Origin of the sequence: Streptomyces sp. P9-2 (genome assembly GCF_051903975.1) — a bacterium.
Lineage (GTDB): Bacteria > Actinomycetota > Actinomycetes > Streptomycetales > Streptomycetaceae > Streptomyces > Streptomyces cellulosae.
The window spans coordinates 2,602,009-2,659,679 of the sequence record NZ_CP192633.1 but is presented as its reverse complement, the minus strand read 5'-3'; the positions used below and the strand labels follow the sequence as shown (position 1 = coordinate 2,659,679).

General features: G+C 73.7%; 43 protein-coding genes and 2 pseudogenes (2 of these 45 only partly in view). 31 read left to right on the top strand and 14 right to left on the bottom strand.

Features of this window, described 5'->3' with window-relative positions; genetic code table 11:
* Positions 1–900 carry the 3' portion of an amino acid permease gene (locus ACQY0Z_RS12325; protein ID WP_189905442.1) on the top strand. 480 nt of this gene lie to the left of the window's left edge, so 900 of the gene's 1,380 nt are visible here — the last part of the coding sequence; its start codon lies off the left edge, out of view; the stop codon is at positions 898–900.
* A gap of 234 nt (positions 901–1,134) precedes the next feature.
* The gene (locus ACQY0Z_RS12320) at positions 1,135–1,377 is read left to right on the top strand and encodes a hypothetical protein (protein ID WP_037779491.1); all 243 of its coding nucleotides are present in this window, start codon (positions 1,135–1,137) and stop codon (positions 1,375–1,377) included.
* 6 nt (positions 1,378–1,383) lie between these two features.
* Here the strand turns inward: ACQY0Z_RS12320 and ACQY0Z_RS12315 are convergent, their stop codons facing one another.
* Positions 1,384–2,031 (bottom strand): mycothiol-dependent nitroreductase Rv2466c family protein, encoded by a 648-nt coding sequence (locus ACQY0Z_RS12315; protein ID WP_347226274.1) that lies wholly within the window; start codon positions 2,029–2,031, stop codon positions 1,384–1,386.
* Positions 2,032–2,167: 136 nt separating this feature from the next.
* On the opposite strand from ACQY0Z_RS12315, the gene pepN (ACQY0Z_RS12310) reads away from it, so the two are divergent.
* Both pepN (ACQY0Z_RS12310) and ACQY0Z_RS12305 read left to right on the top strand, forming a co-directional pair.
* On the top strand, positions 2,168–4,744 hold the full coding sequence (gene pepN / locus ACQY0Z_RS12310) for an aminopeptidase N (protein ID WP_439812257.1): 2,577 nt from the start codon (positions 2,168–2,170) through the stop codon (positions 4,742–4,744).
* A gap of 245 nt (positions 4,745–4,989) precedes the next feature.
* Positions 4,990–6,042, top strand: a complete 1,053-nt coding sequence (locus tag ACQY0Z_RS12305) for a hypothetical protein (RefSeq protein ID WP_189905456.1) — start codon at positions 4,990–4,992, stop codon at positions 6,040–6,042.
* Between the two features lie 85 nt (positions 6,043–6,127).
* Here ACQY0Z_RS12305 and ACQY0Z_RS12300 read toward each other — a convergent pair whose 3' ends face one another.
* On the bottom strand, positions 6,128–7,285 hold the full coding sequence (locus ACQY0Z_RS12300; protein WP_439812256.1) for a serine hydrolase domain-containing protein: 1,158 nt from the start codon (positions 7,283–7,285) through the stop codon (positions 6,128–6,130).
* A gap of 122 nt (positions 7,286–7,407) precedes the next feature.
* Positions 7,408–7,866 carry an NUDIX hydrolase gene (locus ACQY0Z_RS12295; protein ID WP_347226271.1) on the bottom strand — a complete coding sequence of 153 codons (459 nt, stop codon included), beginning with the start codon at positions 7,864–7,866 and terminating at the stop codon, positions 7,408–7,410.
* A 294-nt stretch (positions 7,867–8,160) separates the two neighbouring features.
* Between ACQY0Z_RS12295 and ACQY0Z_RS12290 the strand changes: the two genes are divergently transcribed.
* Positions 8,161–11,478 (top strand): S8 family serine peptidase, encoded by a 3,318-nt coding sequence (locus ACQY0Z_RS12290; RefSeq protein ID WP_439812255.1) that lies wholly within the window; start codon positions 8,161–8,163, stop codon positions 11,476–11,478.
* A gap of 75 nt (positions 11,479–11,553) precedes the next feature.
* Here ACQY0Z_RS12290 and ACQY0Z_RS12285 read toward each other — a convergent pair whose 3' ends face one another.
* Positions 11,554–12,357 (bottom strand): hypothetical protein, encoded by an 804-nt coding sequence (locus ACQY0Z_RS12285; RefSeq protein ID WP_266473256.1) that lies wholly within the window; start codon positions 12,355–12,357, stop codon positions 11,554–11,556.
* 1 nt (position 12,358) lies between these two features.
* A complete protein-coding gene (locus ACQY0Z_RS12280) occupies positions 12,359–12,892 on the bottom strand; it encodes an RNA polymerase sigma factor (RefSeq protein WP_189905466.1) in 534 nt (177 codons plus the stop codon).
* Positions 12,893–13,224: 332 nt separating this feature from the next.
* On the opposite strand from ACQY0Z_RS12280, the gene ACQY0Z_RS12275 reads away from it, so the two are divergent.
* The gene (locus tag ACQY0Z_RS12275; protein ID WP_439812254.1) at positions 13,225–14,241 is read left to right on the top strand and encodes an aspartate-semialdehyde dehydrogenase; all 1,017 of its coding nucleotides are present in this window, start codon (positions 13,225–13,227) and stop codon (positions 14,239–14,241) included.
* A gap of 82 nt (positions 14,242–14,323) precedes the next feature.
* Here ACQY0Z_RS12275 and ACQY0Z_RS12270 read toward each other — a convergent pair whose 3' ends face one another.
* A complete protein-coding gene (locus ACQY0Z_RS12270; protein WP_439812253.1) occupies positions 14,324–14,806 on the bottom strand; it encodes a DUF1203 domain-containing protein in 483 nt (160 codons plus the stop codon).
* Between the two features lie 172 nt (positions 14,807–14,978).
* Between ACQY0Z_RS12270 and pepN (ACQY0Z_RS12265) the strand changes: the two genes are divergently transcribed.
* Positions 14,979–17,558 (top strand): aminopeptidase N, encoded by a 2,580-nt coding sequence (gene pepN / locus ACQY0Z_RS12265; protein ID WP_254585526.1) that lies wholly within the window; start codon positions 14,979–14,981, stop codon positions 17,556–17,558.
* A 51-nt stretch (positions 17,559–17,609) separates the two neighbouring features.
* On the opposite strand, the gene ACQY0Z_RS12260 is transcribed toward pepN (ACQY0Z_RS12265), so the two are convergent.
* Positions 17,610–18,599 (bottom strand): EamA family transporter, encoded by a 990-nt coding sequence (locus tag ACQY0Z_RS12260; protein ID WP_347226266.1) that lies wholly within the window; start codon positions 18,597–18,599, stop codon positions 17,610–17,612.
* Between the two features lie 104 nt (positions 18,600–18,703).
* Between ACQY0Z_RS12260 and ACQY0Z_RS12255 the strand changes: the two genes are divergently transcribed.
* Positions 18,704–19,216: a MarR family winged helix-turn-helix transcriptional regulator gene (locus ACQY0Z_RS12255; RefSeq protein ID WP_439812252.1), complete on the top strand. Its 513-nt coding sequence runs from the start codon at positions 18,704–18,706 to the stop codon at positions 19,214–19,216.
* 89 nt (positions 19,217–19,305) lie between these two features.
* Here ACQY0Z_RS12255 and ACQY0Z_RS12250 read toward each other — a convergent pair whose 3' ends face one another.
* The 3 genes from ACQY0Z_RS12250 to ACQY0Z_RS12240 form a co-directional block, all read right to left on the bottom strand.
* On the bottom strand, positions 19,306–19,581 hold the full coding sequence (locus ACQY0Z_RS12250) for a hypothetical protein (protein ID WP_019527624.1): 276 nt from the start codon (positions 19,579–19,581) through the stop codon (positions 19,306–19,308).
* A gap of 171 nt (positions 19,582–19,752) precedes the next feature.
* Complete coding sequence (gene malQ / locus ACQY0Z_RS12245) at positions 19,753–21,864, bottom strand: 4-alpha-glucanotransferase (protein ID WP_439812251.1); 2,112 nt, start codon at positions 21,862–21,864, stop codon at positions 19,753–19,755.
* Between the two features lies 1 nt (position 21,865).
* On the bottom strand, positions 21,866–22,162 hold the full coding sequence (locus tag ACQY0Z_RS12240; protein WP_189905491.1) for a hypothetical protein: 297 nt from the start codon (positions 22,160–22,162) through the stop codon (positions 21,866–21,868).
* 267 nt (positions 22,163–22,429) lie between these two features.
* On the opposite strand from ACQY0Z_RS12240, the gene ACQY0Z_RS12235 reads away from it, so the two are divergent.
* Positions 22,430–25,309 carry a beta-N-acetylglucosaminidase domain-containing protein gene (locus ACQY0Z_RS12235; protein ID WP_439812250.1) on the top strand — a complete coding sequence of 960 codons (2,880 nt, stop codon included), beginning with the start codon at positions 22,430–22,432 and terminating at the stop codon, positions 25,307–25,309.
* A gap of 582 nt (positions 25,310–25,891) precedes the next feature.
* Here the strand turns inward: ACQY0Z_RS12235 and ACQY0Z_RS12230 are convergent.
* Positions 25,892–26,428 (bottom strand): HNH endonuclease, encoded by a 537-nt coding sequence (locus ACQY0Z_RS12230; protein ID WP_006133642.1) that lies wholly within the window; start codon positions 26,426–26,428, stop codon positions 25,892–25,894.
* A gap of 314 nt (positions 26,429–26,742) precedes the next feature.
* On the opposite strand from ACQY0Z_RS12230, the gene ACQY0Z_RS12225 reads away from it, so the two are divergent.
* The 17 genes and pseudogenes from ACQY0Z_RS12225 (at position 26,743) to ACQY0Z_RS12145 (ending at position 51,345) form a co-directional block, all read left to right on the top strand.
* Entirely contained in the window at positions 26,743–27,828 is a 1,086-nt protein-coding gene (locus ACQY0Z_RS12225; protein ID WP_254585522.1) for a mechanosensitive ion channel family protein, read from the top strand.
* 220 nt (positions 27,829–28,048) lie between these two features.
* Positions 28,049–29,263 (top strand): ROK family transcriptional regulator, encoded by a 1,215-nt coding sequence (locus ACQY0Z_RS12220; RefSeq protein WP_189905497.1) that lies wholly within the window; start codon positions 28,049–28,051, stop codon positions 29,261–29,263.
* Between the two features lie 76 nt (positions 29,264–29,339).
* Positions 29,340–29,597, top strand: a pseudogene (locus tag ACQY0Z_RS12215) (ABC transporter substrate-binding protein); the annotation flags it as partial.
* Positions 29,598–29,616: 19 nt separating this feature from the next.
* Positions 29,617–29,778 (top strand): annotated as a pseudogene (locus ACQY0Z_RS12210) (carbohydrate ABC transporter permease); the annotation flags it as partial.
* A complete protein-coding gene (locus ACQY0Z_RS12205) occupies positions 29,775–31,031 on the top strand; it encodes a 6-phospho-beta-glucosidase (protein WP_254585548.1) in 1,257 nt (418 codons plus the stop codon). The pseudogene ACQY0Z_RS12210 and the gene ACQY0Z_RS12205, both read left to right, overlap by 4 nt.
* Entirely contained in the window at positions 31,022–31,990 is a 969-nt protein-coding gene (locus ACQY0Z_RS12200; RefSeq protein WP_439812249.1) for an N-acetylglucosamine kinase, read from the top strand. Before ACQY0Z_RS12205 ends, ACQY0Z_RS12200 begins: the two co-directional genes overlap by 10 nt.
* Positions 31,991–32,393: 403 nt before the next feature.
* Positions 32,394–33,842: a hypothetical protein gene (locus ACQY0Z_RS12195; RefSeq protein WP_347226262.1), complete on the top strand. Its 1,449-nt coding sequence runs from the start codon at positions 32,394–32,396 to the stop codon at positions 33,840–33,842.
* A gap of 47 nt (positions 33,843–33,889) precedes the next feature.
* Positions 33,890–34,951, top strand: coding sequence for a glutamate ABC transporter substrate-binding protein (locus tag ACQY0Z_RS12190; RefSeq protein ID WP_439812248.1), 1,062 nt, complete (start codon positions 33,890–33,892; stop codon positions 34,949–34,951).
* Between the two features lie 71 nt (positions 34,952–35,022).
* Positions 35,023–36,369, top strand: coding sequence for a hypothetical protein (locus tag ACQY0Z_RS12185; RefSeq protein ID WP_189905504.1), 1,347 nt, complete (start codon positions 35,023–35,025; stop codon positions 36,367–36,369).
* Positions 36,366–39,002, top strand: coding sequence for a tetratricopeptide repeat protein (locus ACQY0Z_RS12180; protein ID WP_439812247.1), 2,637 nt, complete (start codon positions 36,366–36,368; stop codon positions 39,000–39,002). Before ACQY0Z_RS12185 ends, ACQY0Z_RS12180 begins: the two co-directional genes overlap by 4 nt.
* Positions 39,003–39,200: 198 nt before the next feature.
* Entirely contained in the window at positions 39,201–40,733 is a 1,533-nt protein-coding gene (locus ACQY0Z_RS12175) for a PP2C family protein-serine/threonine phosphatase (protein WP_439813358.1), read from the top strand.
* A gap of 180 nt (positions 40,734–40,913) precedes the next feature.
* Entirely contained in the window at positions 40,914–42,260 is a 1,347-nt protein-coding gene (locus ACQY0Z_RS12170) for a vWA domain-containing protein (protein WP_189898131.1), read from the top strand.
* 83 nt (positions 42,261–42,343) lie between these two features.
* Positions 42,344–43,627, top strand: coding sequence for an FHA domain-containing protein (locus tag ACQY0Z_RS12165; RefSeq protein WP_439812246.1), 1,284 nt, complete (start codon positions 42,344–42,346; stop codon positions 43,625–43,627).
* A gap of 109 nt (positions 43,628–43,736) precedes the next feature.
* Positions 43,737–44,150 (top strand): globin, encoded by a 414-nt coding sequence (locus ACQY0Z_RS12160; protein WP_019527608.1) that lies wholly within the window; start codon positions 43,737–43,739, stop codon positions 44,148–44,150.
* A gap of 191 nt (positions 44,151–44,341) precedes the next feature.
* The gene (locus ACQY0Z_RS12155) at positions 44,342–47,572 is read left to right on the top strand and encodes an FtsX-like permease family protein (protein ID WP_439812245.1); all 3,231 of its coding nucleotides are present in this window, start codon (positions 44,342–44,344) and stop codon (positions 47,570–47,572) included.
* A 1-nt stretch (position 47,573) separates the two neighbouring features.
* Positions 47,574–50,327, top strand: coding sequence for an ABC transporter permease (locus tag ACQY0Z_RS12150; protein WP_439812244.1), 2,754 nt, complete (start codon positions 47,574–47,576; stop codon positions 50,325–50,327).
* 40 nt (positions 50,328–50,367) lie between these two features.
* Positions 50,368–51,345 (top strand): ABC transporter ATP-binding protein, encoded by a 978-nt coding sequence (locus ACQY0Z_RS12145; protein WP_189898123.1) that lies wholly within the window; start codon positions 50,368–50,370, stop codon positions 51,343–51,345.
* Positions 51,346–51,448: 103 nt separating this feature from the next.
* On the opposite strand, the gene ACQY0Z_RS12140 is transcribed toward ACQY0Z_RS12145, so the two are convergent.
* The 3 genes from ACQY0Z_RS12140 to ettA are packed head-to-tail and all read right to left on the bottom strand — an operon-like array spanning position 51,449 to position 54,196.
* Entirely contained in the window at positions 51,449–52,114 is a 666-nt protein-coding gene (locus ACQY0Z_RS12140; RefSeq protein WP_347226742.1) for a hypothetical protein, read from the bottom strand.
* Positions 52,111–52,527, bottom strand: a complete 417-nt coding sequence (locus tag ACQY0Z_RS12135) for an acyl-CoA thioesterase (RefSeq protein ID WP_019527603.1) — start codon at positions 52,525–52,527, stop codon at positions 52,111–52,113. Before ACQY0Z_RS12135 ends, ACQY0Z_RS12140 begins: the two co-directional genes overlap by 4 nt.
* 4 nt (positions 52,528–52,531) lie before the next feature.
* Positions 52,532–54,196, bottom strand: coding sequence for an energy-dependent translational throttle protein EttA (gene ettA, locus ACQY0Z_RS12130; protein ID WP_189898120.1), 1,665 nt, complete (start codon positions 54,194–54,196; stop codon positions 52,532–52,534).
* Positions 54,197–54,382: 186 nt separating this feature from the next.
* Between ettA and ACQY0Z_RS12125 the strand changes: the two genes are divergently transcribed.
* The 5 genes from ACQY0Z_RS12125 to ACQY0Z_RS12105 all read left to right on the top strand — a co-directional run.
* Positions 54,383–55,276: an aminoglycoside phosphotransferase family protein gene (locus ACQY0Z_RS12125; protein WP_439812243.1), complete on the top strand. Its 894-nt coding sequence runs from the start codon at positions 54,383–54,385 to the stop codon at positions 55,274–55,276.
* A gap of 128 nt (positions 55,277–55,404) precedes the next feature.
* Positions 55,405–56,475, top strand: a complete 1,071-nt coding sequence (locus ACQY0Z_RS12120; protein ID WP_381730694.1) for a cation diffusion facilitator family transporter — start codon at positions 55,405–55,407, stop codon at positions 56,473–56,475.
* A 36-nt stretch (positions 56,476–56,511) separates the two neighbouring features.
* Positions 56,512–56,958, top strand: a complete 447-nt coding sequence (locus ACQY0Z_RS12115) for a hypothetical protein (protein WP_439812242.1) — start codon at positions 56,512–56,514, stop codon at positions 56,956–56,958.
* Between the two features lie 80 nt (positions 56,959–57,038).
* Positions 57,039–57,431, top strand: a complete 393-nt coding sequence (locus ACQY0Z_RS12110; RefSeq protein ID WP_439812241.1) for a VOC family protein — start codon at positions 57,039–57,041, stop codon at positions 57,429–57,431.
* A gap of 15 nt (positions 57,432–57,446) precedes the next feature.
* Positions 57,447–57,671, top strand: partial view of an HAD domain-containing protein gene (locus ACQY0Z_RS12105; protein WP_439812240.1) — the 5' portion only. The gene runs 276 nt beyond the window's last position; the window shows 225 of its 501 coding nt (coding positions 1–225); its start codon is at positions 57,447–57,449; its stop codon lies off the right edge, out of view.

The window sequence follows — 57,671 nt, the reverse complement described above, 5'->3', positions numbered from 1 at the left end:
TGGTTCGCCGCGCTGAAGGTCGGCGCGATCACCCTGTTCCTGGTGCTGGGCGTGCTGGCGCTGGCCGGTGTGCTGCCGGGCACCGACTCGCCGGGCGGCTCCAACCTCACCGAGCTGCTGCCCAACGGCGGCGAGGGGCTGGTCATCGGCCTGCTCGCGTCCGTCTTCGCCTACGGCGGCCTGGAGACGGTGACCATCGCGGCCGCCGAGTCGCAGGACCCGGTGCGCGGCGTGGCGCGCGCGGTGCGCACCGCGATGTGGCGCATCGCCGTCTTCTACGTCGGCTCGATGGCGGTCATCGTCGCCCTCGTCCCCTGGGACGACCCGCGGGTGGTGGAGGACGGCCCCTACGTCGCCGCCCTCGACCGGCTCGGCATCCCCGGCGCCGGGCAGCTGATGAACGTGGTCGTGCTGGTGGCGCTGCTGTCCGCGATGAACGCCAACATCTACGGCGCCTCCCGCATCGGCTACTCGCTGGTGGAGCGCGGCCAGGGTCCGAAGTGGCTGGGCCGGGTGTCGGGCGGGGTGCCGCGCGTGGCCGTGCTGGCGTCCTCGGTCTTCGGCTTCCTGTGCGTGCTGCTGAGCTACTGGCGTCCGGACGACGTGTTCGCCTGGCTGCTGAACATGATCGGCGCGGTGATCCTGGTCGTCTGGATCTTCATCGCCGTCTCCCAGCTGCGGCTGCGGCGCCGCCTGGAGCGTGAGACGCCGGAGCGGCTGGCCGTACGGATGTGGGCGTTCCCGTGGCTGACCTGGGTGGCCCTGGCCGGCATGGCGACGGTCTTCGTCCTCATGGCCCGCGAGCCGGACACACGGGTGCAGCTGTACTCCACCGGCGCGATGACGCTGGCGCTGGCCGCGGTCGGCTACGCCTGGCAGCGCGCCCGCGCCCGCCGCTGAGCCATACCGTTGCCGACGGCCCCCGCGAGGACACGCGGGGGCCGTCGTGCGTGCACGGGGCTCACCGGACAGCCCTTTCTGTTGCTAGCGTGTTGTTGCAAGTCACTTGCAACAAGAGTCCGGCCCGGGATCGTCTTCTCACCGTTCACCCGGCAGGCGGAAACAGAGAAGCCCCCGCGAGGCTCAGGCTCGCGGGGGCTTCCGGTATGCGGCATTCCGGGTCATCGTTGCGCGATGGCGACACAGCGGACGATGAACGACTACTGCTGGACCTGCGGCAGCGACCAGCAGCACCGCCAGCTGACCAGGAAGGAGGAGGACTGGCTCAAGAAGCGGCTCGGCCGCAACGGGGTCGGCGAGTTCTGGCTCTGCGTGAACGTCCTGGACCCCGACACCGGGAAGCAGTGCCGCAACCTGCGCACGGGATTCAACAAGAAGCCGTTCGCCGAGCCGATCAAGGCTCCCGTGCTGGACTGACCTCCGTCACAGATTGCTGAAGTCCGGCCCCTTCGTGCGGGTGCGCTTGATCTCGTAGAAGCCGGGGACCGAGGCGACCGCGAGGGTGCCGTCCCAGAGGCGGACGGCCTCCTCGCCCTGGGGGGCGGGAGTGACGACCGGGCCGAAGAAGGCGATCTCCTCGCCGTCGGGACCGGGGACCGCGATCACCGGGGTGCCGACCTCCTGGCCGACCTTGTCGATGCCTTCCTTGTGGGAGGCGCGCAGCTGCGGCTCGTACGGGGTGGAGTCCCAGTGCTCCATGAGGGAGTCGGGCAGGCCGACGTCCTTCAGCGCCGCCGCGACCGTCTCCTTGCCCGGGCCCTCGCCCATGTTGTGGATGCGGGTGCCGAGCGCGGTGTAGAGGTCGCCGAGCACCTGCGGCCCGTGCTCCTCCTGCGCGGCGATGACCACGCGGACCGGGCCCCATGCCTTCACCTCGAGCATCTCGCGGTACTCGGCGGGCAGCTCGTCCAGCTTGTCCTCGTTGAGGACGGCGAGGCTCATCAGGTGCCAGCGCACGTCCAGGTCCCGCTGTTTCTGCACCTCCAGCACCCACCGGGAGGTCATCCAGGCCCAGGGGCACAGCGGGTCGAACCAGAAGTCGACGGGCGTGGCGGGAGACTTGTCCGACATGTCGCTCCTCGTGAAGGCAGTGTTCCACCGGGGCAACGCCGTGGCTCGCCCCGGCCATTCCCGGCTGACCCGCGTCAGGGGCGCATGGCAGGATCGGTGCTGTCCATCCCTGTCGACGACGCTGAGGAGTCCGCCCGTGCCCGGTGAGAACCTGACCCGTGACGAGGCCCGGGAGCGGGCAGCGCTGCTGTCCGTCGACGGGTACGAGGTGTCCCTGGACCTGCGGTCCGCGGTGGGCGGGCACGAGGGCGAAGGACCGCGCACCTTCCGGTCGGTCACCACCGTGCGGTTCCGCTGCGCCGAGCCGGGCGCGAGCAGCTTCGCCGACCTGATCGCGCCGGGCGTGACGGCGGTGTCCCTGAACGGCCGGGACCTCGACCCGGGCCAGGTCTTCGACGGCAGCCGCATTCTCCTGGATGACCTGGCCGCCGAAAACGAGCTCGTGGTGGACGCGCAGTGCGCCTACTCCCGCACCGGCGAGGGCATGCACCGCTTCGTCGACCCCGAGGACGGCGAGGTGTACCTGTACACCCAGTACGAGCCGGCCGACGCCCGACGGGTCTTCGCCAACTTCGAGCAGCCCGACCTCAAGGCCCCGTACCGCTTCGAGGTGCGGGCGCCCGAGGGGTGGACCGTGTGGAGCAACGGCGCGGGCGAACTGGCCGACGGTGTCTGGCGGTTCGCGGAGACCAAGCCGATCTCGACGTACATCACGTGCGTGGTCGCGGGCCCGTACCACTACGTGACCGACCGCTACGAGCGCGTCCTCGACGACGGCACCCGGCTGGAGATCCCGCTGGGCGCGATGTGCCGCAAGGGCCTCGCCCCGCACTTCGACGCCGACGACGTCTTCCTCGTCACCAAGCAGGGCCTGGACTTCTTCCACGACCACTTCGACTACCCGTACCCGTTCGGGAAGTACGACCAGGCGTTCGTGCCGGAGTACAACCTGGGTGCGATGGAGAACCCGGGGATGGTGACCTTCCGCGAGGAGTTCATCTTCCGCGGCAAGGTGACGCGGGCCTCCTACGAGGGCCGGGCCAACGTGATCCTGCACGAGATGGCCCACATGTGGTTCGGCGACCTGGTCACCATGGAGTGGTGGGACGACCTGTGGCTGAAGGAGTCCTTCGCCGACTTCATGGGCGCGTTCTCCCTGGTCGGCGCGACCCGCTTCACCGACGGCTGGATCACCTTCGCCAACCGCCGCAAGGCGTGGGCGTACCGCGCGGACCAGCTGCCCTCCACGCACCCGATCACCGCCGACATCCGCGACCTCCAGGACGCCAAGCTCAACTTCGACGGCATCACCTACGCCAAGGGCGCCTCCGTGCTCAAGCAGCTGGTGGCGTACGTCGGGCAGGACGCGTTCCTGGAGGGCGCCCGCCGCTACTTCAAGCGGCACGCCTACGGCAACACGCGCCTCGGCGACCTGCTGTCCGTGCTGGAGGAGACCAGCGGGCGGGACATGGCGACCTGGTCCCGGGCCTGGCTGGAGACGGCCGGGGTCAACTCCCTCACCCCGCAGGTGCTGCTGCGCGCTGACGGCACCGTGGACGAGCTGGCCGTGCTGCAGGAGGCCGCCGAGTCCCACCCCGAACTGCGCCCGCACCGCGTCGCGGTGGGCCTGTACCGGCGCACCGGCGAGGGCACGCTCGAGCGGTACGCGCGGGCCGAGACGGACGTCGAGGGGCCGCGCACGGTCGTGTCGGAGCTGGCGGGCGCGGACGCGCCGGAGCTGGTGCTGGTCAACGACGACGACCTGACGTACTGCAAGACGCGTTTCGACGACACCTCGCTGGCCACGCTCCGGGAGGCCCTCGGCGACCTCACCGACCCGCTGGCCCGCGCGCTGTGCTGGTCCGCCCTGTGGAACATGACGCGCGACGCGCTGCTGCCGGCCCGGGACTTCATCGCCCTGGTGCTGCGGTTCGCGGGCCGGGAGACCGACATCGGCGTGCTGCAGATGCTGCACGCCTGGGCGGAGTCGGCGGCCGTGCACTACACCGCGCCCGAGCGGCGCGAGGAGGCCGGGCGGCGGCTCGCCGAGGGCGCGGCGGAGCAGCTGCGGGCGGCCGGCGAGGGCAGCGAGCAGCAGCTGGCGTGGGCGCGGTTCTTCGCCCGCGTGGCGTGCACCGACGCCGACTTCGAGCTGCTGGGCTCGCTGCTGGACGGCACGGTGACCCTGCCGGGTCTGGAGGTGGACCAGGAGCTGCGCTGGGCGTTCCTGGAGCCGCTGGCCGCGCACGGTCTGGCCGACGAGAAGCGGCTGGACGAGGAGCTGGCGCGGGACGACACCGCGTCCGGCCGCCGTCACCACGTCCGCTGTCTGGCGGCCCGCCCGTCGGAGGCGGTCAAGGCGCAGTGCTGGGCGCAGGTCGTGGAGTCGGACGCGCTGTCCAACGCGCTGGTGGAGGCGACGATCGCGGGCTTCGTCCAGCCGTCCCAGCGGGAGTTGCTCGCGCCGTACGCGCGGAAGTACTTCTCGGTGATCGAGCGGGTGTGGACGGAGCGGTCGATCCAGATCGGGATGGACGTGGTGCGGGGGTTGTTCCCGTCCTACGAGGACTCCCGGGCGACCCTGGACGCGACGGACGCGTGGCTCGCCTCCCACGAGGACGCGGCGCCTGCGTTGCGGCGCCTCGTCCTCGAGGCGCGCGACGACCTGGCCCGTGCCCTGCGGGGCCAGGAGTGTGACGCCGCAGCGGGCTGACCTCCCGTCCCGGGGCTCCGCCCCGGACGCCGCTTCGAACGCCGGAGGGGCTGACAGGTCGGCCCCTCCGCGCGACCACCGTTACCGAACGCGGGCATTCGCCCCCGTAACCCCGCCCCCTCACCCGAACGGACCAGCGGCTTTCGGCATCCGAACACGTGTCCTTTAGTGCGGGCTTGTCCGGGTTCGTCGACGGACCTGTAACAGGGGTTCGGAGGGCGGCCGGAGACGGGAAATTGCGGGTCATGAACCAGAACACCCACCTCTCCCCGCGCCCCCTGCACCACCTCGCCAACGGCACCGGACGCCGTGTGCTGACCCACACGCAACTGCGGGCGCACGGCGTCTCCGCCGCGGAGGCCGGGGAGCAGTGCCGTCCCGGCGGGCCCTGGCAGCAGCTGCTGCCCGGTGTCGTCCTGCTGCACCCGGGACCGCCGACCAGCGAGGAGCGGCTGCACGCGGTGCTGCTGTACGCGGCCCGCGAGCGGACCGTGAGCGTGCCGGTGCAGCCGGGCCGGGACGAGCCGCCCGCCTCCCCCTACGGCGAGGCGATGATCACCGGTCTTGCCGCGCTGACCCTGCACGGCTTCACGTCGGCTCCCCCGCTGCCGAACCAGGAGACGTTCGACGTGCTGGTGCCGCGGCTGCGCCGGCTGCGGTCGACGGGCTGCGCCCGGATCGTGCGGGCGGCCGCGCTGCCGGTCCCGGAGCAGGTGACGGGCCTGCCGGTGGCCCCGGTCCCGCGTGCGCTGGCGGACGCGGTGGCGGGTCTGAAGGACGCGGTCGTGGTGCGCCGGCTGCTGACGGAGGCGGTGCGCGGCGGCCACTGCGAACCGGCGGCCGTCGTACGGGAGCTGACGGCGGCGAAGCTGCTGAACCGTCCGCACGTGGTGGACGCGGTGGACTCGCTGCTGGCCGAGGGGCGGGCGCTCGCGGAGTCGCGGCTGTACCGGATGGTCCGGGAGTACGACCTGCCGGACCCCTGCTGGAACGTGGACCTGCGCCTGCCCGGCGGCCCGCACCTGGGCGGCCTGGACGCGTACTGGCCGGACCAGGCGGTGGCCGTGGAGCTGGACACCCGCGCGCCCCGGCCGGGCAGGCGTCCCGAGGACGACGCCGAGTGGGAGGAGCACGCCCGCAAGCGCGAGCACCTGGAGCGTCTCGGCATCACGGTCGTGCACATCACCCCGCGCAAGCTGCGGGACGCGGCCGAGCAGCAGGCGGCGGTGGTCCGCACGGCCCTGATGGCCTCGGCCGACCGCGACCCGGCCGCGTACGTCGTCGTACTGCCCCGCTAGTGCGAGCCCCGCTGGTGCGGCGGCACGGCGCGCGGGAGAGAGGTGAGGCGGACCGCCGGGACGTGCCCGGCGGTCCGCCCTCGTGTCAGTCGCCGCAGTACTCCGCCTCGATCACCGCCCCGGGGTTTCCGGTCCAGTCGCCGTTGAAGTTGAACGCCAAGGAGTGACGCCCGTCGCGGGTGGTGACGGCGTCGGAGATGGAGCCGTGGATGCCGCCGCCGTGGCCCCAGACGGTCACCCCGCAGCTCAGCTCGGTGCTCATCAGGCCCAGCCCGTAGCCGTTCCTGTCGTCCACGGCCACCGTGTCGGTCATCGTGTCCAGCTGCTTCTTCGGCAGCAGCCGTCCGGTGAGCAGGGCGCGGTAGAAGCGGTTCAGATCCTTGGAGTCCGAGATCATCTCGCCCGCCGAGGAGGCCATGGACGGGTTGAGCCGGGTGACGTCGTGGACGGGGCCGCTGCCGTCCTCGGTGAGCTTGCCGTAGGCGCGGCTGCCGGGTGCGGGCACGCCGGTGCGGTTCCCGGGGACCGAGGTGCCGTTCAGATGCAGCGGCTTGATGACGCGCCGGCGGATCTCCTCGCCGTAGGTACGGCCGGTGGCCTTCTCGATGACCATGCCGGCCAGCACGTAGTTGGTGTTGGAGTAGTTCCACCCGGCGCCGGGTGCGAAGTCCGGCTTGTGGGACATCGCGACGCGCACCAGTTCCTCGGGGTCGAGAGTGTCGTAACGGTGCTCGAAGAAACCGTCCTTGAGGAAGTACGTGCGGCCGAAGTCCTCGTCTGCCGTGTAGTTGAAGATGCCGCTGGTGTGGTTGAGCAGCTGCCGCAGGGTGATCCGGGTGCCGTCGTGGCCGTTGCCCGTGACCAGGCCGGGCAGCCAGGAGTCCACGGTGTCGTCGAGCGACAGCCTGCCCTCGGCCTCCATCTGGAGCAGCACCGTCGCCACGAAGGTCTTGGTGATGCTGCCGACCCGGTAGCGGTCCCGCGGGGAGCGCGGACGCTCCGTGCGCAGGTTGCCCACCCCGGCGGTGGTCGTCCACACGCCGCGCCGGTCCTCCGCCCGCAGCGTCACGCCCGGCACCCCGCCCTCGACCGCGGCCTTCACGGCCCGGACGGTGGCCTTGTGGCCGTCGTTGTCTCCCGTGCGGCCGCCGCCGGGTCCCGCCGCGACCGCGGGGGCCGCCAGGGCCGCCGAAAGGGCCACCGCCACCGCTGCCACCGCCGTCGTCCGCATCCGCTCACGCATGCTCGTGCCTCCCCTGTCCGTCGTGCGTGGTCGCGGGGAGGGACCGCGGTCGAGGGCGGAGGGGTTGCCACGGCTCGTGACGGTTGACCGGGATTCGGCCGTTCTGCGCGGGCGGGCGGACGTCATTCCCGGTCGGCCTCCAGGCGTCCCCCCGCGGGCCGTTCGCGCCACAGGCGCAGTGCGGTGTCGATCAGGCCGACGCGGGGCAGGGCGGGGACGGCGTCGAGGGGCTGCCAGGCGGCGAGTTCGGTGGAGCCGTTCACCTCGTCGCGCAGCTCCCCGCCGGCGATCCGGGCCTCGTAGAGCAGCCGCAGGCCCTGGTGGTCGACCCGGCGGCGGAAGCGGCGGGGCAGGGTGCGGCGGCTGGAGTCGATCCCGAGGAAGCCGGTGACCTCGACGAGGTAGCCGGTCTCCTCCTCCAGTTCGCGCCGCACGGTGCCGTAGGGGTCCTCGCCGTGTTCCATGCCGCCGCCCGGCAGCACCCACTCGGGGTTTCCGTCGTCGTCCCGTGCCCGGGCGAGCAGGAGCTGTCCGTCGCGCACCACCACGGCGTAGGCCGCCACCCTCAACGTCCGTCGCATCGCGGGACGGTAACCCGGAACGCCGGAAATGCGCAGGGGGTGTTCGGGCGGGTCCGCACTGTGGACACCCACCCTGCATGACCATGACGGACTTGCCCGCTTCAGGCGTGATCTCCCCATACGGGCACCGGGGGTTTTCCCCACACCTCGACCGGCCTTCCGGCCAACCCTCGCCAAACATCCACGCTTTACGCGAAGCTCATCGATCGTCCGGTAGTGCATTTCCGGACCCCCGCGACCAGGACCGATCACCCCTGGCCGCTCCCGATCGTTCGCTCCTTGCAAGGGATGCCGATGACCAACTCCCCGCAGCGCGCCCCCATATCGGGCACCAGACGCGCGGCCCGCATAGCCGTCGCCGCCGGTCTCGTCGCCGCGCTCTCCGCGGCCGGGCCGGTCCCGATGGCGCTCGCCGCCGACAACCCGGCGGCCGCCCCGGCCGACGCGGACGTCAAGTCCGCCCACGACAAGCTCGGCTCGCACGACGCGGAACTGCTCGCCGAGGCCAAGGCCGAAGGCGCCAAGAACGTCACGATGATGATCGCGACGGCCCCCGGGAAGACCGACCAGGTCACCGAGGAGATCGAGTCCGTCAAGGGCGCCTCGGTCGGCCGCTCGGACGACAAGCTCGGCTACGTCCGCGCCACCGTCCCCACCGGCAAGGCGGACGCGGCCATCGCCGCCGCCACCAAGCTCGCCTCCGTGCACGGCGTCGACCTGCGCGAGGAGATCCTGCTCGACGACCCGACCCCGGCCGCCGACACCACGAAGGCCGCCAAGGGCAAGGGCACGAGCGCCAAGACCTATCCCGCGCCCGGCAAGAAGACGCCCGCCGAGAACCCGTACAACCCGTCCTTCGAGACGGGCGCCGTGGAGTTCGTGAAGAAAAACCCCAAGGCGGACGGCCGCGGCGTCACCATCGGCATCCTCGACTCCGGCGTCGACCTCAGCCACCCCGCGCTGCAGAGGACGACCACCGGCGAGCGCAAGATCGTCGACTGGGTCACGGCGACCGACCCGATCGTGGACGGCGACCAGACCTGGCGCCCCATGGTCAACGCGGTCTCCGGCCCGACCTTCACCTACGGCGGCGCCACCTGGAAGGCCCCCGAGGGCTCCTACCAGGTCAGCCTCTTCCGTGAGTCGTACACCACGGGCGGCGACGCGGCCGGCGACGCCAACCGCGACGGCGACACCACCGACGTCTGGGGCGTGCTCTACGACTCCGCCGCCGGCACGGTCCGCGTCGACCTGAACAACAACCAGGACTTCTCGGACGACACCCCGATGAAGCCCTACAAGGACGGCTTCCAGATCGGGTGGTTCGGCACCGACGACCCGAAGACCGACGTCGCCGAGCGCCAGCCGTTCGTCGTGGAGATCCGCAAGGACGTCCCGATGGACCCGTACGGCGGCGACTGGATCGGCAAGAAGGCCGACTTCGTCAACATCGGCGTCATCGAGTCCGAGCACGGCACGCACGTCGCCGGCATCACCGCCGCCAACGGCCTGTTCGGCGGGCAGATGGACGGCGCCGCGCCCGGCGCCAAGCTGGTCTCCTCCCGCGCCTGCACCTGGTCCGGCGGCTGCACCAGCGTCGCCCTGACCGAGGGCATGATCGACCTCGTCACCAAGCGCGGCGTCGACATCGTCAACATGTCGATCGGCGGTCTGCCGGCGCTGAACGACGGCAACAACGCCCGCGCCGAGCTCTACAACCGGCTGATCGACACCTACGGCGTCCAGCTGGTGATCTCCGCGGGCAACTCCGGCCCCGGCGCCAACACCATCGGCGACCCCGCCCTGGCGGACAAGGTCATCTCGGTCGGCGCGTCCATCTCCAAGGAGACCTGGGCCGCCAACTACGGCTCCGAGGTGAAGACCTCGTACGCGATGATGCCGTTCTCCTCGCGCGGCCCGCGTGAGGACGGCGGTTTCACGCCGACCCTGGTCGCCCCGGGCGCCGCCGTCAACACCATCCAGACCTGGCTGCCGGGCGCCCCGGTCGCCGAGGCGGGCTACTCCCTGCCGGCCGGCTACGGCATGCTGCAGGGCACGTCGATGGCGTCCCCGCAGGCCGCAGGCGCCTCCGCGCTGCTGCTGTCCGCCGCGAAGCAGAAGCGCGTCGAGCTCGCCCCGGCGACGCTGCGCACCGCCCTCACCTCGACCGCCAAGCACATCAAGGGCGTGCAGGCCTACGAGGAGGGCGCGGGCCTGATCGACGTCGTGGACGCCTGGGCGGCGATCCGCGACGGCGCCACCGCGCACGAGTACACGGTGAAGGCGCCGGTCGACACCGCGATCGACCAGTTCCTGAAGACCCCCGGCTACGGCACGGGTCTGTACGACCGTGAGGGCGGCCTGAAGGCCGGCCAGAAGAAGACGTACGACATCACCGTCACCCGTACGTCCGGCCCGGACCGCGCCGTCCGCCACGAGCTGGACCTGGCGAACAACGCGGACGGCACCTTCCGCATCGTCGGCGACGACGACGTCTCGCTGCCGCTGAACAAGCCGGTGACCGTCAAGGTCCAGGCGCGGCCCGGCTCGGCCGGCGTCAAGAGCGCGATCCTCGAGGTCGACGACCCGCGCACCGAGGGCGTGGACCGGCAGATCCTCACCACCGTGGTGGTCTCCACCCCGCTGACGTACACCCACTCGGTGAAGGGCACCGCCCAGCGCAACGACACCACCTCCTACTTCGTCACCGTGCCCGAGGGCGCGAAGACGCTGGAGGTCGCGATGAGCGGGCTGAAGACGGGGAGCCAGACCCGGTTCATCTCCATCCATCCGTACGGTGTGCCGGCCGACCCGACGTCGACCGTCAACTGCTACCCGAACTACAGCAACCCGGCGAACACCTGCCGCCCCGACGTGCGGTCGTACGCGGCCCCGCAGCCGGGCGTCTGGGAGATCGAGGTCGAGTCGCGCCGCACCTCGCCGCTGCTCGACAACCCGTACAAGCTGGACGTCGCCGTGCTCGGCGCGGCCTTCGGCCCGGAGACCGTCACGGTGCCCGAGGCGAAGGTCGGCACCCCGGCCGCTGTCGCATGGACGGTGACCAACGAGGCCGCCGCGATCGACGGCAAGCTGGTCGGCGGTCCGCTCGGCTCCTCGAAGACGGCCCGCCCGTCCATCGCCACGGGTGACGTCCACACCACCACCGTCGAGGTGCCCGAGGGCGCCGCGTCCCTTGACGTGGCGATCGGCAACGTCTCCGACACCGCCGCCGACCTGGACCTGGCCGTGTACGACGCGTCCGGCGCGCGGGTCGCCCAGTCCGCGGACGGCGACTCGGAGGAGTCCGTGTCCATCGCCTCCCCGAAGGCCGGCACGTACACCATCGAGGTGGACGGCTACTCGGTCCCGGCCGGCACCACGGAGTACGACTACCTGGACGTGTTCTTCTCCGCCACGCTCGGCACCGTCACCGTCGACGAGTCCGCGCCGGTGAAGCTGGGCACGGGCGCCAAGGCCGCCGTCTCCGGCACCGTCACCGTCGCCGCCGCGGCTCCCGAGGGACGCGCCTTCTTCGGCCGTGTGCAGCTGGTGAACGCGCGCGGCACGGTCGCGGGCATCGGCAACGTGGCGATCGAGAAGGTCGTCCCGTAGCCGACGGTTCACGCAGGGCAGAAGAGGGGCGGGCGTCCGTACGGGCGCCCGCCCCTCGCCGTGCCTGGACCGGTGCTATTCGCAGGTCATGCCCCGCGACTCCGCCACGGCGACGGTGAGCCCGGCCCTCTGGTGGGCGACCGGCTCCGCACCGGCCACCACGGTGTCCGGGTACGGGCCCTCGTCGGTCATGCCGACCAGCACGGGGTCGCCCGGCCGCAGCGGGGAGTCCCCGGCGTCCCGGAGGAACGTCACCGGGCCGCCGCCCTTGAAGTACCGGGTCGGCCGCACCGTGACCCGGTACGTGCCGTCGGTCTCCGGCACCACCTGCACCGCCGTCACCACCCCCTCGGCGACCAGACGCGCGCACGCCAGGTAGCCGGGGCTGCCGAAGGCGTGGGCGCCCGCGTCCTCCTTGGCGCCCGGGGCCTCCTTGGCGTCCGAGGCGACGCCCCGGTCCGCCGAGCCGGCCGTCATGCCGTTCTGTGACACGAGCCAGCTCAGACCGAGGACGAGGGACGCGGCGGCAGCGGCGGCGAGCCCGCCGAACGCCAGCCTCAGCGGCCGGTACCGGGGCCGTCGCCGGAGCGGCGTGGCGGGCGCGGTCCGTGCGGGGCGCGGCCCGGCCGCCCCGGTGTCCTCGGCCGGCCGCTCCCCGGCCGGAGCGGCCTCTTCTCGCCCCGCCAGGGTGTCCCCGATCAGCGTCAGCTGCTCCTGGAGCAGCGCGAGGTCGGCGAGCGCGGCGTCCCGCGCCGCGAGGAACCCGGCGTCCTCCCCCTCGGGCGGCGCCTCGTCGAACAGGGCCGCGGCGAGCGCGTCGTGCCCGTGGCCCTCATGCCTGGTGTCCTTCCGGAACGGGTCCTTGTCGTGGGCGGTCACGTCACACCACCTCGTCCTCGTGCAGGCGGGCGCGCAGGGCCCGTACCGCCGTGTGCAGCCTGCTCTTGACCGTGCCCTCCGGGACGCCGAGCTGCTCGGCTATGGAGCGCACCGGCAGGTCGGCGTAGAAGCGCAGCACGACGACCTGGCGCTGCGCGTCGGGCAGCGCGTCCAGGCCGCGCGCGACGGCCAGCGACAGCACGCTGTTCTCCTCGCCGGACGGCGCCTGAGACGGCCGCAGCGCGGCCAGCCGCTCCCCCAGCCGTTCCTGCCGCCGTTTGGCCCGGTGCCAGTCCATGGCGAGGTTGGAGGCCACGACCGCCGCCCACGCCGAGACGTCCCGGGGCGCCTCCCGCCCGCTCGCGGCGCGTTCCAGCAGCCGCAGACGGACCTGCTGCACCCCGTCCGGCAGGTCCGCCTGCGGCACTCCCCCGAGTGCGAGCACCGCCCGCACCCGGCGCTCCTGCGCCGCGTCCAGCGGGTCGTCGTCGGCGACGTACGGCCCGCGGCCGCGCCGGGTTCTTCCGCGCAGCACCGCTCACCCCCCTCACGCTGTTTCCTCTACGACGCGACGGGCGCCCGGAACGTTCGGACGGATCCGCGGGGCCCGCTGCGGCGTACGTCACACCTTCGTGTGGACGGGGTGGGCCTGGGCAGGGGTCCTTGCGGCCGAGGGCCCCCGCGCAGGGAATTTCTGCAGCTCAGGGGGGTTGACGCCGAAGGTCCGCAACCGGCGCCCGGCTCCGGTTCGTCCCACTGTGCGGGCAGACGGGCAAAGAATTGGACAGCCGGGGCGTGGTCGGCCGCATGATGGAAGCGCCCCGTCCAGGCACATCAGGTACGCGAGAGACGCAGTAGGGAGTCGCCGTGAGGGTCGGAATCGTCGGAGCCACCGGTCAGGTGGGCACGGTCATGCGCAGGATCCTCACGGAGCGAAACTTCCCGGTCACGGAGCTGCGCCTGTTCGCCTCGGCCCGCAGCGCGGGCACGGAGCTGGACGGCGTGACGGTCGAGGACGCCTCCACCGCCGACTACAGCGGCCTGGACATCGTGCTGTTCTCCGCGGGCGGCGCGACCTCCAAGGCGCTGGCCGAGAAGGTCGCCTCGCAGGGCGCCGTGGTGATCGACAACTCGTCCGCCTGGCGCAAGGACCCCGAGGTCCCCCTCGTCGTCTCCGAGGTCAACCCGCACGCGATCGCGAACCGCCCCAAGGGCATCATCGCCAACCCGAACTGCACGACCATGGCCGCGATGCCGGTGCTGCGTCCGCTGCACGCCGAGGCGGGCCTGGAGGCGCTGGTCGTCGCCACGTACCAGGCGGTGTCCGGTTCCGGTCTCGCGGGCGTGGCGGAGCTGCACGGCCAGACGCAGAAGGTCGTCGACGAGGCCGACAAGCTGACGCACGACGGCGCGGCGGTCGACTTCCCCGAGCCCGGCGTCTACAAGCGCCCCATCGCCTTCAACGTGCTGCCCTTCGCGGGCAACCTCGTCGACGACGGTCTGAACGAGACCGACGAGGAGCAGAAGCTGCGCAACGAGTCGCGCAAGATCCTGGACATCCCGGAGCTGAAGGTCTCGGGCACCTGTGTGCGTGTCCCGGTCTTCTCCGGCCACTCCCTGCAGATCAACGCCCGGTTCGCCCGCCCGATCAGCCCGGAGCGCGCGACCGAGCTGCTGGCCGAGGCGCCCGGCGTGGTCCTCACGGACATCCCGACGCCGCTGCAGGCCGCCGGCCAGGACCCGTCGTACGTCGGCCGCGTCCGGCGCGACGAGACGGTGGAGAACGGCCTGGCGCTGTTCGTCTCCAACGACAACCTCCGCAAGGGCGCGGCCCTGAACGCGGTGCAGATCGCGGAGCTGGTGGCGCGGGAACTGAGCGCCTGACCGCACACCGGTACGGAGGAGAGGCGGACGTCCCCGAGGGGGCGCCCGCCTCTTCCCGTTCCGCCGCGTGGGCGGCGGGCGGTCAGCCCCGCCGGACCTCGTAGAGGAAGCAGCCGTACTCCACGGCCCGTACGTGCAGCAGCGCCACGGCCGGGTCGGCGAACGCCTCGCGCAGGGCGGGCGCGAAGTCCTCCGGCGACTCGACCAGCCGTCCGCCGAGGATGCGCCCGTCGGCCGAGTAGCGGCGCAGGACGCGGTGCGCCGAGGTGAAGGGCAGCCCGTCGCCCTCCGGACCCGCGCACTCCTCCGCGTGGACGAAGACGGGGCCCTGTTCGTCGTACGCGCCGGGGTCGACGCCCGTCTCGGCCGCCCAGCGGCGCAGGGGCGCGTAGCTCACGAGGGCGATCCGCTCCCCCGGGCGGCTGCGGCGCAGACAGCAGCGGAGCGGGGCGCCGCCCTCGTCGTCGGTGACGGGGACGGCCGGACGTCCGGCGTCGTCACGGGCGAGCAGCTCCTTCACGACCTGCGGCGGAACGGCCCGTACCAGCGATGTGTGGGTGCTCATGCCCCCACCTTCGCCCGCCCCTCTCCTCGCCCGCTGGCGGCAATCGGACGTCGAGCCCGACGCGTCCCCCTTTCGACACAGGGGTATCCCCATGCCTGCGGTCTCGTCATCGCGTGATGCCGACCGCGCGTGGAAGGATGGCGCAACCCACACATATCGAGGAGATGACCGCGTGCCTGGCACAAACCTGACTCGCGAAGAGGCGCAGCAGCGGGCGAAGCTGCTGACCGTTGACTCGTACGAGATCGAACTGGATCTCTCCGGCGCGCAGGAGGGGGGCACCTACCGCTCCGTGACCACGGTGCGCTTCGACGTCGCCGAGGACGGCGCGGAGTCCTTCATCGACCTGGTGGCCCCGACCGTCCACGAGGTCACCCTGAACGGTGACGCGCTGGACCCCGCCGAGGTCTTCGCGGACTCGCGCATCGCCCTGCCCGGCCTGCTGAAGGGCCGCAACGTGCTGCGGGTGAGCGCCGACTGCGCGTACACCAACACGGGTGAGGGCCTGCACCGCTTCGTCGACCCGGTGGACGACCAGGCGTACCTGTACACGCAGTTCGAGGTGCCGGACGCCCGCCGGGTGTTCGCGAGCTTCGAGCAGCCGGACCTCAAGGCGACGTTCCAGTTCACGGTGAAGGCGCCGGAGGGCTGGACGGTCATCTCCAACTCCCCCACGCCGGAGCCGAAGGACAACGTGTGGGAGTTCGCGCCCACCCCGCGCCTGTCGACGTACGTCACGGCGCTGATCGCCGGCCCGTACCACTCGGTGCACAGCGTGTACGAGAAAAACGGCCGCTCGGTGCCGCTCGGCATCTACTGCCGGCCGTCGCTCGCCGAGTACCTCGACGCGGACGCCATCTTCGACGTGACCCGGCAGGGCTTCGACTGGTTCCAGGAGAAGTTCGACTACGCCTACCCGTTCGAGAAGTACGACCAGCTGTTCGTGCCCGAGTTCAACGCGGGCGCGATGGAGAACGCGGGCGCGGTCACCATCCGCGACCAGTACGTGTTCCGTTCGAAGGTGACGGACGCGGCGTACGAGGTGCGCGCGGCCACGATCCTGCACGAGCTGGCGCACATGTGGTTCGGCGACCTGGTCACCATGGAGTGGTGGAACGACCTGTGGCTGAACGAGTCGTTCGCCACCTTCGCGGAGGCCGCCTGCCAGGCCGACGCGCCGGGCTCCAAGTGGCCGCACTCGTGGACGACGTTCGCGAACCAGATGAAGACCTGGGCCTACCGCCAGGACCAGCTGCCGTCCACGCACCCGATCATGGCGGACATCCGCGACCTGGACGACGTGCTCGTCAACTTCGACGGCATCACGTACGCCAAGGGCGCCTCCGTGCTGAAGCAGCTCGTCGCCTACGTGGGTGAGGACGAGTTCTTCCGGGGCGTGCAGGCGTACTTCAAGCGCCACGCGTACGGCAACACGCGCCTGTCCGACCTGCTGGGCGCCCTGGAGGAGACCTCCGGGCGTGATCTCAAGACCTGGTCGAAGAAGTGGCTGGAGACGGCCGGCATCAACGTCCTGCGTCCCGAGATCGAGACGGACGACGCCGGCGTCATCACGTCCTTCGCCGTCCGCCAGGAGGCCCCGGCGCTCCCGGCCGGCGCGAAGGGCGAGCCGACGCTGCGCCCGCACCGCATCGCGATCGGCCTGTACGACCTGGACGAGGCGACCGGCAAGCTGGTCCGCGGCGACAGGGTGGAGCTGGACGTCGACGGCGAGCTGACCGCCGTGCCACAGCTCGTGGGCAAGCGCCGCCCGGCGGTGATCCTGCTCAACGACGACGACCTGTCGTATGCCAAGGTCCGCCTGGACGAGCAGTCCCTCGCCGTCGTCACCGAGCACCTGGGCGACTTCGAGTCGTCGCTGCCGCGCGCGCTGTGCTGGGCGTCCGCCTGGGACATGACCCGCGACGGGGAACTGCCCGCCCGCGACTACCTGTCGCTGGTGCTGTCGGGCATCGGCAAGGAGTCCGACATCGGTGTCGTGCAGTCGCTGCACCGGCAGGTGAAGCTGGCCCTCGACCTGTACGCCGACCCGGCCGCCCGCGAGGCGCTGCTGGCCCGCTGGACCGACGCCACGCTGGCGCACCTGCGGTCGGCCGAGCCGGGCAGCGACCACCAGCTGGCGTGGGCGCGCGCGTTCGCGGCGACGGCCCGCACCCCGGAGCAGCTGGACCTGCTGGAGGCGCTGCTGGCCGGCACGCAGACCGTGGAGGGCCTGGCCGTCGACACCGAGCTGCGCTGGACGTTCGTGCAGCGGCTGGCGGCGGTGGGCCGGTTCGACGAGGCGGAGATCGCCGCCGAGTACGAGCGGGACAAGACGGCGGCGGGCGAACGCCACGCGGCCACCGCGCGGGCGGCCCGCCCGACGGAGGAGGCCAAGGCGGAGGCGTGGGCCTCCGTCGTCGAGTCCGACAAGCTGCCGAACGCGGTCCAGGAGGCCGTCATCGCCGGCTTCGTCCAGACCGACCAGCGGGAGCTGCTGGCGCCGTACACGGACAAGTACTTCGAGGCGCTGGCGGACGTCTGGGCGTCCCGCTCGCACGAGATGGCCCAGCAGATCGCGGTCGGCCTCTACCCGGGCATCCAGGTCTCCCGCGAGACCCTCGACAAGACGGACGCCTGGCTGTCCTCGGCCGAGCCCAACGCGGCCCTGCGCCGCCTGGTCACGGAATCCCGCGCGGGCGTGGAACGCGCACTGCGCGCGCAGGCGGCGGACGCGGCGGCGACGTCGGCGTAACACGCGGTTGTGAGGGGCGCCCGGTTTCGGCCGGGCGCCCCTCCTCTCATGTCACGTCCGGCCGGACGGGGACTCGCGCTGGTGCGGGCCTGTGCCGACGTCTGGGGCCGGCAGCCGCTGACCCGGGACGGTGACCGGGGCAAGGTCGTCTGGTGGGAGCTGGGGGCGGACCGGCCGGGCTGACGGTGTCTTCAGCTGGCCCGCCACCGTCGCGCCGAAGGCCAGGGCCATCCCCGCCAGTTGCAGCGCCGTCAGGCTTTCGTCCAGGAGCGCCCAGCCCAGTACCGCCGCGGTCAGCGGGGACAGCGGGCCGAGGAGTGTGGCCTGGGTCGCGGTGAGGCGGCCGATGCCGCGGAACCACAGGACGTACGCGAGCGCCGTGTTGACCAGGGCCAGGTACGCGTAGCCGCCGGCCGCGCCGGCGTCCAGGGCGGGCGGGGCGCCCTCGATCAGGAAGGCGAGCGGGGCGATCAGCAGACCCCCCGCCGTCAGTTGCCACCCCGTGAGCGCGAGCGGGCCGACCCCCTCGGGCCGGCCCCACTTCTGCGTCAGCACCGTGCCAGCGGCCATCGACGCCGTGGACGCGAACGCCGCCGCGACGCCCAGCGCGTCCAGCGCCCCCGCCGCCCTCAGCACCACCATGCTCACGCCGAGCGCGGCGACGGTCCCGGCCAGGACGTCCCGGAGCGCGGGCCGCCGCCCCAGCAGCAGCGCCGACAGACCCAGCACCAGCAGCGGGCCCACGGAGCCGACGACCGCCGCCAGCCCGCCCGGCAACCGGTACGCGGCGAGGAACAGGAGGGGGAAGAAGGCGCCGATGTTCAGCGCGCCCAGCACCCCCGCCTTCCACCACCAGGCGCCGCGCGGCAGCACCCGGGCGGCCGCGAGGAGCAGCAGCCCGGCGGGCAGGGCGCGGACCAGGGCCGTGAACAGGGGGCGTTCCGGCGGCAGAAGCTCGGTGGTGACGACGTACGTGGTGCCCCAGGAGACGGGGGCGAGGGCGGTGAGCGCGACGACGGCGGCGCGACGGTGCGCGGACATGAGCACCCCTTCCAGTGAGCGAGCAGCAACTAGCTTAGCTCTAAGCTAGTTATGCGCAAGCTACTTTCTTGCGGGCAACCCCTTCCGCGCGGATACTCCCCGCTATGAGTGCACGCCCCGAGCCGCGCCGCGCGGACCCCGTCGACGCAATCCTTGAGCAGTGGGCCCGGGTGCGGCCCGACCTGGACACCGCCGGGATGGAGGTCTTCGGGCGCATCTACCGGCTGGCGCGCGCCATGGGCGACCGGCACGAGCAGGTGTACGCGCCGTTCGGGATCTCCCGGGGCGAGTTCGACGTCCTCGCCACCCTGCGCCGCGCCGGGGAGCCGTACACCCTCTCCCCCCGGCAGCTCTCGGCCACCCTGATGCTCACCACCGGCGGGATGACGGGCCGGCTCGACAAGCTGGAGCGCGCGGGACTGCTGCGCCGCTCCCCCGACCCGCACGACCGGCGCGGGCTCCAGGTCACGCTGACCGAGAAGGGGCTGCGGCTGATCGACGAGGCGGTGGTCGCGGGCGCCGCCGAGCAGTCGCGGGCGCTGGCCGCCCTGGGCCCCGAGCGGTCGGCACAGCTCGCGGACCTGCTGCGGGACCTGCTGCTCGCCACCGAGCGATAGACGTCCACACACGCCGAAAGGCGCCGGCGTGGTGCCGGCGCCCTTCGGAAAAGCGCGTGTGCGGACCGCTCGGGCGAGCGGGCCGGGTGTCAGGCCTTGGCGTCCGCCTTGGTCCGGACGTTGGAGCTCGTCGGGTCCTTCTTCTGGTGGGACTTGTCGGCCACCATCACCAGACCGGCGATGACCACGAAGAGCCCGATCGGGAGCAGGACGTAGAGGCCCAGCGTCTCGATGACGCTCAGGCCCGTGCCGGGGTCGTCGCCGTCGTCGCGGTTGAGCGCGAGCGCGGGGGACGACATGAGCAGCATCATCAGCGTCGTACCGGCTGCCAGGGCGCCGGCGCGCAGGGCGTTCTTCTTGTCCACGGTCCCCAAAGTATCGAACGCGGTCGGGGGCCGCGCGCCCGGGGTGTCCAACGGGCGCGCGGGCCGGTCAGGAACCGGGCGGGGCGGGCCGACCGGAACGCGCCGGGGTGTCGGCGCGCAGCACGTCGGTCAGCCTCCGCAGCCGGGGGGACGCGGCCAGGTCCTCCAGGGTCACGGGGCGGGCCGACCGGAACCCGGCGGGGTGTCGGCGCGCAGCACGTCGGTCAGCCTCCGCAGCCGGGGGGACGCGGCCAGGTCCTCCAGGGTCACGGGGTGCCCCTCGGCGTCCGCGACGGGCAGCCGCCAGTTCGGGTACTCGTCCCAGGTGCCGGGCAGGTTCTGCGGGCGCCGGTCCCCGACCCCGTCGGGCAGCCACACGCCGACCATGCGGGCGGGGGTGCGCAGCAGATAGCGGTACACCGCCTGGATCCCGGCCTCCTCACGGGAGGCGCTGGAGCCACCCTCCTCCGTCGCCGGCAGCAGCCCCAGCCCTTCCAGCCGCTCCAGCCACTCCCCCACGTCCGCCGCGGCCTCCGCCCGCTCCTCGGCGAGCGGGCGGGTGAGCAGGCCCAGCCGGTCGCGCAGCTCCACGTGCTCGCCGGTGAGGCGGGCCGCGGTGGACGGCAGGTCGTGGGTGGTGGCCGTGGCCAGGCAGTCGGCGCGCCAGCGCTCCGGCGGCAGCGGGCGGCGGTCGCCCTCCCAGTCCCGCTCGAACCACAGCACCGACGTCCCGTACACCCCCCGTTCGCGCAGCGCCTCGCGCACCCCGGGCTCGACCGTGCCGAGGTCCTCGCCGATCACCAGGGACCCGGCGCGCGACGCCTCCAGGACGAGCACCGCGAGCATGGCCTCGGCGTCGTAGCGGACGTACGTGCCCTCCGTCGGCGGGAGGCCCTCGGGCACCCACCAGAGGCGGAACAGGCCCATCACATGGTCGATGCGCAGGGCGCCCGCGTACCGGAAGAGGCCCCGCAGCAGGTCGCGGAAGGGCGCGTACCCGCTTTCGGCGAGACGGTCGGGGCGCCAGGGCGGCAGCCCCCAGTCCTGGCCGCGCGCGTTGAAGGCGTCCGGGGGCGCGCCGACGGACATGCCCGGCGCGAAGTGGTCCTGCTGCGCCCAGGCGTCCGCGCCGGTGGGATGCACGCCGACGGCCAGGTCGTGCACGATCCCCACGCCCATCCCGGCCTCCCGCGCGGCCCGCTGGGCGGCGGTGAGCTGGGCGTCGGTGAGCCAGACGAGCCAGGAGTGGAAGTCGACGCGGTCCCGCAGCTCCTCGCGGGCGCGGGCGGTCTCCGCCGAGCGCGGGTCGCGCAGCGGGGCGGGCCAGCGGCGCCAGTCGGGGCCGTGCGCCTCGGCGAGCGCGTACCAGGTGGCGTGGTCCTCCAGGGCCTGCCCCTGCCCGGCGCGGAAGGCGTCCAGGGCGGCGGCGCGGCCGGGGCCGAGCGGGACCGTCCGCACCAGTTCGAGGGCCTCGCGCTTGGCCTCCCACACGGCGTCCCGGTCGATCAGCTCGCCCTTGCCGAGCACCGCCTCGCGCAGCCGCGCCGCCCGCTCTAGGAGGGCGTGCAGCCGCTCGCGGTCCTCGACGTACGCGAACTCGGGCACGGCCTCGACCCGCAGGTGCACGGGGTCGGGGAAGCGACGCGAGGAGGGGCGGTACGGGGACGGGTCCGTCGGGGGCCCGGGGACGGCCGCGTGCAGCGGGTTCACCTGCACGAACCCGGCGCCCAGCGCGTGGCCGGCCCATGCGGCCAGCTCGCCGAGGTCGGCGAGGTCGCCCATGCCCCAGGAGCGGCGGGAGAGCAGGGAGTACAGCTGCACCAGCAGCCCGTACGAGCGGCCCTCGACCGCGGGCAGCCGGGGCGGCGAGACGATCAGACGGGCGCGGGCGGTGCGCCCGTCGGGGGCGGTGGCGGTGAGCAGGTGCACGCCGGGCGGGAGGTCCTCCGCGGAGGCGCGCGTGCCGCCGTCCTCGGTGCGGATCTCCAGCCGGGCGTCCTCGGGCAGCGCGGTGAGCGCCTCGGGCGGGCGGGCGCCCCATGCGACGACGGTGGGCGGCAGCAGCCGCTCGGCGATCTCCTGTTCGCGCACGGCCAGGGCGGCGCGGACGGCCTCGTCGGTGGTCGCGTCGACGCCCAGGGCGGCCAGGGCGCGCGTGACGGCGGCGGCCGAGGCCGGGACCGTCGTGTCCGGGGAGGGGCGGTAGGAGGTGGCGACACCGTGCAGGGCGGCGAGCCGGGACAGCGCCTCGGAGGGGGTCCCGTCCGGCCGTGGCGCGGTCACGCTAGGGCTCCGGGGAGTACTGGGCCGGGAAGGAGTCGAGGCCCGCGGAGCCCGAGGGGTCGGAGAAGGCGTCGGACTCGCTGGTCAGCGGGGTGGCGTCGGCGAGCGGCGGTTCGCTGGTGAGGGGTTCGGCGTCGGGCAGCGGGGGTTCACTGGTCAGGGGCGCCTCGGCGCCGGTGCCCTCGGCGCTGAGGAAGCAGTCGTGCGGGTCGCAGGCGGAGTGCTCCACCTCGGGCGCGGAGTGCTCCGCCACGGGTTTGGACAGGACCGGGGGAAAGACGTATGCCGCTGCGGTCACCAAGGGCCTCCTCGTCGTGCCGGGCGTGCGGGTCATCTCGCAGCCCTACCCAGTGGACGCGAGCGCAGACGCACAAAGTCGTCCAACGTGAACCTGGTCACATTCTCTTCCTTCACTCTCACCCCCCAGGGGGACAAATGCGCCACAACACCCCCTCTGATTGACACGTTCACTCCAGGAGTGGTGGGCTCGGGGGCGTCTCGGTAACGGAATGGACACGGCCGCCGGTCGTAGGCCGGCCGGTCCCGGGGGATCAGGAGGGGCCTCGTGCAGCTGTGGCGTGGCAGAACGGCGTCCGCGCGGGGGACCGCACTCGCACTCGCCGTGCTCGCCGGATCCCTGGGCCTCGCCCCCGCCGCGACGGCCGCGCCCGCGCCCGATCCGGCCCGGTCGCCCGGCGCCGACCCGGCCGGGAAGGCCACCGCGGACGTCCCCAGCATCTGGCCGCGCCCGCACTCCCTGCGCGCGAACGGCGCCCCGGTCCGGGTGACCGAGGAGGTCGCCCTGGTCGCGGAGCGGGGTGCGGACCCGTACGCCGTGGAGGCGCTGAAGGACGTCCTGCGGGAGGCCGGCGCGCTCCGGTTCACCGACCCCGGCGCACCGGTGCCCGAGGGGGCGCTCGTGGTGCGCGCGGGCAGCGAACGCGCCCCCGCCGACCCCCGTCACGCCCTCCCGGCGGGCGGCTACGCCCTCACCTCCGGCGACGGCTCGGTGACCCTGACCGGCGCGGACGGCGAGGGCCTCTTCCACGCCGTGCAGACCCTGCGCCGCCTGGTCCGCGCGGACGGCACGATCGCCGCCGCCGTCGTACGGGACTGGCCCGCCACCGCCGTACGCGGCATCACCGAGGGCTTCTACGGCACCCCCTGGACGCACCGGCAGCGGCTCGGCCAGCTCGACTTCATGGGCCGCGCCAAGCTGAACCGCTACCTCTACGCGCCCGGCGACGACCTGTACCGGCAGGCCCGCTGGCGCGAGCCCTACCCGGCCGAGCTGCGCGCGGAGTTCCGCGAGCTGGCCGAGCGGGCCGCACGCAACCACGTCACCCTCGGCTGGGCCGTCGCGCCCGGCCAGGCGATGTGCCTCTCCTCCGACGACGACCTGCGGGCGCTGACCCGCAAGCTGGACGCGATGTGGGCGCTGGGCTTCCGCGCCTTCCAGGTGCAGTTCCAGGACGTCAGCTACAGCGAGTGGCACTGCGGGGCGGATGCCGAGCGGTTCGGCTCCGGCCCTGAGGCGGCCGCCCGCGCCCAGGCCCGCGTGGCCAACGCGGTCGCCCGGCATCTGAGGCAGCGGCACGCGGGCGCCCCGGCGCTGTCCCTGATGCCCACCGAGTACTACGAGGACGGCTCGACCGCGTACCGGCGGGCGCTCGCGCGGGAGCTGGACGACGGCGTCGAGGTGGCGTGGACCGGCGTCGGCGTGGTGCCCCGCACCATCACGGGCCGTCAGCTGGCGGAGGCGCGCGAGGTGTTCGCCCACCCGCTGGTGACGATGGACAACTACCCGGTCAACGACTACGCGCCCGGGCGGCTGTTCCTCGGCCCCTACCAGGGCCGGGAGCCCGCCGTGGCCGCCGGTTCCGCCGCGCTGCTCGCCAACGCGATGGAACAGCCCGAGGCGTCCCGCATCCCCCTCTTCACGGCCGCCGACTTCGCCTGGAACCCGCGCGAGTACCGCCCCCAGGAGTCCTGGCGGGCCGCGATCGCCGACCTGGCCGACGGTGACAGGCGGCGCGAGAAGGCGCTGACCGCACTCGCCCGCAACACCGCCTCCTCGGTGCTCGGTGGCACGGACGCGGCCTATCTGCGGCCGCTGATCGAGGAGTTCTGGCGCACCCGGCCCGGCGCGCGCGGCGAGGGCGACTCGGCGGCGGCCGGGAGGCTGCGCGCCGCCTTCACCGACCTGCGCGAGCTGCCCGGCCGGCTGTCCGGCACCTCCCTCTCCGACGAGGTCACCCCCTGGACCGGGCACCTCGCCCGCTACGGCGAGGCGGGCACGGCGGCGCTGGACATGCTGCGCGCCCAGCAGACCGGGGACGCGGGGGACGCCTGGGCCGCCCACCGTCGGCTGGAGGCGCTGCGCACGGAGCTGACGTCGGCGGGGGTGACGGTCGCCGAGGGCGTGCTCGACCCGTTCCTGAACCGGGCACGCACGGCGTACGAGAGCTGGGCGGGCATCGCGCAGGCCCCCGACGGGAGCGAGGGCGGCTCGCTGCGGCTGGAGCGGGCCCGGGTGCTGGACACCGTGACGGTGCTGACCGAGCCGGGCACCACGGGGTCCGTGGAGGTGCGGACGGAGACCGGGGCGTGGCGGAGGATCGGTGCGCTGGACGCGGCGGGCGCCACCGAACTGCGCGCCGGCGAGCGGCCGGTGGACGCGGTCCGGGTCGTGGACGCGGACCCGGGGGCGGTGCGGCACGTGGTGCCGTGGTTCGCCGATGTGCCGGACGCCGTGGTGGAGCTGCCCGGCGACCGCGCCGCCGCCGACATCGGCCGCACCCGCACGGTGACGGTCACCCTGGGCTCGGCCCGCCCCGAGGACGTACGGGACCGGCTGACCGTGGACGCGCCGGAGGGCGTCGAGGTGCGGGTGCCGAAGGAGCCGCTGTCCGTGCCGCGCGGGACGCCGGTGCGGGTGCCGGTCGAGGTGACCGTGAGGCCGGGCACGCCGACCCGCTCCTACGACGTCCGCCTCGGCTTCGGCGGCGCGGCCCGCACGCTGACCGTGGACGCGGTGCCGCCCGTCGCCGGCACCGACGTGGCCCGTACCGGCCGCGCGGAGTCCTCGGCGGACGAGACGCCCGACTTCCCGGCGTCGGCGGCCAACGACGGGGACGCGCAGACGCGTTGGTCGTCGCCGGCCGAGGACGACGCGTGGTGGCAGGTGGAGCTGGACCGCCCGGTACGGCTGGGCAAGGTCGACCTGCACTGGCAGGACGCGCACGCCTCGGCGTACCGCGTGGAGGTCTCCGAGGACGGCCGCGCCTGGCGCACGGCTGCGGAGGTCCGTGACAGCCGCGGCGGCCACGAGACGGTCCGCATGGACGAGCCGGACGTCCGCCACATCCGCGTCCAGGGCGAACAGCGGGCCACGCGGTACGGGTACTCGCTGTGGTCGGTGGAGGCGTACGCGGTCGCGGACTGAGCGCGCGGGAGCCGGGGCACGTGCGCCCCGGCTCGTTTCTCCCCCGGCCTGCCTGGCCGGGCAGCGGCGGCCGGCCTGCTCGCCGCGCTGGTGGTGGCCCGGATGGACGGGCACACCTCGGCGTGGACCTGGGCGGGGGTCGCGGCCGTCACGCTGGGGATGCCCGTGCCGGGCGCGCCGGCCGCCGTGCTCGTCCTGCGCCGGGTGGAGGCCTCACCGCTCGGCACGGTCCGCCGGGTGCGGGCGGGCACGCGGCCGAAGGTGATGGCGTTCGGGCTGGTCGCGCTGTTCCTGGTCGTGCTGTTCCTGGTCGTGCTGTTCCTGGTCGTGCTGTTCCTGTCGTACGTGAGCCTGGACTCGGGGCGCGGCGGCTTCTCCACGGCGCCCGCGCTGATCGTGTGGGCCCTCGCCCTGACCGGGGCGGGTGCCGTGTGGCTGGTGGGCGCGGCGGCCCGGCTGACCGGCCGGCTGCTGGCCGCCCGCACGGGGAGCCCGGCGCGACCGGCTGCCCGCGCCGCCGCCGGCCGACCGCCGGGCGGGGATCCGGCGCCCCGGCGTGACCCCCTACCGCCTGGCCTCCCCTCAGGCCGAGATCCCGTCGATCCGCGCCAGCGCGTCGTCCGCCCCGTACGGCTGGAGGTACGGCAGCCAGCGCGGATCGCGGTGGCCCGTGCCGATGATGCGCCAGGCCAGGCCCGTCGGCGGGGCGGGCTTGTGGCGCAGGCGCCAGCCCAGTTCGAAGAGGTGACGGTCGGCCTTCACGTGGTTGCAGCGGCGGCAGGACGCCACCACGTTGTCCCAGACGTGCTTGCCCCCGCGGCTGCGCGGGATGACATGGTCGACGCTGGTGGCGACGCCACCGCAGTACATGCACCGGCCCCCGTCACGGGCGAACAGCGCCCTGCGGGTGAGTGGCACGGGCCCCCGGTAGGGAACCCGCACGAAACGCTTGAGCCGGACCACGCTGGGTGCGGGGACGGTGACGGTCGCGCTGTGCAGATAGGCGCCGGTCTCCTCGAGGCAGACTGCCTTGTTCTCGAGGACGAGCACGAGCGCGCGGCGGAGCGGTACGACGCCGAGGGGCTCGTACGACGCGTTGAGGACCAGGACATGCGGCACGGACGGCCTCCTTGTACGCCGGCGGCGCGTGGCTCGCGCCGGGACGATCCGTAGTCAGTTTCCCCTCATGCCTGGTGAACGCGCCACCATGTCCCGGTAACGGGCTGGGAGTGTTTTCGACCACACCCCGATACATCCCCAGGAACATGGCCTGTTCAAGCGCAGGTGAGCGCGGTCTCTTCTTCACACGCCCCGCCCATCCCCCCACAATGCCCCGTTAGTGTGGTGGTTCCGTCCCCACCGGTGACCTGTTCGTGATCCCGCCGGTCTTGACGCCCGCACCGGGGACGGTCGTGCACCTGGAGGTACCCGCCGTGTCCTTGTCCGCCGCCCTGTCGGCCGCCGACCCCTCACCCACCCCCGCGGAGTCGGGGACCCCACGGGTCCCCTCGCTCCAGGACGCCCAGGAGAGCGCCACGAGCGCCGCCGGCTGGGTCGAGGAGAACTGGTCGACGTGGCTCGCCATCGGGCTGCGGGTGCTGCTCATCCTGGTGATCGCCGCGGTGCTGCGCGTGCTCGTGCGACGGGCCATCACCAAGCTGGTCGACCGCATGTCCCGCACCGGCCAGGCCCTGGAGGGCGGCGGTCTCGGCGGCCTGCTGGTCAACGCCGAGCGGCGCCGGCAGCGGTCCATGGCGATCGGCTCGGTGCTGCGCTCGGTCGCGTCGTTCCTGATCATGGGCACGGCCGCGCTGATGGTGCTGGGCACCTTCCAGATCAACCTCGCGCCGCTGCTGGCGTCGGCCGGTGTGGCCGGTGTGGCGATCGGTTTCGGTGCCCGCAACCTGGTCACGGACTTCCTCTCCGGCGTCTTCATGATCCTGGAGGACCAGTACGGCGTCGGCGACACCGTCGACGCGGGCGTGGCCACCGGTGAGGTGATCGAGGTCGGCCTGCGGGTGACGAAGCTGCGCGGCGCCGACGGCGAGATCTGGTACGTCCGCAACGGCGAGGTCAAGCGCATAGGGAACCTCTCGCAGGGCTGGGCGACCGCCAACGTGGACGTCACGGTCCGCGCCGACGAGGACCTGGACCGGGTCAAGGCCGTGCTCAGCGAGGTGGCCGAGCGGACCAGCAAGGAGGAGCCCTGGAACGAGCTCCTGTGGAGCCCGGTCGAGGTGCTCGGCCTGGACTCGGTGCTGCTGGACTCGATGGTGGTCCGGGTCTCCGCGAAGACGATGCCCGGCAAGTCGCTCACCGTGGAGCGGGAGCTGCGCTGGCGCATCAAGCGCGCCTTCGACGCGAACGGCATCCGCATCGTCGGCGGCGCCACGGCCACGGAGGACGCCCCGGCCGCGGATCCGACAGCCGGTGTGGCCGCGCCGTCCGCGTACGCCAGCTCGGTGTCCCCGCAGTCGATGGCCGCGTCCCCGCTGCCGGGCCCGAGCACCACGAAGTAGCCGCAGGGACCGCCGAGGGGCGGCGCCCGGGACCTCCCGGACGCCGCCCCTTCCGCATGCCCGAGGGCACCCCTTGACGCCCCCTCCGCACCGGGCCTACCTTCCTCCCATCCGACAGGAAACTTTCCTAATAGTTTCCTCAGGGGACCGCCCCGGGATGGACGTCCCCCGCGGCCCGCTGAGAAGCTGTGCAGTCGACGAAGGGCAGGTGGCGCACCCCATGGCAGGAACAGCCGGAACGCCGGGCACCCCGCGCGTCCTGCGTGCCATGAACGACCGCGCCGCCCTGGACCTCCTGCTGGAGCACGGCCCGCTGTCCCGCACCCGGATAGGCAAGCTCACCGGCCTGTCCAAGCCGACCGCGTCCCAGCTCCTGGCCCGCCTGGAGGCGGCCGGACTGGTCCTCGCCACCGGCACCACCGAGGGCCGCCCGGGCCCGGGCGCCCAGCTCTACGCCGTGAACCCGGCCGCCGCGTACGCCGCAGCACTGGACGTGAACCCGTACCGGATCCGCGCGGCCGTCGCCGATGTCACCGGCCGCACCGTCGGCCACCACGAACTGCCCACCCCCGGCCGCCGCCCCGCCGTGCCGGTCGTCCAGCAGGTCACCGAGGCCCTGGACGGCGCGGTGAAGGCGGCGGGCCTGACCCGCGCGGACATCCACCGCACGGTGATCGGCACCCCCGGCGCGTTCGACCCGAACACCGGCCGCCTGCGCTACGCCTCCCACCTGCCCGGCTGGCACTCCCCCACGCTGCTGGACGAGCTGGCGGCGGCCCTGCCGATGCCGTGCGAGTACGAGAACGACGTCAACCTGGTCGCCCTCGCCGAACAGCGGCTGGGCGCGGCCCGCGACCACGGCGACTTCGTGCTGCTGTGGAATCAGGAGGGCCTGGGCGCGGCCCTGGTCCTGGGCGGCCGGCTGCACCGCGGCTTCACCGGCGGCGCCGGCGAGGTCGGCTTCCTGCCCGTGCCGGGCACCCCGCTGGTCCGCCAGGTCACCAAGGCCAACAGCGGCGGCTTCCAGGAGCTGGCCGGCGCCCAGGCGATACCCCGCCTCGCCCGCGAGCTGGGCGTCGAGGACATTCCCGAAGGCCCGTACGCCGAGGTCGCGGCGGCACTACTGGAACGCTCCGCGGCCCGCCCGGCCGAGGAGCCGCACCGCACGCTCCTGCACACCTACGCCACCCGTCTGGCGACCGGCCTGGCCTCCCTGGTCTCCGTCCTCGACCCCGCGCTCGTCGTGCTGAGCGGCACCGCCCTCACCGCGGGGGGCGAGCCACTGCGCGACCTGGTCCGGTCCGAGCTGGCGGAACTGGCCGCCTCCCGCCCGCGCCTCGTCCTCGCGGGCGTCCGTGAACACCCCGTGCTGCGCGGCGCACTGGAGAGCGCGCTCGCGACGACCCGCGACGCGGTCTTCGACACCTCGCGCTGACCCCGGCTTCCCCACCCGACCACACCACCCCGGCCCTCCAGGGAGCTTCGCTGTGCCCGGAATATCCAGAAAAGCGATGTTCGCTCTGGTCACCGCCGCCTCGCCGCCCTGCTCACCACCGCCGCACCGGCCAGTCCGGTTCCGGCGCGACCGACGCCCCGGACGCGGGGACGACCCTCACCTTCCGGCACGGCTGGAGCGCGCCCTCCGAGGTGAAGGCGGTCCAGCAGTGATCGACCGCTTCGAGAAGGCGCACCCCGACATCGAGGTGAAGGCCGTCGGCAACATCACCGACGACAAGCTCAACCAGGCGCTGCGCGCGGGCGGTTCGAACCGTGCCGAACCACCACGGTTACGGCCCGGAGTCCTTCAAGAGCGTCCACCACACCGACTGGAACCTCACCATGGCCGCGACCGTTCTGGTCATGGCCCCCGTCATCCTCGTGTTCTTCTTCGCCCAGAAGGCGTTCGTCGAGGGCGTCACCCTCACCGGAGTCAAGGGACAACGCGCATGAAACTCACCGTGGTCGGCGGAGGCTCGACCTACACCCCCGAACTCATCGACGGCTTCGCACGGCTGAGGGACGTCCTCCCCATCACGGAGCTGGTCCTCACCGACCCGGCCACCGACCGCCTGGACCTGATCGGCCCCCTCTCCCGCCGCATCTTCGCCCGCTTGGGCCACCCGGGCCGCATCACCACGACCACCGACCTGGACGCGGCGGTCGAGGGCGCGGACGCGGTCCTCCTCCAACTCCGCGTGGGCGGCCAGGCGGCGCGCCTCCAGGACGAGACGTGGCCCCTGGAATGCGGCTGCGTGGGCCAGGAAACCACCGGCGCGGGCGGCCTGGCCAAGGCGCTGCGCACGGTCCCGGTCGTCCTGGACATCGCCGACCGGGTCCGCCGTACCAACCCGGACGCGTGGATCATCGACTTCACCAACCCGGTGGGCATCGTGACCCGCGCCCTGCTCAAGGAGGGCCACAAGGCCCTGGGCCTGTGCAACGTGGCGATCGGCCTCCAACGCAAGTTCGCGGCGCTCCTGAACGTGGACCCCGCCGAGGTCCACCTGGACCACGTAGGCCTCAACCACCTCACGTGGGAGACGGCGGTCCACGTGAACAACGAGAACGTCCTGCCCCGCCTCCTGTCGGACCACGGCGAGAAGATCGCCGCGGACCTCCGCCTCCCCCTCCCCGTCCTCACCACGCTGGGTGTGATCCCCTCCTACTACCTCCGCTACTTCTACGCGCACGACGAAGTAGTGCGGGAGATGCGCACCAAGCCCTCCCGGGCAGCCGAAGTGGCCCGCATGGAGAAGGAACTCCTCACCCTCTACGCGGACCCGACCCTCGACGAGAAGCCGGCGCTCCTCGCCGAGCGGGGCGGCGCGTACTACTCGGAAGCGGCCGTGGACCTGGCAGCGGCCCTCCTCCGCAACGCGGGCTCGCAGCACCAGGTGGTCAACACCCTCAACAACGGCACGCTTCCCTTCCTCCCGGACGACGCGGTGATCGAAGTCCCCGCCGCGGTCACCGCCAAGGGCGCGACCCCCCTGCCCGTGAACGACCTCGATCCGCTCCTCACGGGCCTGATGGCGAACGTGACGGCGTACGAGGACCTGGCCCTGGAAGCAGCCCTGCACGGCGGCCGGGACCGGGTCTTCCGCGCCCTGCTGGCCCACCCGCTGATCGGCCAGTACGCGTACGCGGACCGCCTGACCGACGACCTGATCGCGCACAACCGGGAGCACCTCACATGGGCCTGACCGCAGCCGTCCTCGCCGTCGACGCGGGCAACAGCAAGACGGACGTGGCGGTGATCTCCCCGGACGGCAGGGTGCTGTCGACGGCCGGAGGAGGAGGCTTCCGCCCGCCCGCGGACGGCATGGACAAGGCAATGGCAGCCCTGGCCGGCCCCGTCACCGAGGCCCTGCGCACAGCAGGCGCCCCGAAGGTCACCCACGTCTCGGCCTGCCTGGCGAACGCGGACCTCCCGGTCGAGGAGGAGGAACTCACGGAGGCCATCGCGTCCCGCGCCTGGTCGGAGTCCGTGACGGTCCGCAACGACACGTTCGCCATCCTCCGCGCGGGCGTCTCGGAACCCCGCGGGGTGGCGGTCGTCTGCGGCGCGGGCATCAACTGTGTGGGCATGCGCCCCGACGGCCGTACCGCACGCTTCCCGGCCCTGGGCCGCTTCTCGGGCGACTGGGGCGGCGGCTGGGCCCTGGCCGAGGAGGCCCTGTACCACGCGGCCCGCGCGGCGGACGGCCGAGGCGAGCCGACCGCCCTGGCCACCACCCTCCCCGCCCACTACGGCGTCCCCGACATGCCCGCCCTGATCGAGGCCCTGCACCTCAACCGCATCCCGCACCGCCGCCGCCACGAGGCGACACCGGTCCTCTTCGCCACCGCATCGCAGGGCGACCCCACGGCCCGCAGCGTCATCGACCACCAGGCCGCCGAGATAGCCACGATGGCCACGGTCGCCCTCACCCGCCTGGACCTCCTCACCGAAGAGACCCCGGTCCTCCTGGGAGGGAGCGTCCTGGCAGCGAACCACCCCCTCCTCACGGAAGGCATCCGCACCCGCCTCTCCGCCGCAGCCCCCAAGGCCGTACCGCACGTGGTGACGGCGCGCCCGGTCCTGGGGGCGGCCCTCCTCGGCCTGGACGACGTAGAAGCCCCACCGGAGGCACACGACCGCCTGCGCGCGCACTTCACGTAACGGGGATGCCGCGTACGGCGGGAAGGGGACGGGGTGGGGGTGGGGGGTGCCCGCCCGCAGCGGCTGGCGCGTCCGCGCCCCGCACTGCCCGATCAGCACCATCGCGCCAGACCGAGGACGGGCACCCCCACCGCGGCCCCGACCCCCACCCCACCGTGGGCGCTACAGCAACCCCCACCGGACAGAACGATGCGCCGCAGGCATGCGACCCCAGCCCCCACGCACGGGCACAACGTCCCGGAACCGAACGGATTTCCCGGGCGTGTTCCTGGGCAGGGTGGGGTGCGGCGGCCGGAACTTCCGGCCATCACCCTGCAATGGGATCAAGATCGTGCCAAGGCCGGTGCGGATGTCGCGCCCGACGGCGATACTTGCCGCGGAGGATGACCACGGGGGAGGTCAGATGACACACACACCGAACACGGGCGCACCACCGACGCTGCCCGCGATCCCACCCCAGCAGCCGTCCCCCACGGCCCTCGGCAGCACCACCCCCGCACCGGCCTCACCCCCCGCGCCCCCCGCACCCCCCATCCCCCGCCGTACAGCCTTCGCCGAGGGCGTCGACCAACTCCGCCACGCCGCCACCACGGAACCAGGCCGCCTCCGGATCATCGGCGCGGTCCTGGCCGCACTCGTCGTCGCCTTCGGCGCGGTCACGGCCTGGCAGATGACCGACCGAGCGGCAGCAGCAGACGCGGTCCTCACGAGCAGCCAGCCCCTCACCTCGGACGCCGCCGACATCTACCGCTCCCTCGCGGACGCGAACACCGCCGCGAGCAGCGGCTTCCTGGCAGGCGGCCAGGAGTCGGCGGCCACCCGGGACCGCTACGAGCGCGACATCGCGACGGCCGCGGCCAAACTGGTGAACGCGGCTGCGAACGCAGCGCCCGACTCCCCCTCCACAGAGACGATCACCGAGCTCAACCGCCTCCTCCCCGAGTACAAGGGCCTGGTCGAGCGCGCCCGCACGTACAACCGCCAGGGCTACCCCGTAGGCGGCGCCTACCTGCGTTACGCCAACGAGAAGATGCAGCAGGAGATGCTGCCGGCCGCCCAGGACCTGTACACCAAGGAGAACGAACGCCTCCGCGCGGACTACGCGGACGCGACCCCGTACCCCTGGATCGCGATCGCCCTGGGCCTGGCCACCCTCGCGGCCCTGGCCTGGATGCAGCGCCGCACGTACCTCCGCACGAACCGCGTCCTGAACCACGGCCTGGTGACGGCGACAACAGCCACCACCATCGTGCTCCTCTGGCTGACGGCCGGCCACACCCTGGCCCGCAGCCACCTCGACGACTCCTACGACCACGGCGTCCGGTCCCTCGCCGTCCTCCACGACGCCCGCATCGCCTCCCTCAAGGCCCGAGGCAACGAGAACCTCACCTTGGTCGCCCGCGGCGCGGAAACGGTCAAGGCCGGCGACAAGACCCTCGACGCCTACGACCACGATTTCACCCGTGACATCGACACCCTCGCCAAGGGCCTGGCCCACGCCCAGCGCCTCGCGGACGACGACACCGGCGAGAAGCCGGTCACCGCGGCCGTGGGCAACATGACGGAGTGGAAGAAGCGTCACGCGGCCGCCCGCGAGCAGGACGAGAACGGCAACTACCAGCAGGCACTGGACATGGTGATCGGCGCGAAGGGCGCGACGGGCGAGTGCTTCGACGCGGTCGACAAGAACCTGGCGACGGCGCTGAAGCACGAGGAGGCGGAGTTCGCGACGGCGGCAGGCGACGGCCGGGACGCGCTGACGGGCCTGCCGACGGGCGCGGCGGTCCTCGCCGTGCTGGGCGCGACGGGCGCGGTGCTGGGCATCGGCCGCAGGCTCTCGGAGTACCGATGAATCCCCGTAGCCGACGAGGGACGACGAAGCCGAAGGGGGCGATCACGTTGCACGCACGACACCTGCGGGCCCGCCTGAAGGGCTGGGGCGGGGTGGGCGCGATGGCGGCGGCCTGCGCCCTCGCCATCGTGTTCGCCCTCGCCGTGACCTGCACGGGCTCGGTCGCGTCACAGGCGGCCGACCCCCACCGCGCGGGCGACCGCACGACCCAGGCCCACACGGCGGACGCCCCCCGCGCGGCGGACGACTGCGAGGCCCCCGAGAAGCAGACCCTGTCCCCGTCCCGCGCCGACGGCCCGACGATCACGGCGATCAAGAACCGCCCGGGCGAGAAGCGCAAGCTGATCGTCGGCGTGGACCAGAACAGCTACCGCTGGGGCTACCGCGACCCGAACAGCGGCGAGAGCGGCCGCCTGGAGGGCTTCGACATCGACCTGGTGCACCGCATCGCGGAGGACATCCTCGGCGACCCGGACGCGGTCCAGTTCAAGGCGATCCCGACGGACCAGCGCATCCCGGCGATCCAGGACGGCCGCGTGGACCTCGTGGTCCGCACGATGACGATCAACTGCTCACGCCTCAAGGACGTGGCGTTCTCCGCGCCGTACTTCAAGACGGGCCAGCAGGTGCTGGCGCCGAAGTCCAGCCCCATCACCGGCTACGACGAGACGCTCGCCAACCGCAAGGTCTGCACGGCGAAGGGCTCGACGGCGTACGCGAAGCTGGAGGAGGACCGCGGGAGCGGCGACCTGCCGGCGTCGACGGACATCTCCACGACCGTGCCGAACCAGCTCGACTGCCTGGTGCGGCTCCAGCTCGGCGAGGTGGACGCGGTCGTCAACGACGGCGCCCTCGCGGCGAGTCAGGCCGCGCAGGATCCGACGGTGGAGCTCAAGGGTGAGGCGTTCACGACCGAGTACTACGGCGTGGCGATGAAGAAGGACGCGGACGACCTGGTGCGCCGGGTCAACCAGATCCTGGTGGACTTCCGGCAGGACACCGCGACCGGCTGGCAGGCGTCGTACACGAAGTGGCTGTCCGCCACGATGGACGACGACCCGTCGGCTTCGAGGCCCCCGGCCGCCCCGGAGTATCTGCGCCGCAGCTGACCGCGTTCTGTGTCACCCACAACCGCACCGCACCGCACCAAACCGAATTCCCCCGCAGCGAGAGGTGATCGATGGCCGACACGGATCCCGCCGGGCCGGTGATGGACCGGGACGAGGTGGACCGTGCGCTGGCGCGGCTCGGCCAGGAGCACGAGGCGATCGAGACCTCGCTCCTCGCCCTGCAGGACCACGCGGGCCGACGACTGCTGGAGGGCGCCCGGCTGACGGGCGTCACCGCCGAGCGGTGGACGTCCACGGAGGCGGCGATCACGCTGCTGTGGACGTACTTCGACGCGTACACGGACGTGCTGCGCAAGGCGCGGGAGATCCGCGCCAGGCGCCGTTGGTCCAGCCGCGAGGACCTGGTGGAGCTGACGGAGTTGCTGCGCGGCGAGCCGGTGACGGTCGCCGGGAGCGCCGCGGCCACCGCCAACGTGCCGGCACCGCACGGCGGTCGGGCCGGCCCTGGCGTCCTCAGCGAGCGCTACTCGCTCTCCACGCTCGTCGACCGCATGAACGAGCTGTACGCGACCTCGCTGGACATGGTGGTCGCCGCGGACGCCGTCTGGTCCGCCCTCCCCGCCCGGATCGACCTACTGTCCGCCGAGCTCCAGCGCACGAGCAGACTGGCGCACTCCGTCGGCGTGCGCCCCGGCGAGCACCCGGCCGGCGACGACCTGGAACGGATCACCCGCACGCTCAAGAAGCTGCGTGAACAGGTGGTGTCCGATCCCCTCGCGTTCTGGAACCCGGCGGAGGGCAGCTCGGCGCCCGGCGGCGGTAAACCCGACACGACCGTCTACGACCGTGAGGCCCGCGCCCTGGAGGACGTCCGCCGCGAGATCGACGCGGTACTGACGGTCCGCCAGGACGCCGAGAAGCGCATCGTCCGCCTCCGTGACGTCCTCTCCCGCGCCGATCGCACCCTCGCGGAGGCGCGCACGGCGCGCGGCGAGGTGCTGGCGAAGATCGCGGCGACGGAGGTGCCGGTGGTCAGCGGCCCGCCGACGGCGCTCCAGGAGCAGCTGTCCACGGCGGCGGAGTACCGGCGCCACGCGCAGTGGCACCGGCTGTCCCCGCTCCTTGAATCGCTGGAGCAGAAGGCGGAGGACGAACTGCTGCGCGCCCGTGAGTCGTTGACCGCCGTCACCGCGCCGCTCGCGGTGCGCGCGGAACTGCGCGGGCGGCTGGACGCGTACAAGGCGAAGGTGTCCCGGCACGGTCTGGCCGAGGACCCGCTGCTGGTGGAGCGGTACGAGAAGGCGCGCCGCATGCTGTGGAGCGCGCCGTGCGACCTGCGCGCGGCGGAGCAGGCCGTGCTGCGCTACCAGCAGGCGGTGGCGGAGCTGCTGGGCGCGGCGCCCGGCGTACCGGGGCAGGGGGCAGGACCGGACGAGCGGAGGGGGCCGGGCACATGAGCGAACAGGGAACACAGGGACCGCCCGCGGCACCCTCGACCCCGGCGGCCCCCGCGGCACCCGCGCAGGAGCGGTCCGCCTGCCAGCGCCCCGGCTGCGAGGGCACGTACGACGACGTCGGCGGGGGCGAGCTGTACTGCGACACGTGCGGCATGGCGCCCGTGGTGTCGCCGACGGGCCTGGTGGCGTCACCCCCGACGGGCATCACGGCGGGCGGCCACGACTCGCACGGGGCGCGCTCGGGAGGCGGAGGCGCGGGCAGCGGGGGCGGAGCGGGCAGCGGGGGCGCGGGCAGCGACCGGAGCGGCCGCAGCGGTCGTAGCTCCCGCAGCTCCCGCACGTCCTCCCAGTCGTCGAAGTCGCGCCGCTCCGTCTCCGGACGGCTCTCCCGCTCGCTGTCCGGCCGGACGTCGGCGGGCCGTTCGGTGTCGGTGCGCAGCTCCGGTTCGGGTGCGGGAAGTTCGGGGCGGGGCCGGCTGGGTGCGGGGCTGGTGCAGGTGCCGCCGATCCCGCGGCCCGATCCGCGGCGGATGGTGCTGGACGACCCGGAGGTGCCGGAACGCAAGCGGTTCTGCTCGCGGTCGGACTGCGGGGCGCCGGTGGGCCGGGCCCGCCACGCCCGGCCGGGCCGCACGGAGGGCTTCTGCACCAAGTGCGGCCACCCGTACTCGTTCGTGCCGAAACTGGGCCCCGGTGACGTGGTGCACGGCCAGTACGAGGTGGTCGGCTGTCTGGCGCACGGCGGGCTCGGCTGGATCTACCTGGCCGTGGACCGGGCGGTGGCCGACCGCTGGGTGGTGCTGAAGGGCCTGCTCGACACGGGCGACCAGGACGCGATGGCGGCGGCGATCTCCGAGCGGCGGTTCCTCGCGGAGATCGAGCACGCCAACATCGTGCGGATCTACAACTTCGTCGAGCACCTCGACCAGCGCACCGGCTCCCTCGACGGCTACATCGTCATGGAGTACGTGGGCGGCAAGTCGCTGAAGGAGATCGCCAACGCCCGCCGCACCCCGGAGGGCCGGCGTGACCCGCTGCCGATGGAGCAGGCGTGCGCGTACGGCATCGAGGCGCTGGAGGCGCTCGGGCATCTGCACAGCCGCAACCTGCTGTACTGCGACTTCAAGGTCGACAACGCGATCCAGACCGAGGACCAGCTGAAGCTGATCGACATGGGCGCGGTGCGGCGGATGGACGACGAGGAGTCGGCCATCTACGGCACGGTCGGCTACCAGGCGCCGGAGGTCGCCGAGGCCGGCCCGTCCGTCGCCTCCGACCTGTACACGGTCGCCCGCACCCTCGCGGTCCTCACCTTCGACTTCCAGGGGTACACCAACGTCTACGCGGACTCCCTGCCGGACCCCGACACCATCGAGGTGTTCCGGCAGTACGAGTCCTTCTACCGGCTGCTCGTCCGGGCCACCGACCCGGACCCGGCGCGGCGGTTCGCCTCCGCGCAGGAGATGGCGGAGCAGCTCACGGGCGTGCTGCGGGAGGTCGTCTCGCTCCAGTCGGGGCAGGCGCGTCCGGCGCTGTCGACGCTGTTCGGTCCGGAACTGCGGGTGACGGACGCGGAGTTGTTCCCGGCGCTGGACGGGGACGTGTCCCGGCTGGGCGCCCGGCGCACCCGGACCCGCAAGGGCGCGCCGGCCGTCCCGGCGCCCGCGCTGCCTCCGTCCCCCGCGTCCCTGGTGCGGCCCGTGGACTGCCCCGCGGCCGCTCTCGCGCTGCCCGTGCCGCACGTCCAGCCCACCGATCCCAACGCCGGTTTCCTCGCCGGTCTGCTGGCGTCCGCGCCCGGCGAGCTGATCCACGCGCTGGCCGCCGCGCCCGACCCGTCGACCGAGACGCGGCTGCGCGCGGTGCGGGCCCGGCTGGAGACGGGCGAGTGGGCGACCGCGCTGGAGGCGCTGGCCGCGCTGGAGGCCGAGGACGCGGACGACTGGCGGGTGGTCTGGTACCGGGGCGTGGCCGCGCTCGTCACCGGCGACCACGAGGGCGCGGCGCTCGCCTTCGACGCGATCTACGACGCCTTCCCGGGCGAGATCGCGCCGAAGCTGGCGCTGGGGCTGTGCGCGGAGGTGCTGGGGCAGCTGGACAACGCGGCCGAGTACTACCGCCTGGTGTGGTCCACCGACCCGAGCTACGTCAGCGCCGCGTTCGGGCTGGCCCGGGTGCAGCTGGCGGCCGGCGACCGGCACGGCGCCGTGCGGACGCTGGAGTCGGTGCCGGAGTCCTCCATCCACTACACCGCCGCCCGGGTGGCGGCGGTCCGGGCGCGGCTGCGGGGGCGCACGGCGATCGCGGCGGACGCGCCGTTCCTGGACGACCTGACCGCCGCCGCGGGACAGGTCGAGGCCCTGGAGTCGTACGGTCTGGATCCGGCGCGCCGCGAGCTGTTGGCGGCGGAGGTCCTCGGTTGCGGACTGGACTGGGTACTCTCCGGGGGCCAGGGTTCCGCTCCTCCCGCCGCCGGGGGGCGGACGCTGCTCGGCAGCGGCCTGGACGAGCGTGGGCTGCGCTTCGGCCTGGAGCGCTCGTACCGCACGCTGGCCCGGCTGGCGCGCGGCGGCAAGGAGAGGATCGACCTGGTGGAACGTGCCAATCGTTACCGCCCCCGGACGTGGGTGTAGTTGATGTCGCAGATGCCCCAGCAGGCCGCGCTGTCGAAATGCCCGAGCTGCGAGGAACCCCTCGAGTCGGGTGATCGTTTCTGCGGTGCGTGCGGATACGACTTGTCGGCGGTCCCGGCGCGACCGGCGGACGACCCGACGATCGCGATGACCGCCACGGTCCCACCCCAGCCGGCGCCTTGGCCCGCCCAGTCGCCGGTGCCCCCACCGCCCCCGGGGGCGGTCCCTCCGGCACCCCCGGCCCAGGCACCGGCCGCCCCTCCGGCTCCGGCGAGCAACACCGCACCGGCCGGCGCGAGCCCCACCACCCCCGGCCCGCACGCAGCGGACCCGGCGGCGGCCCCTGCCGGATACCCGGCGCCCACCGGTCACGCGACGGGCGGAAGCCCCGCGGGAGACGGAGCCGCGCACCAGGCGGCTCACGGTGCGCACGCCGCGCCCGCGAGCAACAGCACACCGGCCGGCGCGAGCCCCACCACTCCCGGCCCGCACGCAGCGGCCCCGCCGGCCGCGACGCCCGGCGCCTCGACGGCGCATCCTGTCGGCCACCCCACGTCCGCCGGTCACGCGACGGGCGGAAGCCCCGCGGGAGACGCGGCCGCGCCCGGCGTGCCCGCGCGCCCGGCGGCGGCCGAGCCGGCCGCGCACGCGCAGCCCCCCGCCGCCGCGGCGGCCGTTCCGGGAACCCCCGTTCACGGACAACCCGCCCCCTCCGGAGGAGTCCGGCTCGACCGGCGGGCGACGGACGAGGGTGTCGCCGGCGACGACTACACCCTGCAGGCGCCCGACCCCCGTGTCGCCGCCGAGCCGCACGGCGCCGTGTGTGTGGCGTGCCGGGCCGGGCGGGTGGACGACGACGGTTACTGCGAGAACTGCGGCCACGCACAGCCGCGCGAACGGGACCACATGGAACAGGAATGCGGCCCCCTCGCCGCGGTCAGCGACCGCGGGCTGCGGCACCACCGCAACGAGGACGCCTTCGCCGTCGGCACGACCACGCTGCCCGACGGCTCCCCCGTGTCCGTGGCGGTCGTCTGCGACGGCGTGTCCTCGGCAACGCGCCCCGACGAGGCGTCACTCGCCGCCTCCCGAGCGGCGAACGCGTCCCTCCTCGACGCCCTGCCCCGCGGCACGCACCCCCAGCAGGCGATGCACGAGGCGATCCTCGCCGCCTCCGAGGCGGTCGACGCGCTGGCGGGCGAGCAGCCCGCGGAGCCCCGCGAGCACGCCCCGCAGCAGAACGCGCCCGCGTGCACGATCGTCGGCGCGGTGGTGACCGCGGGCCTGCTGGTCGTGGGCTGGGTCGGCGACAGCCGGGCGTACTGGATCCCGGTGGACCGATCCGCCCCGGTGGCGCGGCTGACCGAGGACGACTCGTGGGCCGCGCAGATGGTCGCCGCGGGCCTGATGGACGAGGCGGAGGCGTACGCCGACCCCCGCGCGCACGCCATCACCGGCTGGCTCGGCGCGGACGCGTACGAACTGGAGCCGCACACCGCGGCGTTCAAGCCGGACCGCCCCGGTGTGGTCGTGGTCTGCACGGACGGCCTGTGGAACTACGCCGAGTCCGCGGACGAGATGGCCGAGGCGGTGCCCGCCGACGCCGCCGCGCGCCCCCTGCACGCCGCCCGCGTACTGGTCGGTCACGCCCTCGACGGCGGCGGCCACGACAACGTAACAGTGGCGCTGGTGCCGTTCCCGGCCGTCCCGCAGGGGGCAGGATCGGCCTGAGGCCGCGAACACCGCGCGCCGCGCCCAGGACCGCGGCACACGCACGCACGCGTGTGCCGCACCCGCGTGCCGCGTACGCCCGGCCTCGCACGGGGAAGCTTCAACGGACCGGAGGGGACCGGTCCGTGAGGACGTCGTCGCCCCGCGCCGTCGGGGCACCGGAGGGGGAGCGAACCAGGCATGGCCAATTTCTCGAAATCGAACGTGCCGCAGTTCTCGGTGGACGTGTACCAGAACGAGTACCTGCCGGAGGGCGGCCGCGAGGTCAACGCGGTGGTGACGGTCACGGCGACCGGCGGCGGCACCATCGGCAGCGCGGTGACGGCGCCTCACCTGTACTCGCCCGGCGAGGGCCCGTCGGCGGCGGTGGTCCTCATGGTCGACTGCTCGGGCTCGATGGACCACCCGCCGACGAAGATGCGCAACGCGCGGGACGCGACGGCCGCCGCGATCGACACCCTCCGCGACGGCGTGCACTTCGCGGTGGTCGCCGGCACCCACCTGGCGCGGGAGGTGTACCCGGGCGACGGCCGGCTCGCGGTGGCCGGGCCGGACACCCGCGAGCAGGCCAAGCAGGCGCTGCGGAAGCTGAGCGCGGGCGGCGGCACGGCGATCGGGACGTGGCTGCGCCGCGCCGACCGGCTGCTGGCGTCGGCGGACGTGGCGATCCGGCACGGCATCCTGCTCACCGACGGCCGCAACGAGCACGAGTCGCCGGAGGACCTGAAGGCGGCGCTGGACGCCTGCGCCGGCCGGTTCACCTGTGACGCCCGCGGCGTGGGCACCGACTGGGAAGTGAAAGAAGTCACAGGCATCGCCTCGGCACTGCTCGGCACCGCCGACATCGTCGCCGACCCGGCCGGACTCGCCGCGGACTTCACGCGGATGATGGAGACGGCGATGGGCAAGGAGGTCGCGGACGTCTCGCTGCGTCTGTGGACCCCGGCCGGCGCCACCGTCACGTTCGTCAAGCAGGTCGCGCCGACGGTCGAGGAACTGACCGGCCGGCGTACCGAGGCGGGCCCCCGCGCGGGCGACTACCCGCTCGGTTCCTGGGGCGACGAGTCCCGTGACTACCACCTCTGCGTGGAGGTGCCGCCCGCCGCCGTGGGCCAGGAGATGCTCGCGGCGCGCGTCTCGCTGGTCATCCCGCACCCCGACGGCAGCGTGCAGAACCTGGGCGCGCAGGGGCTGGTGCGGGCCGTATGGACGGACGACCTGGCCGCGTCGACGTCGATCAACCCTCAGGTCGCCCACTACACGGGCCAGGCCGAACTGGCCGAAGTCATCCAAGAAGGGCTCGATCTCCGCAAAGTGGGAGACATGGACGGAGCAACGGCCAAACTGGGCCGTGCCGTCCAGCTCGCGAGCGCCTCCGGCAACGCCGATACTGCGAAACTGCTTGCGAAGGTGGTGGACGTCGTCGACGCCGCGACCGGTACTGTGCGACTGAAGGCGAAGGTCGAGGAGGCCGACGAGATGACACTCGAGACACGGTCGACCAAGACTGTTCGTGTAAAGAAATGATCTGCAAGTAATCGAGCCTGACCCCTCGGGGTTGGAGAAACCCGGTCGGAAACGACCGGAAAAGGAGAGGGGGAAGCGCCGACATGCCGACCTGCCCGAACGGACACCAGTCGGGTTCCGACGACTGGTGCGAGGTGTGCGGTCACCGCATGGCTGGTGCCGTGCCTCCACCTCCTCCCCCGCCCCCGGCGCCCGGTGGCGGCGGCTACGGCTTCCCTCCGTCCGGCGGCCCCGGCGGTGCTCCGGGCGGTCCCGGCGGCGGTTACGGCGGCCCCGGCGCGCAGCCGGAGCTGTGCCCGCAGTGCCGCACGCCGCGTGAGGGCGGTGCGCCGTTCTGCGAGGAGTGCCGGTGGAACTTCCTCACCAACACGGCGACCTCGTACACCCCGGCCGCCCCGCGCCCGCCGGCCCCCGGCCCGGGCGGTCCCGGCGGCGGCCCCGGTGGTCCCGGCGGCCCCGGCGGCCCCTACGGGCAGCAGCCGCCCCCTCCGTCGTACGGCGGCGGTGACGGGTTCGACTACCAGAGCTCGCGTCCCTCGCAGGTGAACCGGCCGGCCGAGCCGATCCCGCCGGGCCCGCCCGGCTTCGGCGGCGACCCCTCGCGCCCGGTCCCGCCTCCGCCCCCGCCCGTCCCCGGCCGCGGCAGCCCGGGCGGTCCCGGCGGTCCGAACGGCCCCGGCGCCCCGCAGGCGTTCCACTCCGGTCCCCCGGCCCCTCCCGGCTTCCCGCAGGAGACCGGCCGTCCCCCGCAGGGCGGCGGCCCGTCGTTCGGCGGCGGTGACGACGACTGGGTGATCTCCCCGCCGACCGGCGGTCCCGGTGGCCAGGGCGGTCCCGGTGGTCCCGGCGGTCCGAACGGCCCCGGCGGCCACGGCGGTTACGGCTACCCGCAGCAGGGCGGCGCCCAGGCGCCTCCCGGCCCCGGCGGTTTCCCGCAGCAGCCGCGGCAGCAGCAGGGCCCGGTCACCTGGACGGCGACCATCGGCCCCGACCGCGAGTACTTCATGGCGATGATGCAGCGCTCCGGCCCCGAGGCCGCGGGCCTGAACCTGCCCGCGTACTCGCCGGAGCAGCAGCGCACGCTCACCGGCAACCAGATCACCATCGGCCGCCGCCGGCACTCCACCGGCGACACCCCCGACATCGATCTGTCGACCCCGCCGGAGGACCCGGGTGTCTCGCACCAGCACGCGGTGCTGGTGCAGCAGCCGGACGGCAGCTGGGCGGTCGTCGACCAGAACTCGACGAACGGCACGACGGTCAACGGCTCCGAGGAGCCCATCCAGCCGTTCGTCCCGGTCCCGCTGCAGGACGGCGACCGGGTGCACGTGGGCGCCTGGACGACGATCACCATCCGCCGGGGCTGAGCCCCGGCGCCGCCGGTCCGGCCGCGGCGTTCGCGCCGCGGCCCGGCCGTGACCGTCCCAAGGGGGGCGGGTCCTAGGCCTTGAGTCCTATGCCGTGGTGTCTGAGACCATGGACGGCGTGACAGAGATTCGGCGCGGCACGCTTCAGGAGCAGACCTTCTACGAGCAGGTCGGCGGGGAGGAGACCTTCCGCCGACTCGTCCACCGTTTCTACCAGGGTGTGGCCGAGGACCCGCTGCTGCGGCCCATGTACCCGGAGGAGGACCTGGGCCCGGCCGAGGAGCGCTTCGCCCTGTTCCTCATGCAGTACTGGGGCGGTCCGAACACCTACAGCCAGAACCGGGGTCACCCGCGGCTGCGGATGCGGCACGCCCCGTTCAAGGTCGACCGTGCGGCGCACGACGCGTGGCTGAAGCACATGCGGGACGCCGTGGACGAGCTGGGGCTCTCCGAGGAGCACGAGCAGACCCTGTGGAAGTACCTGACGTATGCGGCCGCCTCCATGATCAATTCGCCGGACTGACGGAACCCCGGCCGACGGGGGTCACGTGGTCGTCACATTCCGAGCACGCGACTCCGCATTGCGATCACGATCAGGTCAAAAGCGGACTCGGACCGCTGTCTCCCGCCCTGTCCCTCTGACAGCATCCCCGAGAGGTCTGGACAACACGCGGGGGGTCGCGGGTGGATACCGCAGGGGGACCGGCGAGATTCGTGCTCGCCCGCGCGCGGGCGCACCGTCCGCTGCCGGCCGCCGCGCTGCTCACCGTCCTGCTGACCACGGCCGTCCTGGCCACCCTCACCGCCTACTCCACGACGATCGGCGACGCGGCCCTGCGGCACGCGCTGGCGAACCCCCGCGACGCCGCCGGCACCACGCTGCTCGTCAAGACCGAGTCACTGCCCGAGGGCGGCCGGGCCGCCGCCGACGCCGCCGTGCGCCGGGCGGCCGAGCGGGCCTACGACGGCCTGCCGGTGACGCTGCGCACCCTGGCCCGGTCCGGCCCGTACGGCCTGCCGCCCACTCTGCGCCCTGGCGGCCGGGCGTCGGGCGAGGAGCCGGACCTCACGCACTTCGCGGCGCTCGACCGCACCCAGGTGCGCATCACCGAGGGCCGGATGCCCGCCGCGCGCCCCGCAGGACCGGAGATCGAGGTCGCCCTCCCCGTGTCCGCCGCCCGTGAGCTGGGCCTGCGTCCGGGCGACCGGGTCACCCTGGACAACCGGCTGGAGGGCCCCGCGGCGCGGGTACGCGTCACCGGCCTCTACCGCCCGGCCGACACCTCCGCGCCCTACTGGCAGCTCGACGAGCTCGCCGGCCGCGGCATCGTCACGAAGCACTTCACCACCTACGGCCCGCTGCTCGCCGACCCCGCCGTGCTGACCGGGGGCCGGGTGAGCCCGGGGCCCGTGGGCTGGCTGGCGTCCGCCGACTTCTCCGGGATGACCACCGGCCGGGTCGACGCGCTGCGCACCGCCATGAAGGAAGGCGTGGCCGCGCTGCCCTCCGCGCCCGCCCTGCACGGCTCGGCGACCGCCGCCGGCGACCTGTCCGCCACCCTGGACCGCGTCGAGCGCGCCCTGTTCGTCTCCCGCTCCACGCTCCTCGTCGTGGTCCTCCAGCTCGCCCTGCTCGCCGCGTGCGCCCTGCTGCTGGTGGCCCGGCTGCTGACCGCCGACCGCGCGGCGGAGACCCGGCTGCTGCGGGCCCGCGGCGGCTCCCGCGCCCAGGTGGCCCGGCTCGCCGCCCTGGAGGCGCTGCTGCTGGCCGTCCCCGCGGCGCTGTGCGCGCCGCTGCTCGCGGGCCCGCTCACCCGGCTGCTCGCCGGGCGCGGCGCGCTGGCCCGGATCGATCTGCGTCTGGACGCGTCCGTCACCGAGGTCGCCTCGCGGGGAACGGTGTGGCTGGTGTCGGCGGGCGTGGCGCTGGGCTGCGCGCTGGCCGTCACACTCCCCGCGCTCGCCACCCCGTACGCCCCCGGCCGCGCCAGGCCGCTGCCCGGTCCGGTGCGGGCGGGCGGGGACCTGGGGCTGCTGGTGGTGGCCGGGGTGGCGTACTGGCAGCTGAGCCGCCGCTCGTCCGGCGCCGTCGGCGAGGGCCTGGGCGTCGATCCGCTGCTGGTGGCCGCACCGGCGCTGGCGCTGCTGGCCGGCACGGTGCTGACGCTGCGGCTGCTGCCCCTGCCGGCGCGGCTCGCCGAACGGCGGGCGGCCCGCACCCGGGGCCTGTCGGGGGCGCTGGCCGGGTGGCAGCTCAGCCGGCGTCCGATGCGCGGGGCGGGTCCGGTGCTGCTGCTGGTGCTCGCGGTGGCGCTGGGCATGCTGGCCGTCGGGCAGGGCTCCTCGTGGGAACGCTCGCAGGACGACCAGGCGGACTTCCGGGCGGGCACGCAGGTGCGCGTCCTGTCCAACGGCACCGAGGGCCCGGGACGCGGCGTCGCCTACGCGGCCGTCCCCGGCGTCCGTGCGGCCTCCCCCGCCTTCCGTACGACCGTGTCGCTGTCCGGCGGTCGGCAGGCGACCTTGCTGGCGCTGGACACCGAGGGGACCGCGGGCACCCTGCTGATGCGCCCCGATCTGGCGGACGTGCCGGTGCGCACGGCGCTGTCCGGGCTCGCCCCGAAGGGCGCCGCGGCGGGGGTCCGCATACCGGCCGGCGCCACGCGGCTGGCGCTGACCGCGTCCCTGCGCGGCCCGGACGCCACCGCCTCCGGCGACGTGACCGCCACCGTGGAGGACGCACACGGCACCCCGTACCCGCTGGCGTTCGGCGAGCTGCCCCAGGACGGGCGGCCGCACGACCTGGTCATCGACCTCGCGGCCGTCGCCGGAGGCCCGGCGGGCCCGCTGACCCTGACCGGGTTCCACCTGGACCTGCCGCAGCCGGTGTGGCCGCCCCGGGCGAGCCGGTTCGCCCTCACCGCGCTGACCGCCACGGACACCGCGGGCCGGGACCGCGCCCTGCCGCTGTCGGCCCGCTGGCAGCCGTCGCTCGAAGGCGACGGCCCGGAGACCGCCGACGACGACGCCGTACCGCCGCGGATGGCCGCGGGCGCCCCCGCCACCGTCGACTTCACCGCCGCGCCCTTCCCGCCCGACATGGCCTGGCTGCCCACGACGCTCACGCTCGACCTGCGCGTCCCGCAGCGGCGGGTGCCCGTGGTCGAGGGCGTGGCGACGGACCGGTACCTGGAGTCCACCGGCGCCCGGATCGGGCAGCGGCTGAGCGTGCAGCTCGGCGGCGGCAGCGTACCGGTGCGGATCGCCCGCGCGGTGCGGGCGCTGCCGACCACCCCGTCGGACGGGGCGGACGACGACGGCGGCGCCCTGCTGCTCGACCTGGCCTCCGTCAACCGCACGCTCCAGGCAGCCAAGGGCGAGGCCGTCCTGCCGAACGAGTGGTGGCTGGCCACCGGGTCGGGCGACTCCGCGCGGGTCGCGGCGGCGCTGCGGCAGCGGCCCGACGTCGACCCGTCGCGGGTGGTGGTGCGCGACGAGATCGCGGAGCGGCTGCGCGACGACCCGTTCGGCGCGGGCCCCGGCAACGCCTTCGCGGCGGCGGCCTTCGCGGCGGCCGCGCTGACGGCGGTCGGCTTCGCGGTGAGCGCGGCCGGTTCGCTGCGGGAGCGGTCCGCCGAGTTCGGGGTGCTCCGCGCCCTCGGCGCCTCCCGGCGGCGGCTGGCCCGGGTGGTGCTCGTCGAGCACACGGTGCTGGTGGGGACGGCGCTGGCGGTGGGCGTGGTGCTGGCCCGGGCGGTGATCCCGCTGGTGATGCTGACCGCCGAGGCCACCCGCCCGCTGCCCGGGGTGCTGGTGGTGCTGCCGCCGCTGCGCGTGGCGGCACTGCTCGCCGCCGTGGCGGCGGTCCCGTTCGTGATCACGGCCGTCCTGGCCCTGCGCAGGGTCGACGCGGTGTCCTCGCTGCGCGACCGGGGAGGTGAGTGAGGTGACCGGACGGCCCTCCGGACGGCCGCGCACGGCTGCCTCACGGGTGACGGTGCCCTGGGTGCGCACCCGGCTGCGGACCGCGCCGGGCACGGCGGCGGCGCTCGCGCTGCTGGTCGCGGTGACCGCGTTCCTCGCCGCCGCGCTGCCGCCGGCCTTCGACCGGTACGACGAGCGGGGCATGCGCCGGGCGCTGGAGGACGCGGGGCCGGTCCGCACCAGCGTCCAGATCCAGACGTCGGACGCCGACATGTTCCTGAGCGACGGGCCGTGGGAGGACCTGCTCTCCCGGGAGCGGGTGGAGGGCCCGTTCGCGCAGCTGCTCGCGCTGCCGGGCCGCGCGCTGCCCCTGGACGAGGACCAGTCGTCGGCCGGGGTGCGCACCACCCGGCCCATGAAGGCCCCGGACCCGTACCTGTCCCAGCCGGACGGTGTCGCCCCGGTGTTCCACCTGGTGGCGCAGGGTGGCATTGCCGAACACTCCCGGCTCACGGAAGGCCGGCTGCCGAAGGCCCCTGACGGCACCGGTGCCGCCGGACTGGAGGCCGCCGTCACCACGGAGACGGCCGCGAAGCTGAACATCCGGGTGGGCTCGGTCGTCCACTTCACCCGGGCGGAGGGCGACCCGTTCGCCGTGCGCGTCACCGGCCTGGTCGCCCCCCGCGAACCGGACGGGGCCTACTGGTCCACGATCCCCGAACTGGGCCGGCCGCACCGCATGGCCACCCAGGGCCCCGTGCCCAGCCAGTACTGGGCCGGCGCCCTGCTGCTGGCGCCGGACGCGGGCCCGGCGCTCCTGGACACGCCGGGGGCACCCGCGCGGTACTGGAACCTGGCCCCCGACCTCACGGCCCTGCAAGGCCGTGACCTGGAAGAACTGACGTCGGTCATCGCCTCCTTGGAGGGCGGGCCGCTGCTGGAGCGGGTCACCGCGACCGTCTCACCGCACCTGGACGTGTCCACCGACCTCGACGACGTGCTCGGCGGCTACGAGGGCCTGTGGTCGGCCATCGGTCCCCTCGTCGCCGTCGCCGCCTTCGGCACCGGCACGGTCGCGGCCGTGGTCCTGTGCATGGCGGGCGGCCTCGCCGCCGAGCGCCGCCGCGCCGAACTCACCCTGCTGCGCGCCCGGGGCGCCTCGCTCCGCGGTCTTGCGGGCCGGCTGCTCGCGGAGACGGCGGTGGTCGCCGTGCCCGCCGCCGCCCTCGGTCTGCTGGCCGCGCGGCTTACCGTCGGCACCGGCCGGACCGCGCAGTCCGTGGCCGCGGCGGGCGCCGTCGCCGTGATCGCCGCCCTCGCCCTGCCGCTGCGCGCCGTGGCCGTCCACCGTGCCGTGGGGGTGCACACCGGCCGCGAGGACGTGGTCCGGGCCCGCCCGTCCCAGCGGCGCCTGGTCGCCGAGGTGACGCTGCTCGCCGTGGCGGCGGGCGCGGTTCTGACCCTGCGGACGCGCGGCACGTCCGCCGAGGGCGACCCCACCGGCGACGAGCTGGTGTCGCTGGCCCCCGTGCTCGTGGCGGTGATCGCCGCCCTGGTGCTGGTGCGCCTGTACCCGCTGCCGCTGCGCGGCCTGGCCCGCCCGGCGCGGCGGATGCGGGGTGTGGTCGGCCCGCTGTCGCTGGCCCGGGCGGGACGCGCGGGCGGTTCCACGGTGCTGCCGCTGCTCGCGCTGCTGACCGCGCTGACCACCGCCGCGTTCGGCGGCTCGGTCCTCACCGGGGTGACCGACGCCCGGGAGCGCGCCGCGGTGTTCGCCGTCGGCGCGGACGCCCGCGTCGACAACCTCGGCGAGGGAGCGGCGAACGTGGAGGAACGCGTACGGCGCGCCCCCGGCGTCGAGGACGTCACCCCGGTGAAGGTGTCGTACACCGCGCTCGCCGGAAGCCAGCGCGTGTCCCTGGCCGGGGTCGAACCGGACGCGTACGCGGCGCTGAGCGGCCGTCTGGATTCCGGCGCCTTCGACGCGGACACGCTGAAGGCGGACGGTGAGGACGACGACGCGGTGCCCGCGCTGGGCTCCCCCGCGATGGAGGAGCGGTTCGGCGACGACCCGTTCCCGGTGATCCTGGACGACGGCGACTCGTTCACCGCGCGGATCGTGGCGGTGCGCACCTGGACGCCGGCGCTCGGCGCGGACGACTTCCTGGTGGTGGACGGCTCCGCCCTGCGCACCTGCCTCGAACCGCCCACCGGGCTGCTCGTCACCGGCGACGACCCGGACGCGGCGGCGCTGAAGAAGGCGGCCGGCGGGGACGCGCAGGTCCGGCTCCGGTCGGACGTGGTCGCCGCCACCGTCGAGTCGCCCCTGCAGACCGGCGCCGAGCGCGTCTACGCGGCCGCCGTGGCGGCGGGCGCCGGGTACGCCGCGCTCGCCCTGCTGCTGACCCTGCTGCGCGCCGCGCCCGAACGCGCCGCGCTGCTGGCCCGGCTGCGCACCATGGGCCTCACCCGCGCCCAGGGCAGACGGCTGCTGATCCTGGAGTCGCTGCCGCAGGCACTGCTCGCCGCGGTCGGCGGCGCCCTCACCGCGTGGGCGGCGATACGGCTGCTCGCGCCCGGCATCGACCTGACGACGGTCGCCGTCGCCTCGGGCGCGCCCGCCGCGGGACGCGCCCTGCTGCGCGCCGACCAGCTGTCCCTGCTGGTGCCGGCGCTGGCGGTGGTCGCCCTGACCGTCGGCGTCGCGGCGGCCCAGGCCTGGTGGTCGGGGCGCAGGGGCGCGGTCCGCGAACTTCGGGCGGGTGACGTCCGATGACCCCGCCCGACTCCGTGTCTCTCCCCGCAGGAGGCTCCCGATGACCTCGGACCCGACCCTCGCCGACCTCACCGAGCGCGTCACGGCCCGCCGCGACCGGCCCGCGTACGGCCATGACGCGCTCATCACCTGCGACCGCCTGGTGCGTGTGTTCACCGCGGACGGCGTGGAGGTGCAGGCGCTCCAGGGGCTCGACCTGCTGGTGCGGGAGGGCGAACTGATGGCGCTGGTGGGGGCGTCCGGCTCCGGCAAGTCGACCCTGATGAACATTCTGGCCGGCCTGGACACCCCCACGGCCGGCGCGGCCCGGGTGGCGGGCCGTGACCTGCTGACGATGTCGGCGCGGGACCGGCTCGCCTACCGCCGTGAGGTCGTCGGCTTCGTGTGGCAGCAGACCTCCCGCAATCTGCTGCCGTATCTGACGTCGGCGCAGAACGTGGCGCTGCCGATGCAGCTCTCCGGCCGCCCCGGCGGACGCTCCCGCTCAGCGCGCCGGGCCCGCGCCGAACGCGCCCTGGAACTCCTGGAGATGCTCGAGGTGGCGGACTGCCGGGACCGGCGCCCGCACGAGATGTCCGGCGGTCAGCAGCAGCGGGTCGCCATCGCCGTGGCCCTCGCGGGCGACCCGGCGGTGCTGCTCGCGGACGAACCGACCGGCGAGCTGGACTCGCACACCGGCGAGCGGATCTTCGCCGCGTTCCGCACGGCCAACGAACGGCTCGGCACGACCGTCGTGATCGTCACCCACGACCAGGCGGTGGCCAACGAGGTCAGCCGCACGGTCGCCATCCGCGACGGCCGCACCTCGACGGAGGTCCTGCGCCGCAGCGAGGTCGACGAGGCCACGGGCCACGAGAAGGTGGTCGCCCGCGAATACGCGATGCTGGACCGCGCGGGCCGCCTCCAACTCCCGTCCGAGTACACCGGCGCACTGGGCATGCGGGACAGGGTGGCCCTGGAACTGGAGTCCGACCACATCGGGGTGTGGCCGGACGACAGCGGGCGGGAGGAGGGGTGAACTCGGCGGGCGCCGGGCCAGCGGACGCGGGGACGCGAGAAAGGTGCCGCGAGTCAGCGAACGCCGCACCCGAGAGCGCGCCCGCGCCCCGAGCCCGAACCCCTCAGCGGACGCTGAGCCCAAGTGCCCCCACGCCCGCCCGGCGGACGGCGACGGACCCGAAGGGCGTCCGCAGCCGCAGCCACGAGCCGGACGAGAACAGGGCCTGGTCCTCACCACGGAGGAATCCGAGCGACTGGGCGGCGTGCACGGCACGCACGGGCAGACCGGTGTCCGCGACCGTGCGGGACCATATCTCCCGCCCGATCCGGTCGAGTTCGGTCCGCGTCCGCTGCTCGGGCGGCAACTGCTCACTCCGGGACCGGAATTCCGCGACAGACGCGGCGACGAGCCCCCGCAGCCGCTCCGGCCCGGGCAACCCCGGCACGGGCTGCCAGCCACCGCGAGGCGGGAGCACCCCGGCCCACGGCGGCCCGGTGACCGCCGCCGGGACGGCCGCGGTGGCGGCGGACTCGTCCACCGACTCCAGCAGCTCGCCGGCGGACACGGTCACGTCCAGGGTGACGTCGAGCCCGTTCTCGTACGGCTTGGCCAGCCGCACCGCGCGGATCGCCAGCACCTCGAAGGAGGGCGGCCGGCCGAACACGGCGAGCGCCGTGCCGGCGGCCTGCAGGCGTACCGCTGCTCCACGGTCGTAGTGGAGCAGCCGGGAGAGGAAGGCGGCGAGGTCCGCCGCCTCCCCCTCGTCGGCGAGGTGGAGCACCGTCATGCGGCGACGGCCCCCTGGCTCCCGGAGTCGTCCATGTACTCCTTGAGGAAGGCGCGCTCCTCCTCGGTGATACGGCGGGGCCGCTGCGCCTCGAAGTCGAACGGCACGATCACCGTCGACGCGCGGACGTAGACCAGGTCGTCGTCCTTCACCTCGTAGGTGAGGGTGAAGGACGCCGCCCTGATCTCCGTGACCCACAGCTCGACGTCGACCGGGTGGTGCCGGTGCACGAGCTGCCGCTTGTAGTCGATCTCGTGGCGCGCCACCACGGACCCCTGCTGGAAGTCCTTCTCCGGGCGGAACAGGAAGTCGATACGGGCCTCCTCCAGATAGCGGAGGAACACCACGTTGTTGACGTGGCCGTACGCGTCCATGTCCGCCCAGCGCAGCGGGCAGCGGTAGATGTGCCGCAAGAGATCAGCCCCGGGTCAGCTTCTTGTAGGTGGCGCGGTGCGGGCGGGCGGCGTCCGGGCCGAGCCGCTCGATCTTGTTCTTCTCGTACGACTCGAAGTTGCCCTCGAACCAGAACCACTTGGAGTCGCCCTCGTAGGCCAGGATGTGCGTCGCCACGCGGTCGAGGAACCACCGGTCGTGGGAGACGACCACGGCGCAGCCGGGGAACTCCAGCAGCGCGTTCTCCAGGGAGGAGAGCGTCTCGACGTCGAGGTCGTTGGTCGGCTCGTCGAGGAGCAGCAGGTTGCCGCCCTGCTTGAGGGTGAGCGCGAGGTTGAGGCGGTTGCGCTCACCGCCGGAGAGCACACCGGCCGGCTTCTGCTGGTCCGGACCCTTGAACCCGAACGCGGACACGTACGCCCGGCTCGGCATCTCGACCTGTCCGACGTTGATGTAGTCGAGGCCGTCGGAGACGACCTCCCACAGCGTCTTCTTGGCATCGATGTTCTCGCGGCTCTGGTCGACGTACGAGATCTTGACCGTGTCGCCGACCTTGATCGTGCCGGAGTCGGGCTGCTCGAAGCCCTGGATCATCTTGAACAGCGTGGTCTTGCCGGCGCCGTTCGGGCCGATCACACCGACGATGCCGTTACGCGGCAGGGTGAAGCTGAGGTCGTCGATGAGGAGCTTGTCGCCGAAGCCCTTGGTGAGGTTGTTGACCTCGACCACGACGTTGCCCAGACGCGGGCCCGGCGGGATCTGGATCTCCTCGAAGTCCAGCTTCCGCATCTTGTCGGCCTCGGCGGCCATCTCCTCGTAGCGGGCCAGACGCGCCTTGGACTTGGCCTGGCGGCCCTTGGCGTTGGAGCGCACCCACTCGAGCTCTTCCTTGAGGCGCTTCTGCCGCTTGGCGTCCTTCTGGCCCTCGACCTTGAGGCGGGCGGCCTTGGTCTCGAGGTACTTGGAGTAGTTGCCCTCGTAGCCGTGCAGGCGGCCGCGGTCGACCTCGCAGATCCACCCGGCGACGTTGTCGAGGAAGTACCGGTCGTGGGTCACGGCCACGACGGTGCCCTCGTACTTGGCGAGGTGCTGCTCCAGCCAGTTCACCGACTCGGCGTCGAGGTGGTTGGTGGGCTCGTCGAGGAGCAGCAGGTCGGGCTGCTCGAGGAGGAGCTTGCAGAGCGCGACGCGGCGCTTCTCACCGCCGGAGAGGTTGGTGACGGGCCAGTCGCCGGGCGGGCAGCCCAGGGCGTCCATGGCCTGCTCGAGCTGGGCGTCGAGGTCCCAGGCATTGGCGTGGTCCAGCTCCTCCTGCAGCTTGCCCATCTCTTCGAGCAGCGCGTCGGAGTAGTCGGTCGCCATCTGCTCGGCGATCTCGTTGAACCGGTCGAGCTTGCCCTTGATCTCGGCGACGCCGTCCTGCACGTTCTCCAGGACCGTCTTCGACTCGTCCAGCGGCGGCTCCTGCAGCAGGATGCCGACGGTGTAGCCGGGCGTGAGGAACGCGTCACCGTTCGAGGGCTGCTCAAGCCCCGCCATGATCTTCAGAACGGTCGACTTACCGGCGCCGTTCGGGCCGACGACGCCGATCTTCGCCCCGGGGAGGAAGTTCAGGGTGACGTCGTCGAGGATCACCTTGTCGCCGTGCGCTTTGCGCGCCTTGCGCATGGTGTAAATGAACTCAGCCAAGAGAAACCGTCCGGCAACTTGAAATCTGGCAGTGGGCAGATACACCCCATCTTGCCCGACCGCCACCCCTGGGGGGAAACCCGTATCGCGGCAGGGCCCTGACCTGGGGGTACGCGGGTGCGGGGCGCGGCGGGAGTGTCACGTTCGGTCACGGCCCCGCGTTCCCTCCCAGTACTGTGCGGCCGCATGACCGACACCGAGATCGAGATCACCGCCGACCTGGTCCGCGAGTTGCTGCGGGAGCAGCACCCGGACCTGGCGGGGCTCCCCGTCCGCGAGGTGGACGGCGGCTGGGGCAACCGGATGTGGCGTCTCGGGGACGAGCTGGCGGTGCGTATGCAGCGCATGGACCCCACCCCCGAGCTCCAGTTCAACGAGCGGCGATGGCTGCCCGTGCTGGCCCCGCGTCTGCCGCTTCCGGTGCCGACCCCGGTGCGGTCCGGCGAACCGTCCGCCCGCTTCCCCAAGCACTGGACCGTGATGACGTGGGTGCCCGGCGATCCGCTGGACCGCTCCTCGATCAGCCGCGGCGACCACGCGGCCGACACCCTGGCCGGCTTCCTCCGGGCGCTCCATGTGGAGGCGCCCGCCGACGCGCCGGTCAGCAGGGACCGCGGCGGACATCCCAAGGAGTGCACGGACGGCTTCGACCGGTTCTTCCACGCCGTCGTCCCCGACGACCTCGCGGGCGACGTCCGCGCCGTCTGGGACGACGCCGTCGCCGCGCCCGAGTGGGAGGGGCCGCCGCTCTGGGTGCACGGCGACCTGCACCCGGCCAATGTGGTCGTCTCGGACGGAACGCTTACGGGCGTGATCGACTTCGGCGACATGTTCGCCGGCGACCCCGCGTGGGACCTGGCGGCCGCCTGGGTCATCCTCCCCGCGGGCGCCGCCTCCCGCTTCTTCGCCGCCTACGGAAACACGGACGCGGGGACGATACGGCGCGCCCGCGGGCTGGCCGCGCTGAAGAGCCTGTTCCTCATGCTGATAGGCCGGAACGGGGACCTGGGCCTTCCCGGCGGCAAGCCGGCGTGGGGCCCGGCGGGCAGGGCGGCGCTCGAGCGCGTGCTGAAGGGCTGACGCGTCGGGCGACCGCGTGACAGGTCGGGGCAGGTGCGCGCTCACGGCTGTTGCGAGCGCATCGCACCTGGTCAGGCCATGTACGACGGCTGTAGCCGCAATGCGTTCCTTCTGCCACGGTGTGGCGCATGGACGGGAAGCAGCACGCACACCACGACCATGACCGGCCAACAGGGACAGGGCGGTTGAGACACCGCCTCGCCCACCTCCTCACCCCTCACACCCACGAGGCCGGCGACAAGGTGGACGCCGCCCTGGAGACCTCCCGCGAGGGCATGCGCACGCTGTGGATCTCGCTGGCCGTCCTGGGCGTCACCACCGTCGTCCAGGCCGTGATCGTCGCCCTGTCCGGGTCCGTGGCCCTGCTCGGCGACACCGTCCACAACGCCGCGGACGCCCTGACCGCCGTCCCGCTGGGCATCGCCTTCCTCCTCGGCCGGCGCGCGGCCAACCGCCGCTACACCTACGGCTACGGCCGCGCCGAGGACCTGGCCGGCGTCCTCATCGTCGCCACCATCGCCGCCTCCGCCGTCCTGGCCGCCTGGACGGCCGTCGACCGCCTCCTCGACCCCCGCGACATCACCCACCTGTGGGCCGTCTCCGGCGCCGCGCTCGCCGGCTTCGCCGGGAACGAATGGGTGGCCCGCTACCGCATCCGCACCGGACGCCGCATCGGTTCCGCCGCCCTGGTGGCCGACGGCCTGCACGCCCGCACCGACGGCTTCACCTCCCTGGCCGTCCTGCTGGGCGCCGGCGGCACCGCCCTCGGCTGGCGCGCCGCCGATCCGGTCGTCGGCCTCCTCATCACCCTGGCCATCCTGCTGGTCCTCAAGGACGCGGCCCGCGAGGTCTACCGGCGCCTGATGGACTCCGTCGACCCGGAACTCGTCGCCACGGCCCACGCCACCCTGCGCGGTGTCGACGGCGTACTCGACACGGGGCAGGTGCGGATGCGGTGGATCGGCCACGCCCTGCGCGCGGAGGCGGACATCGTCGTGGACGCGCGGCTCACCGTGGCCGAGGCCCACCGCATCGCCGTCGCCGCCGAACACGCCCTCATCCACGCGGTCCCCCGCCTCACGGCCGCCACGGTCCACACCGACCACCCACCGCTCGAGGACGACCCCCACGCCACCCTCCACCACCACGCCCCGGCCGGCCGGCGGGCGGCACCCGCACCCGCCCACCTCCCGAACTGATCCCTCCGAGGGCGGGTGCGTGCCACGATCACCCCCATGGTCATGTGCGCGTACTTCTCGGCCCCGGACGACGCCGCCGCCCTCGGGGTACTGGACCAGCCCGGCGGCCCCCACGGCTCCGCGTTCGACACCCTCCCGCTCAGGGGGTTCGATCCGGTGATCGTCATGGTCGACCTGGAGGCCCTGCTCACCGACTGCTCCTACGACGAGGCCGCCGCGCGCCCTCGCTCCGGCAAGGTGCTGGCGTCCCCGGACGCCGGTACCGCGTGCGTCGTCAGCGTCTCCGACACCCTGCAGGAGGCCCTGACGACCCCCCCTCTCACCTCCCTCACCGACGTCGTGGCCCGCTGGGCCGGAACCGACGAACTGCGCCAGCTCGACGTCACCCCCGAGACCGCCCTCGAGGCGCTGGCCCTCCTCACCGAACTCGCCGGCCGCGCCCGCTCTGCGAAGCACCGCCTGTTCTGCTGGTGGGCGCTCTGAACCGGCTCGCCGAGACCGTGAGTCCGTCTCCTCGGCATTTCCGGTGGCGCCCGTCCGCTCGCTCGGAGAGGATCACCGGCATGGCCCCGACGGTGGCGAACATGGCGATCGACTGCGCGAGCCCCTGCGAACTCGCCCTCTTCCGGAGCGAGGTGACCGGGCAGCCGGCCGACCCCGAGGACGGACCGGGTGACACCGAGACCGCGATCACCCTGCCGAACGGCACGGCCCTGTACTTCAACCAGGTGCCGGAACCGAAGACCGCCAAGAACCGGCTCCGCCTGTGTCTGCGCCCCGACACCTCACGCGACGCGGAGGTCGAACGGCTGCTCGCACTGGGCGCCTCCCTGGTCGCCGGTCACCGGCGGCCCGACGGCTGGGGATGGGTCGTGCTCGGCGACCCCGAGGGCAACGAGTTCTGCGTCCTCCTCGCCGAAGCCGAACGGGCCGCGCTGCCCCCGGTGTCCGCGTAGCCGGGACCCCCGCCCATGAGTGCCGCGGCGGAGCGTCCCCTCCTCTTCCTCGACATCGACGGGCCGTTGATCCCCTTCGGGTCGCCGGACCCTCCTCCCCCGTTGGCCACCGCCGACAGCGGCAACCCCCTTCTCACCCGGCTCGACCCCACCCTCGGCGCCCGCCTGCTCGCCCTGGGCTGCTCGCTCGTGTGGGCCACCACATGGGTGGAGGAGGCGAACGAGGCCGTCGCCCCGCGC

Coding starts and splice junctions, on each gene's coding strand:
- ACQY0Z_RS12260 (WP_347226266.1), bottom strand. CDS start 18,599: ATGTCCGCGCACCGTCGCGCCGCCGTCGTCGCGCTCACCGCCCTCGCC.
- ACQY0Z_RS12270 (WP_439812253.1), bottom strand. CDS start 14,806: ATGAGCACCCACACATCGCTGGTACGGGCCGTTCCGCCGCAGGTCGTG.
- ACQY0Z_RS12200 (WP_439812249.1), top strand. CDS start 31,022: ATGGGCCTGACCGCAGCCGTCCTCGCCGTCGACGCGGGCAACAGCAAG.
- ACQY0Z_RS12170 (WP_189898131.1), top strand. CDS start 40,914: ATGGCCAATTTCTCGAAATCGAACGTGCCGCAGTTCTCGGTGGACGTG.
- ACQY0Z_RS12300 (WP_439812256.1), bottom strand. CDS start 7,285: ATGCGTGAGCGGATGCGGACGACGGCGGTGGCAGCGGTGGCGGTGGCC.
- ACQY0Z_RS12315 (WP_347226274.1), bottom strand. CDS start 2,031: ATGTCGGACAAGTCTCCCGCCACGCCCGTCGACTTCTGGTTCGACCCG.
- ACQY0Z_RS12220 (WP_189905497.1), top strand. CDS start 28,049: ATGGCAGGAACAGCCGGAACGCCGGGCACCCCGCGCGTCCTGCGTGCC.
- ACQY0Z_RS12140 (WP_347226742.1), bottom strand. CDS start 52,114: ATGACGGTGCTCCACCTCGCCGACGAGGGGGAGGCGGCGGACCTCGCC.
- ACQY0Z_RS12195 (WP_347226262.1), top strand. CDS start 32,394: ATGACACACACACCGAACACGGGCGCACCACCGACGCTGCCCGCGATC.
- ACQY0Z_RS12125 (WP_439812243.1), top strand. CDS start 54,383: ATGACCGACACCGAGATCGAGATCACCGCCGACCTGGTCCGCGAGTTG.
- ACQY0Z_RS12145 (WP_189898123.1), top strand. CDS start 50,368: ATGACCTCGGACCCGACCCTCGCCGACCTCACCGAGCGCGTCACGGCC.
- ACQY0Z_RS12205 (WP_254585548.1), top strand. CDS start 29,775: ATGAAACTCACCGTGGTCGGCGGAGGCTCGACCTACACCCCCGAACTC.
- ACQY0Z_RS12255 (WP_439812252.1), top strand. CDS start 18,704: ATGAGTGCACGCCCCGAGCCGCGCCGCGCGGACCCCGTCGACGCAATC.
- ACQY0Z_RS12120 (WP_381730694.1), top strand. CDS start 55,405: ATGGACGGGAAGCAGCACGCACACCACGACCATGACCGGCCAACAGGG.
- ACQY0Z_RS12295 (WP_347226271.1), bottom strand. CDS start 7,866: ATGCGACGGACGTTGAGGGTGGCGGCCTACGCCGTGGTGGTGCGCGAC.
- ACQY0Z_RS12290 (WP_439812255.1), top strand. CDS start 8,161: ATGACCAACTCCCCGCAGCGCGCCCCCATATCGGGCACCAGACGCGCG.
- ACQY0Z_RS12115 (WP_439812242.1), top strand. CDS start 56,512: ATGGTCATGTGCGCGTACTTCTCGGCCCCGGACGACGCCGCCGCCCTC.
- ACQY0Z_RS12185 (WP_189905504.1), top strand. CDS start 35,023: ATGGCCGACACGGATCCCGCCGGGCCGGTGATGGACCGGGACGAGGTG.
- ACQY0Z_RS12160 (WP_019527608.1), top strand. CDS start 43,737: ATGGACGGCGTGACAGAGATTCGGCGCGGCACGCTTCAGGAGCAGACC.
- ACQY0Z_RS12305 (WP_189905456.1), top strand. CDS start 4,990: ATGAACCAGAACACCCACCTCTCCCCGCGCCCCCTGCACCACCTCGCC.
- ACQY0Z_RS12320 (WP_037779491.1), top strand. CDS start 1,135: ATGGCGACACAGCGGACGATGAACGACTACTGCTGGACCTGCGGCAGC.
- ACQY0Z_RS12180 (WP_439812247.1), top strand. CDS start 36,366: ATGAGCGAACAGGGAACACAGGGACCGCCCGCGGCACCCTCGACCCCG.
- ACQY0Z_RS12165 (WP_439812246.1), top strand. CDS start 42,344: ATGCCGACCTGCCCGAACGGACACCAGTCGGGTTCCGACGACTGGTGC.
- ACQY0Z_RS12110 (WP_439812241.1), top strand. CDS start 57,039: ATGGCCCCGACGGTGGCGAACATGGCGATCGACTGCGCGAGCCCCTGC.